Source organism: Streptomyces sp. URMC 124 (assembly GCF_051386455.1).
Lineage (GTDB): Bacteria > Actinomycetota > Actinomycetes > Streptomycetales > Streptomycetaceae > Streptomyces.
Genome location: NZ_JBPQTS010000034.1, coordinates 1 through 50,395, shown reverse-complemented (window position 1 = coordinate 50,395; position 50,395 = coordinate 1). Strand labels below are relative to the sequence as shown.

Here is a 50,395-nt window from a genome sequence, read left to right as displayed (position 1 = left end):
CTCCGGGGAGGGGCCCGGGGAGGAAGGGGGGAACAAACGGCGGAACAAACGGTGGAACAACAGGGGCAACGGCCGCCGTTGCCGGATCGTTCCCCCGGACGGGCGGCCGCCCGCTCCCCTCACCCCGTACCCTTGGGTTTCGTGTTCCGAAGCCGTTCCACTTCCAAGGATGAGCAGGCCGCCGCCGCCAAGGTGACCGCGGGCCGGCCTGAGACGTCCCAGCAGCCCCGTGACCCGCAGGCCCCCAAGGGCCGCCCGACCCCCAAGCGCAGTGAGGCGAACTCCCAGCGCCGCGCCATGGCGCACACGCCCGCCAACCGCAAGGACGCCGCCAAGCGCGCCCGCGAGACCCGCCGGGCCGACCTCGCCAAGCAGCGCGAGGCCCTCGCCAACGGCGACGAGCGCTACCTGCCCGTCCGCGACAAGGGTCCCGTCCGCCGCTTCGCGCGCGACTTCGTGGACTCGCGGTACTCGGTGGCCGAGTTCTTCCTGCCGCTCGCCGTCCTCATCCTGATCCTCAGCATGATCAACAAGGGCGCGTTCCAGACGTACGTGCTCCTCGCGTGGATGGTCGTGATCGGCCTGATCGTCATCAACTCGGCGGTCACCGGCCTCTCCCTCAAGCGCGCCCTCAAGCAGCGCTTCCCCGACGAGAACACGCGCGGCGCGGTGGCCTACGCCATCATGCGCACGCTCCAGATGCGCCGGCTGCGCCTGCCCAAGCCGAAGGTCAAGCGCGGGGAGAAGCCCTGAGCGCCTTCGCGCCCGGCTTCGGCGCCGGCGCGGAGGGGTGGCTCGGGGGCCTCGGCGGCTTACGGAATACCGTCCGGCAGGAGCTCGTCGCCCGCCAGCTCGACGAGCAGATAAGCGCCCGCTACCCCGTCGGGCGGCGGCTGCGCATCCTCGACGTCGGGCCCGGCCAGGGCACGCAGGCCCTCCGGCTGGCCCGCGCCGGCCACGAGGTCACCGGCCTGGAGCCCGACCCCGTGATGCTCGGCGCGCTCCATGAGGCGCTGGCCGCCGAGCCCGAGGGCATCCGGGAGCGGGTGCGGCTCGTCCAGGGCGACGGCCGCGAGACCGGCGCCCACTTCACCCCGGGCTCCTTCGACATCGTGCTCTGCCACGGCGTCCTGATGTACGTGCCCGAGCCGGACCCCATGCTCGCCGGCCTGGCCCGCGTGCTCGCCCCCGGCGGCCTGCTGTCCCTCCTCGTGCGCAACGCCGACGCCCTGGCCATGCGGCCGGGCCTCGCCGGCGACTGGGACACCGCCCTCGCGGCCTTCGACTCGCCCGTCTACACCAACCGCATCGGCCTGGAAGCCCGCGCCGACCGCCGGGAGGCCCTGACGGCGACGCTCGCCGGGATCGGGGCGCCGCTGCACACCTGGTACGGCGTGCGGGTCTTCACCGACCAGGCGCTCGACGGCCGCGAACCGCCCGCCGGCCCGGAACTGGAACGCCTCCTCCTCGCGGAGACCCGCGCCGGCCGCACGGACCCGTACCGCGCGGTGGCGGCCCTGCTCCACCTGTGCGGCGTCCGGGGCTAACGGCCCCGGTTGTCCCGCGGCCCGCGCCCCGTCGCGCGGCGCACCCTCCATGCCGGCCCGCTCGGCACCGCCGGTCCCCCCGGTGGGGGCCGAGCGCCGCGGCGGCGGATTCACTGCGCCCGGTCGAAGGCCCTGGCCTTCACGGTCCGCCGCCGCGGTGTGTAACCCCCACCGGAGGTACCCGGCGGTGCCGAACCGCCCGTGTGCCCGCCGCGGTCACCCCGAGCCGGGTCGGCCCCGGTCGCGAGGCCCCGCCCCGCCCGGGGCGCCCCGAACCGCGCTCGCCCACCACCACCCGTTCGTAGGCCCGGCCGGGACAGGCCCGCTCGTACGGGCGATACTCCGAGCATGGATGGCTCACGCGCCCACGCCCGTGCCACGTTCCTCCTGACCGCCCTCGTCTGCTGCGCCGCCGTGCTGAGCGCCGGCTGCTCCACCACCTCGCCCCGTACCGCGGAGAAGGAGGGGCCGCAGAAGGCGCCCGCCGTCTCCGGGGCGCCGACCGTCCCGGGGTCCGCCGGGGACCTCCAGGCCGCCTACGAGAAGGTCGTCAAGGACGTCCTGCCGTCCGTCGTGCAGATCACGGCGGGCGACAGCCTGGGCTCGGGCGTCGTCTACGACGACAAGGGCCACATCGTCACCAACGCCCACGTCGTCGGCTCCGCGCAGTCCTTCAAGGTCACCCTGGCCACGGGCGGCGGCCCGGTCGGCGCGCGGCTCGTGGCCAGCTATCCCGAGCAGGACCTGGCCGTCGTCCGGCTCGACGACGTCCCCAAGAGCCTCAAGCCCGCCACCTTCGGCGACTCCGCGAAGGTCGAGGTCGGCCAGATCGTCCTCGCCATGGGCAATCCGCTGGGCCTGTCCAGCAGCGTCACCCAGGGCATCGTCTCGGCCGTGGGCCGCACCGTGAGCTCCGGCCGCAGCGGCGGCGGCACGGGCGCCACCATCGCCAACATGGTGCAGACGTCCGCGGCCATCAACCCGGGCAACAGCGGCGGCGCCCTCGTCAACCTCGCGGGCCAGGTGATCGGCATCCCCACCCTCGCCGCGACCGACCCGGAGCTCGGCCAGGGCCCGGCGCCCGGCATCGGCTTCGCGATCCCCGCCGTGACCGTCCGCACCGTCGCGGGCCAGATCGTCAGGAGCGGCCGGGTCACCGATTCGGGCCGGGCCGCGCTCGGCATCACGGGCCGTACGATCGTCGGCCCGGACTTCGCCCCGGCGGGCGTCGCGGTCGTCTCCGTCACCCAGGGCGGTCCCGCCGACCGGGCGGGCCTGCGGGCCGGGGACGTGATCACCGCCGTGGGCGGGAAGGACATCGCCACGATGCAGTCGCTGTCCGAGGCGCTCGCGGGCCTCAAGCCCGGCGACCGGACCGAGGTGTCCTACGACCGGGACGGCACCGAGCACACCACCACCGTGAACCTCGGCGAGATCTGAGGCGACCGCCTGCCGCCCCGCGCGAGGGGCGGCAGGCGGTGCGCCGCGACGGAGGTCAGCTCTCGGCCGCCGCGCGCAGGCTCATCCCGTAGATCTTCTCGTTGTCCTCGAACAGCGTCACCTGCTCCGCGCCGCCGTCCAGGAGGTCCTTCCACACCTCGCCGATCCACGACTCGGCGTCCCCCTGCGTGCTGAACTCCTCCGGCTCCACCGCCGGGGACGTCTCCGTCCCGTCGGCCCTCTCGAACCGCCACACCCACGCCATGTCCGCCTCCGTCAGTCGTGTGCCACGTCCTGGATACGTCCTGCGCTGCGCAGCCTAACGGCCCGTCGGCGACGAGAAAGGGTGAGCCCCGCGCGCCCGCCGCGCGCGGACGCGAGACGATCAGTGCGTGGAACTGACACTGCTCGGCACCGGAGCCCCCGAAGGGTTCCCCCGCCCCGACTGCCCCTGTGCCTCCTGCGCCACCGCCGTGGGCGACGAGGCGCGGGCCGCGACCGCGGTCCTCGTCGACGGGGCGCTGCTGCTGGACCTCACCCCGGGGCCGGCCTTCGCCGCGGCCCGCGCGGGGCGGAGCATCGCGGGGGTCCGGCAGGTCCTGCTCTCCCACCCGCACGACGGGCCGGCCTTCGAGTTCCCGGCGGGCCTGCCCGCGCCGGTGCGGGTGCCGGACGGCCGGGAGCTGGCCGTGATCAGCGGCCACCGGATCCGGGCGGTGGCCCTGGACGCGCCGGGGACGGGGTACGAGGTGACCGCCGCGGACGGCGAGCGCCTGCTCTACCTGCCGCCGGGCGCGGCTCCCGCCGGCCTGAACGGGCCGGGCCCGGGCCCCGACCGCGCGGGCGGCCCGTACGACATGGTGCTCCTCGACGTCCTCGGCCGGCCGGACGCGCTGGCCCGGCTGCGCTCGGCGGGCGCCGTCACGGCCACGACGGACGTGCTCGCCGTGCACCTCGACCACGACGTGCCGCCGGGGCGCGAGCTGCACCGGCAGCTGGCCGCGGCCGGCGCCCGCACGGTGGCCGACGGCACGACGCTGGTCGTCGGCGACTACCACGCGGTGCCGGACCTGCCGCGGCGCACCCTGGTGCTGGGCGGCGCCCGCTCGGGCAAGTCCGTGGAGGCCGAGCGGCGCCTGGAGGCGTTCCCGGACGTGCTCTACGTGGCCACGGGCGGTACGCGCCCGGGCGACGCCGACTGGTCGGCGCGGGTGGCTCTGCACCGCGAGCGCCGGCCCGGCTCGTGGCGCACGGCCGAGACCTGCGACCTGGTGCCCCTGCTGGCCGAGGAGGGCCCGCCGCTGCTGCTGGACTGCCTGTCGCTGTGGCTGACGGACGCGATGGACTCGGTCGGGGCGTGGGACGACGAGTCGTGGGCCGACGGCGGCGCGGACGCCCTGGCGGCGCGGGTCGCGGAGCTGGTGGCGGCCGTGCGGGCCACGCGGCGCACGGTCGTGGCGGTGAGCAACGAGGTGGGGTCGGGCGTCGTCCCGGCGACGGCGTCGGGGCGGCGCTTCCGCGACGAGCTGGGCCGGCTGAACGCGGCGGTGGCCGGGGAGTGCGAGCACGTCCTGCTGGTGGTGGCGGGACAGGCGCTCACGCTGCGCTGAGGGCTCCGTACGCTGGGGCCCATGACCGCCCCCGACCGTCCCGTCATCCGCGTCCTGCTCGCCGACGACCAGGCCCTGCTGCGCAGCGCGTTCCGCGTCCTGGTGAACTCCGAGCCGGACATGAGCGTCGTGGGGGAGGCGGCCGACGGCGCCGAGGCCCTGGAACTGGCCCGCAGCCTGGCCCCGGACGTGGTCCTGATGGACATCCGGATGCCCGGCACGGACGGCCTGGCCGCCACCCGGGCGATCTGCTCCGACCCGGCCCTCGCGGACGTCCGCGTGGTGATGCTGACGACGTTCGAGGTCGACGAGTACGTGGTGCAGTCGCTGCGGGCGGGCGCCTCCGGGTTCCTCGGCAAGGGCGCCGAGCCGGAGGAGCTGCTGTCGGCGATCCGGATCGCGCGGGCGGGGGAGGCGCTGCTGTCGCCCGCGGCGACGAAGGGGCTGATCGCGAGGTTCCTCGCGCAGCCGGGGGAGCCCGAGCGCCCGGCGGGCGGCCGGGCCCTGCGGCTGGACGCGCTGACCGGCCGCGAGCGGGAGGTGCTCGTCCAGGTGGCGGGCGGGCTGTCCAACGACGAGATCGGCGAGCGGCTGGAGGTCAGCCCGCTGACCGTCAAGACGCACGTCAACCGTGCGATGGCGAAGCTGGGGGCGCGGGACCGGGCCCAACTCGTCGTCATCGCCTACGAGTCGGGCCTGGTCCGGCCGAGGGCGGACTAGCCGGAGCGGGGCCCTTTGCGAGGGCCCCGCACCGGCGGCCGCAGTGCGGCTGCGGCCGGCCGCGGCGCGGCTACGGCAGCGCCAGCATCCGCTCCAGCGCGAGCTTGGAGAACGCCGCGACCTCGGGGTCGACCTCGATGCGGTTGACGACCTTGCCGTCGGCGAGGGACTCCAGCGCCCACACCAGGTGCGGCAGGTCGATCCGGTTCATCGTCGAGCAGAAGCAGACCGTCTTGTCGAGGAAGACGATCTCCTTGCCCTCGTCGGCGAATCGATTCGCCAGACGGCGGACCAGGTTCAGCTCCGTGCCGATGGCCCACTTGGAGCCGGCCGGGGCCGCCTCCAGGGTCTTGATGATGTACTCCGTCGACCCGACGTAGTCGGCCGCGGCGACGACCTCGTGCTTGCACTCGGGGTGCACCAGGACGTTGACGCCCGGGATGCGCTCGCGCACGTCGTTGACCGAGTCGAGCGAGAAGCGGCCGTGCACGGAGCAGTGCCCGCGCCACAGGATCATCTTCGCGCCGCGCAGCTCCTCGGCGGTCAGGCCGCCGTTCGGCTTGTGCGGGTTGTAGACGACGCAGTCCTCCAGGGACATCCCGAGGTCGCGGACGGCCGTGTTGCGCCCGAGGTGCTGGTCGGGAAGGAAAAGGATCTTCTCGCCCTGCTCGAACGCCCAGGTCAGGGCGCGCTCGGCGTTGGAGGAGGTGCAGATGGTGCCGCCGTGCTTGCCGGTGAAGGCCTTGATGTCGGCGGAGGAGTTCATGTACGAGACGGGGACGGTCACCTCGGCGATGCCGGCCTCGGTCAGCACGTCCCAGCACTCGGCGACCTGCTCGGCGGTGGCCATGTCGGCCATGGAGCAGCCGGCCGCGAGGTCCGGCAGGACGACCTGCTGGTCACCGGTGGTCAGGATGTCCGCGGACTCGGCCATGAAGTGCACGCCGCAGAAGACGATGTACTCGGCGTCGGGCCGGGCGGCGGCGTCGCGGGCGAGCTTGAAGGAGTCGCCGGTGACGTCCGCGAACTCGATGACCTCGTCGCGCTGGTAGTGGTGGCCGAGCACGAAGACCTTGTCCCCGAGCTTCGCCTTGGCCGCTCGGGCGCGCTCCACCAGGTCCGGGTCGGAGGCCGCCGGCAGGTCGCCGGGGCACTCCACACCGCGCTCGCTCTTCGGGTCGGCCTCGCGGCCGAGCAGCAGCAGCGCAAGCGGGGTGGGCTGGACATCCAAGGGCTGGGCGGTGGTCACGTCACGCACCCTTTCTGTTCTGCGGGACGGCCGGAAAGGGCCTTGTCGTCAAAATGACGCTATCTATCATAACCGCTTCGCGTCACTTTGACGATGGTGATCGCGTCGATGTGACACATTCCCGATCCGGCGAACGGTGTGCGAGCATGAAAGGCGGAAACACACCGCAGCAGGCCCGGAATGAATCCGGGAGACCGGCGGTTGCAGCCGAGGGCAAGCAGTCCGCACAAACCCGGGAGTGAAGCAGATGTCCGTTCAGGACGAGAAGACCACTGTGAGCGACGGCATCCTCCTGTCCGACGCCGCCGCCGCCAAGGTCAAGGCGCTGCTGGAGCAGGAAGGCCGTGACGACCTCGCGCTGCGCGTCGCCGTCCAGCCCGGCGGCTGCTCCGGTCTGCGGTACCAGCTCTTCTTCGACGAGCGCTCGCTCGACGGTGACGTCGTCAAGGACTTCGACGGTGTCAAGGTCGTCACCGACCGCATGAGCGCCCCGTACCTGGGCGGCGCCTCCATCGACTTCGTCGACACCATCGAGAAGCAGGGCTTCACGATCGACAACCCGAACGCCACGGGTTCCTGCGCCTGCGGTGACTCCTTCAGCTAAGTCGTCACCCACCCGTCACCGCGAAGGCGGTGGTCCCCTCCGGGACCACCGCCTTCGCGGTGTCTGCGGCTACCGGCGCTCCCGCGCGGCCGGCCCGCTCACTTCTCCTGCTGCTGCGCCACCGGCTCCCCGGTCGAGGCGTCCACGACCTTCCGGTCGCCCAGGGGTTCGTCCAGCGTCACGGTCTCGTCGAACTTCTTGGCCATCAGCACGCACTCCCGGCCCGGCTGCTTCTCCGTACCGGTGACCTTGACCGTCACCGCGGCGGAGGACTGCTCGGCGGAGACCGCGTAGTTCCGGCACACCCCGCCCCAGAAGTGCAGGACGAGCTTCTTGTCCTCCGCGCTGTACGCCGTCACGCGCACGGGGGACGACTTCGCCGCGTCCTTCCCGGGGCTCTCGGAGCGCTGCGGCGCCGGTGAGGGCTTCGCCACGAACTTCGGGTCCACCGCGGGCTGCGCGACGGTGACCGAGGCCCCCTTCTCCGCACCCGGCAGGCGTACCTGGAACAGCCACGACGGCACCAGCGCCTGCCGCCCGGCCACCGACTGCGCCGACAGGCCGAACGCCGCACCCGTCACCACCGCCGGCTCGCGCGGCGCCTGCTTCGGCGGGCAGGGCGGCGTGAAGCCGCCCGGCACGTCCGAGCCGTCGTGCGGGACGGGCGAGGCGCAGCCGCCGATCCCGCCGCCACCGGTGCCGCCGCCCCCCTTGTTCAGCTCCTTCAGCGCCTCGTCCGCCGTCACCACCGGGTACGCGGCGCCCTTCGGCGGGAGCTGCAGCTGACCGCTGCCGCGCACGATCTGCGCGTCCGAGCCGACGTCGAGGGTCGTCCGCCAGCCGTAGGCGGGCAGGCCGTCCAGGACGGGATCGGCGTTGACCGTCCGTACGGCGCCGAAGAGCGCCGAAGCGTCCACCTTCGAGCCGTCCTGGCCGAGCGCCTTCAGCACGGGCGCGGCGGCGCCCTTCGCCTTCTCCTCCGGCACGGGCGGCTGCCCGTCCGAGGCCTTGCCCTCCTGCGGCGGGCAGGGGGCGGGGGTGCCGGGGGAGAGGTCCGCCGCGGGGTCCGTGCGCGGCCCCGAGCCCGGCGGGTGCGCGCAGCCCTTGCCGGCGTTGCCGAAGCGCGCGAAAGACCAGTTGCCCGGGCCCTTGCGGGCCACGCGCAGGACCGGCTCGTCCGCCCCGGGAGAGCCGCCCACCCGCCACACGTCCCCGTCCTCGGCGGGGGTGCCCGGCACGTGCAGGGCCTCGGCGAGCCGGGCCACGTCCTCGCGGCTCACCTCGCCCTTCGGCAGCCGCACCGGCGCCGTCCGCGGCCCGTCGGGCAGCTTCCCCTCGGCGCGGTAGCGCACGCCGCCGGGGTCCGGTTCGCCCACCGCGATCCCCTGGTGCGGGGAACCGGCGGGGCCGCCCGCGGACGGCACGTCCAGCGCGAGGGGTGGTGGTGAGCTCTCGCCGCCCGCCGTACCGCCGCCCTTGCCGCCGTCGCCCTCCGAGGCCGTGGCCGCCCAGTACGCCCCGCCGCCACCGGCCAGCAGCACCGCCGCCGCGACCGACGCGACCGCGAGCCGGGACCGCTTCCGCTGCTGCTTGCCTTCGGGGCTGCCGCCCTCGGTGCTCACCACATCGCTCCTTCGCTCCGCCCAAAAGTCCGTAGTGCCGCATCCCCCGCGAGGGGGACGCCGCTTGGACGGAGCGCAGGAGCGAGTGGTTCCACCGGGGCGCGTGCCCACAGGACGGGCCGGTCGCCCCGGCTCTGCCGGGCGCCTACTCCGGCGTCAGTCGCCGTACTCCGACATTCCGTCGATCAGCCGCGCCGACCCCGCCGGCACCGAGACCCCCCTGATCCACGACGGCGGCGCGGCCGCGGCGACCTGCCGCTGCCCGGAGCCGCCCGTCCAGTGCGGGGACATGCGCGCGCACAGCCCGCGCAGCTCCGCCAGGGACTCGGGCTCGGAGTCGGAGAAAGTGACGTCCTTCACAGGGTTCGGCATGACGGCACCGTATGCAGCCCGCGACGCACGATGAAAGGGCTACTATTTGGTAATTTTGTCCGGACGGTGGCCGAAACCGTACCCAGGTGCGATATCCGGACCCGGTAGCGTGGTGTGGCTCGTCTTGTTTCCACCACTCCGCCCGCCCACTCGCCCCGCAGGAGCAGAACCGCCGTGCGTATCGCTGTCACCGGTTCCATCGCCACCGACCACCTGATGACGTTCCCCGGCCGTTTCGCCGATCAGCTCGTGGCGGACCAGCTGCACACCGTCTCGCTCTCCTTCCTCGTCGACGACCTCGACGTCCGCCGCGGCGGTGTCGCCCCCAACATCTGCTTCGGCATGGGCCTGCTCGGCCTGCACCCGATCCTGGTGGGCGCCGCCGGCGCCGACTTCGCCGAGTACCGCGCCTGGCTCGAGCGGCACGGCGTGGACACCGACTCGGTGCGCATCTCCGAGGTCCTGCACACCGCGCGCTTCGTCTGCACCACGGACACCGACCACAACCAGATCGCGTCGTTCTACACCGGCGCGATGAGCGAGGCCCGCCAGATCGAGCTGCAGCCCGTCGCCGACCGCGTCGGCGGCCTGGACCTGGTCCTGATCGGCGCCGACGACCCCGAGGCGATGATCCGCCACACCGAGGAGTGCCGCTCGCGGGGCATCCCCTTCGCCGCCGACCCCTCCCAGCAGCTGGCCCGCATGGACGGCGACGACATCCGCGTCCTCGTCGAGGGCGCCACCTACCTCTTCACCAACGAGTACGAGAAGGCCCTCATCGAGTCCAAGACCGGCTGGTCGGCGGACGAGATCCTGGCCAAGGTCGGCACCCGCGTCACCACCCTCGGCGCGCAGGGCGTGCGCATCGAGCGCGCGGGCGAGCCCGCCATCGAGGTCGGCTGCGCCCAGGAAGAGGCCAAGGTCGACCCGACGGGCGTCGGCGACGCCTTCCGCGCCGGCTTCCTCGCGGGCCTGACCTGGGAGCTCTCCCTGGAGCGCGCCGCCCAGCTCGGCTGCATGCTCGCCACCCTCGTCATCGAGACCCTGGGCACCCAGGAGTACGAGCTGCGCCGCGGCCACTTCATGGAGCGCTTCACCAAGGCCTACGGCGACGAGGCGGCCGCCGAGGTCCAGGCGCACCTGTCCTAGTTCTCCGGTTTCTCCTGGTTCTCCCGGTTCGCGAAAGCCCCTGCCCCCGCCCGGGGGCGGGGGCTTTCGCGTCCTACGTGCGCCGCCGCACCACGTAGGCCGTGCCGCGCTCCGCCGGGCGCTCGCCCACGTACTCCTGCTCCCGCATGTCGCACCAGGCGGGAATGTCCAGCCGCGCGGCCTCGTCGTCGGACAGGACGGTCACCAGCCCGCCCACCGGCACGTCGCCGATGGACTTGGCCAGCTCGATCACCGGGATCGGGCAGCGCTTGCCCAGCGAGTCGATCACCAGCTCCGACGTCGTCCGGGAGGCCGGTTGCGACGCCTCCGGCGCACCCAGCTGCCGTCGCACCGACGCCACCACGCCCGGCAGGACCTCGAGGAAGCGCTCGACGTCCTCCTCCGCGGTGCCCGCCGGCAGCGACACCCGGACGTTGCCCTCCGAGAGCACGCCCATCGCCTGCAGCACATGGCTGGGGGCCAGCGTGCCGGACGTGCACGAGGAGCCGGAGGAGACCGAGAAGCCCGCCCGGTCCAGGGCGTGCAGCAGCGTCTCGCCGTCGACATACAGACACGAGAAGGTGACCAGATGCGGCAGCCGCCGCACCGGGTCGCCCACCACCTCCACGTCCGGTACGAGCGCCGGCACCCGCTCCCGGACGCGCTCGACCAGCGCCCGCAGCCGGGCGCCCTCGGCCGCCGCCTCCTGGCGCACCGCCCGCAGCGACGCGGCCGCCGCCACGATCGCGGGCAGGTCGGGGAAGCCCGGCGCCCGGCCCGACTCCCGCTCGTCCGCGGGGCCCTGGGGCGCGAACCGAACGCCCTTGCGCACGGCCAGCAGGCCCACGCCCGCGGGGCCGCCCCACTTGTGGGCACTGGCCGTCAGCAGCGACCAGCCCGCCTCCACCGGGCCCCACGCGAGCGACTGCGCGGCGTCCACGAGCAGCGGCACGCCCGCCGCCCGGCACTCCTCGGCCGCTTCGGCCACCGGCTGCTCGGTGCCCACCTCGTGGTTGGCGGACTGCAGGGCCGCGAGCGCGGTGTCCGGGCGCAGCGCCGCGGCGTACGCCCCGGGGGCCACGCGGCCCGCGCGGTCGACGGCGACCTCGGTGAAGCTGCCCCCGGCCGCCTCCAGGGCCGCCGCCGAGTGCAGCACGGCCGAGTGCTCGACGGCGGAGACCACGAGGTGGCGCCCGGTGCGGCGGCGCCCGGCGAGGGCGCCGGCGATGCCGTCGTGCAGGGCGCGGGTACCCGAAGGGGTGAAGACGAGCTCGTCCGGGCGGCAGCCGACGGCCTCCGCGGCGGCCTCGCGCGCGGCGTCCAGCAGCAGCCGGGCCCGGCGGCCCTCGCGGTAGAGCCGGGCGGGGTCGGCCCAGCCCTCGTCGAGGGAGGCCAGCAGCGCCTGGCGGGCGACGGGGTGCAGGGGGGCGGCGGAGGCGGCGTCGAAGTAGGGCACACCCAGAAACTAACCTGCCGCCGCGCCGCGACCGGTGCGTACCGCCCGACCTGCGAAGCAGCCGTCTGACGGTCCCCCAGACGGCCGCCGGACCCGTGGATTCCATCCCTTCGGGGAGTGACGCGGCGCGTTGGGCACCCTCCCCGCGCGGCCCCAAATAGCGTCCAGTAGGGTTTGGTCCGCATAAACATCCAAACCCCTGCCCGCAGCGGGCCGGCGACCGACCAGCGAGACGGCCGCAGCCGGCCGCACGGGCGAGACTCTCGGGAAGGCGCTACGTGAGTCCCAACGGCTCCGACCGCTCGTCGCGGCGCCCGGTGCGGCGGAAGCTGCTGCAGGCGCTGGCCGCGGGCGCTGTCCTGGCGACCGCCTCCGGTTGCACATCTAAGGACTTCCCCCGCCTCGGAATGCCCACTCCCGTCACGGAAGAGGCGCCGCGGATCCTCTCCCTGTGGCAGGGCTCCTGGGCCGCCGCCCTCGTGGTCGGTGTCCTGGTGTGGGGCCTGATCATCTGGAGCGTCATCTTCCACCGGCGCAGCCGGACGAAGGTGGAGGTACCCCAGCAGACCCGGTACAACATGCCCATCGAGGCGCTGTACACCGCGGTCCCGATCATCATCGTGTCGGTGCTCTTCTACTTCACGGCTCGTGATGAGAACAAGCTCCTGACCAACCCTGACAAGCCGCAGCACGTCATCAACGTGGTGGGCTTCCAGTGGAGCTGGGCCTTCAACTACATGGAGGACGTCGACGGCAACGCCGCGACCCCGGCGAAGCCGCTCCGTGAGAACAAGGAGCTCGACGCGATCCCGGACCGGTTCCTGACGAAGGCACCGAAGGGCGCGGAGGGTGTCTACGACATCGGCATCCCCGGCACGCGCAACGAGCAGACCAACAACCCGGGCCCCACGCTGTGGCTGCCCAAGGGCGAGACGGTTCAGTTCGTGCTCACCTCGCGGGACGTCATCCACTCCTTCTGGGTGGTGCCGTTCCTGATGAAGCAGGACGTCATCCCGGGCCACACCAACAGCTTCACGGTGACCCCGAACAAGGAAGGCACCTTCCTGGGCAAGTGCGCCGAGCTCTGCGGCCAGGACCACTCCCGGATGCTGTTCAACGTCAAGGTCGTCTCTCCTGAGCGTTACAAGCAGCACCTGAAGGAGCTGGCCGCGAAGGGCCAGACCGGCTACCAGCCGGCGGGCATCGCGCAGACGGATCACGCGAAGAACGCGGAGACCAAGAACAAGTGAGCATCCTCAACGAACCCCAGGGTGCCGCCGCCGCGACAGCCACGGCAGCACCGCCAGTCCGCCAGAAGCAGCCCGGTATCAATGCGGTCAAGTGGCTCACCACCACCGACCACAAGACCATCGGCACGATGTATCTGGTCACGTCGTTCGCGTTCTTCTGCATCGGCGGCCTGATGGCGCTGCTGATGCGCGCCGAACTCGCCCGTCCCGGCACGCAGATCATGTCGAACGAGCAGTTCAACCAGGCGTTCACGATGCACGGCACGATCATGCTGCTGATGTTCGCGACGCCGCTGTTCGCCGGTTTCGCGAACTGGATCATGCCGCTGCAGATCGGCGCGCCCGACGTGGCGTTCCCGCGGCTGAACATGTTCGCCTACTGGCTCTACCTCTTCGGCTCGATCATCGCGGTGGCCGGCTTCCTCACCCCGCAGGGTGCGGCCGACTTCGGCTGGTTCGCCTACTCCCCGCTGTCGGACGCCGTCCGCTCGCCGGGCGTCGGCGCCGACATGTGGATCATGGGTCTGGCCTTCTCCGGCTTCGGCACGATCCTCGGCTCGGTCAACTTCATCACCACGATCATCTGCATGCGCGCGCCCGGCATGACGATGTTCCGCATGCCGATCTTCACCTGGAACGTCCTGCTGACCGGTGTCCTGGTCCTGCTGGCCTTCCCGGTCCTGGCGGCCGCGCTGTTCGCCCTGGAGGCGGACCGCAAGTTCGGGGCCCACGTCTTCGACGCGGCCAACGGCGGCGCCCTGCTGTGGCAGCACCTCTTCTGGTTCTTCGGCCACCCCGAGGTGTACATCATCGCGCTGCCGTTCTTCGGCATCATCTCCGAGGTCATCCCGGTCTTCTCCCGCAAGCCGATGTTCGGCTACTGGGGCCTGATCGCGGCCACGATCTCGATCGCGGGCCTGTCGGTGACGGTGTGGGCGCACCACATGTACGTCACGGGCGGCGTGCTGCTGCCGTTCTTCTCCTTCATGACCTTCCTGATCGCGGTCCCGACCGGTGTGAAGTTCTTCAACTGGATCGGCACCATGTGGAAGGGCTCGCTGTCCTTCGAGACCCCGATGCTGTGGGCCGTCGGCTTCCTGATCACCTTCACCTTCGGTGGTCTGACCGGCGTCATCCTGGCCTCGCCCCCGATGGACTTCCACGTCTCCGACTCGTACTTCGTGGTCGCGCACTTCCACTACGTCATCTTCGGCACCGTGGTGTTCGCGATGTTCTCCGGCTTCCACTTCTGGTGGCCGAAGTTCACGGGCAAGATGCTGGACGAGAAGCTCGGCAAGATCACCTTCTGGACGCTGTTCGTGGGCTTCCACGGCACGTTCCTGGTGCAGCACTGGCTGGGTGCCGAGGGCATGCCGCGCCGTTACGCGGACTACCTCGCCGCCGACGGCTTCACCACGCTGAACACCATCTCGACCATCAGCTCCTTCCTGCTGGGCCTGTCGATCCTTCCGTTCATGTACAACGTCTGGAAGACCGCCAAGTACGGCAAGAAGGTCGAGGTCGACGACCCGTGGGGCTACGGCCGCTCGCTGGAGTGGGCGACCTCCTGCCCGCCGCCGCGGCACAACTTCCTCACGCTGCCGCGCATCCGCTCCGAATCCCCGGCGTTCGACCTGCACCACCCGGAGATCGCGGCCCTGGAGCTCGAAGAGAACCTCGCGGCTGAGAAGGCCCTCGCGGGTGGCAAGGAGGCCGGCAAGTGAAGATCCAGGGCAAGATGTTCATCTGGCTCTCCGTCTTCATCCTCGCCATGGCGTGCGTCTATGGCGTGTGGTCGAAGGAGCCGGCCGGTACGACGGCGCTCTTCCTGGCCTTCGGTCTGTGCATCATGGTCGGCTACTACCTGGCGTTCACCGCGCGCCGGGTGGACACCGGTGCCGGTGACAACAAGGAGGCGGACGTCGCCGACGACGCCGGCGAGCTGGGCTTCTTCGCCCCGCACAGCTGGCAGCCGCTCTCCCTGGCGGTCGGTGGCGCCCTGGCCTTCATGAGCATCTGCTTCGGCTGGTGGCTGATGTACTTCTCGGCCCCGATCATCATGGTCGGCCTCTTCGGCTGGGTGTTCGAGTTCTACCGAGGCGAGAACCAGAACCAGTAACGAACGGCCGCTGCCGTCCCGGGGCCCGCACACCATCCGGTGTGCGGGGCCCGGTTCCGTTTCCACCCGTTTGCAGTCACCCGGCAGGCCGTACGCCCCGATCCTTCCTACGGTGTGACCATGACCCAGTCACGTCGACACCGTCTGGCGCTCACCGGGGCGGTGCTGCTGACCGCGCTGGCGGTGGGGGTCACCGCCTGCGGCGGCTCGTCCAACCCGCTGGCCGACAAGCCCTACGACGCCAGCGGGCAGGTGGAGCTCACCAGTGCCCGCGACGGGCAGAAGGCGGATCCCAGCAAGCCCCTGGAGGTGGTCGCCAGGGGCGAGGACCGCATCACGGACGTCACGGCGACCGATGCGGCGGGCCGCTACGTCAAGGGCGAGCTCTCCGCCGACGGCACCCGCTGGCACAGCACCGGCGCCCTCTCCGCCGGCGCGCACTACACCGTGCGCGTCACCACCGAGGACGAGAACGGCTCCCAGGGCCGCCGCACGATCGGCTTCGACACCAACCCGGCCGACCGCCTCCTGCGCGTCAGTTTCGGCCCGCAGAGCGGCACCTACGGCGTGGGACAGCCCATCACCGCCGAGCTGAGCACCCCCGTCCAGGACCCGGCGGCACGCGCCGTCGTCGAGCGCACCCTGCGGGTCGAGTCCCGGCCCGCCGTGGAGGGCGCCTGGCACTGGGTGGACAACCGCACCCTGCACTACCGCCCGAAGGAGTACTGGCCCGCGCACACCACCATCGACGTGCACGCCACCCTCGACGGCATCAAGGTCGGCGGCGGCCTCTACGGAGGCCCCTCCAGGGCCGTGCAGATCACGACGGGCGACCGCATCGAGGCCGTCACCGACGCGAGCGCGCACAGCATGACCGTGTCGGTCAACGGCAAGGAGGTCCGGTCCATCCCGGTGACCACCGGCAAGCCGGGCTTCTCCACGCGCAACGGGGTCAAGGTGATCCTGGGCCGGGAATCCTTCGTACGCATGCGCGGCACCAGCATCGGCATCGCCGAGGGCAGCGCGGACTCCTACGACCTGCCGGTCCACTGGGCCACCCGGGTTACCTGGAGCGGCGAGTACGTGCACGCCGCGCCCTGGTCCGAGGGCTCCCAGGGCGCGGAGAACGTCAGCCACGGCTGCACCGGCATGAGCACCGCCAACGCCAAGTGGTTCTTCGACACCGTGCACGTCGGCGACATCGTCAAGGTCGTGGGCAGCGCCGGTGCGACCATGACGCCGTTCGACAACGGCTTCGGCGACTGGAACATGGCCTGGGACGAATGGCGCAAGGGCAGTGCCCTCGTCGGAGGGAAGACCGGGAAGGCCGAGGGCGGCGACCCCGCCGACGCCGCCCGCCTGCGCCCCGAGCTCTAGCCGCCGCCCCGTGCGCCCCTCAGGCGTCCACGGCCTTCCGGGCGCGCAGCAGGCCCGCCAGCGCGTCGGCGAAGACCGCCGGGTCCAGCGGGTGCGTCACGGCCGCGTCGGCGCGGCTCCAGGTGGCCAGCCAGGCGTCCTGCGGGCGGCCCATGAGCAGCAGCACGGGCGGGCAGCGGAACACCTCGTCCTTCAGCTGCCGGCACACCCCCATGCCGCCCGCCGGCGCCGTCTCGCCGTCCAGGACGCACACGTCCACGTGGTGCTCCTCCAGGGCCGTAAGGACGCCCGGGAGCGTCGCGCACTCCACGTACGCGACCGGCGGCACGTCCGGGGCGGGCCTGCGCCCGGCGGCCAGCCGGACCTGCTCGCGGGTGTCCGCGTTGTCGCTGTAGACCAGCACGGTGGCCGTCGGCTGCATCGTTCCTCCAGGCTTGTGTTCGGCACAGCTGTGGATCTGATGTGGAGCTGATCGATGGCCGGACTCTACTCCGCGAACACCCTTCCGGAGGAGGGTCCGTCAGGCCCGCGAGGTGCCCCGGAACGTCCGGTTCCCCCCTTTGGGGGACCCCGGCACTGGGCCGTACGAGCAGCGCACATGCTCTTGACACACCGAACGGCACCCCCCGGAGTGAGCACGAGATAAGCGACCGACATAATGTCGGTCGTGGCGACTGCAACAGCAACAGATACCGGGCACGCACACCCGTCGGTCAATCGACCGAACCTCACCAGCGTCGGAACCATCATCTGGTTGAGTTCCGAGCTGATGTTCTTCGCGGCCCTCTTCGCGATGTACTTCACCCTGCGATCGGTGAGCGGCACCGAGTTCTGGTCGGAAAAGGCGTCCGCGCTGAACCTGCCGTTCTCGGCGACGAACACCACGATCCTGGTGCTCTCCTCCCTCACCTGCCAGCTCGGCGTCTTCGCCGCCGAGCGCGGCGACGTGAAGAAGCTGCGCACCTGGTTCGTGATCACCTTCGTGATGGGTGCCATCTTCATCGGCGGCCAGGTCTTCGAGTACACCGACCTCGTGAAGAAGGACGGGCTCTCGCTCTCCTCCGACCCGTACGGCTCGGTGTTCTACCTGACGACCGGCTTCCACGGCCTGCACGTGACGGGCGGTCTGATCGCCTTCCTGCTGGTTCTGGGCAGGACGTACGCGGCCAAGAGGTTCACCCACCACCAGGCGACGGCGGCCATCGTCGTGTCCTACTACTGGCACTTCGTCGACGTGGTGTGGATCGGCCTCTTCGCCACGATCTACTTGATCAAGTAATCGGTCCCGTCCCGCACCGGACCAACAGTCCAGATCGACGCAGAAGATCCTGACACCGGGGTAATCCGTGAAAAAGCTCTCCGCACGACGACGCCATCCGCTGGCGGCGGTCGTCGTCCTACTCTTCGCGCTGGCGGTAACTGGGGGGCTGTACGCCGCGTTCGCGCCGGCGGACACGGCCAAGGCCGATGAAACCGCCCAGTCCCTCGCCATCGAGGAGGGCAAGAAGCTCTATTCCGTGGGCTGCGCAAGCTGCCACGGCACCGGCGGTCAGGGCACCACCGACGGCCCGAGCCTCGTCGGCGTGGGCGCCGCGGCCGTCGACTTCCAGGTCGCCACCGGTCGCATGCCGCTCCAGCAGCAGGGTGCCCAGGCCCCCCGCAAGAAGGCGATCTACTCGCAGGCCGAGATCGACCAGCTCGCCGCGTACATCGCCTCGCTGGGCGCCGGCCCCTCGGTCCCGACCAAGGATCAGTACAGCCCGGACGGCGCGGACATCGCCAAGGGCGGGGAGCTCTTCCGCACCAACTGCGCCCAGTGCCACAACTTCACCGGTAAGGGCGGCGCGCTCTCCAACGGCAAGTTCGCCCCCACGCTTGAGGACGTTGACCCCAAGCACATCTACGAGGCCATGCAGACCGGCCCGCAGAACATGCCTTCCTTCCCCGACACGACGATGTCGGAGAAGAACAAGAAGGACATCATCGCGTACCTCGACACGGTCAACAGCAGCAAGTCGGAGAGCCCGGGCGGCCTCGAGCTGGGCGGGCTCGGCCCCGTCAGCGAGGGTCTGTTCGCCTGGATCTTCGGACTGGGCGCGCTGATCGCAGTAGCCATCTGGGTCGCGGCCCACACCGCTAAGGCCAAGAAGTCATGAGTAGCCAAGACATTCCAGAAGAGAACCTGCCGAGCACGCAGGACGCGCACGGCGGTGCCGTGACGAAGACGGCCGGCGACCCGTTCGCCGACCCCGGCCTCCCGCCGCACGAGCCCCGGATCCAGGACATCGACGAGCGGGCCGCCCAGCGCTCCGAGCGCGTGGTCGCCTTCCTGTTCCTGCTCTCGATGCTGGCGACGGTCGGCTTCATCGCCTCCTACGTCACCCTGCCGGTCGACAAGAGCATCTACGTCTTCCCGATCGGTCACATCAGCGCGCTGAACTTCGCGCTGGGCATGACCCTCGCGGTGGCGCTGTTCTGCATCGGCGCGGGCGCGGTCCACTGGGCCCGCACCCTGATGTCGGACGTGGAGGTCGCCGACGAGCGGCACGCCATCGCCGCCGAGCCCGATGTCAAGGCCAAGGTCATGGCCGACTTCAAGCAGGGCGCGGAGGAGTCGGCCTTCGGCCGCCGCAAGCTGATCCGCAACACCATGTTCGGTGCGCTGGCCCTGGTGCCGCTCTCCGGCGTGATGCTGCTGCGCGACCTCGGACCGCTGCCGGGCACCAAGCTCCGCAAGACCGCCTGGTCCGAGGGCAAGATGCTGATCAACCAGAACACGCTGCAGCCGCTGCGTCCCGAGGACATCCAGGTCGGATCCCTCACCTTCGCCATGCCCGAGGGCATGAAGGAGGAGGACCACGACTTCCAGCAGGAGATCGCCAAGGCCGCCCTGATGATCGTCCGGCTCCGCCCGGAGAACATCAAGGACAAGCGCGAGCTCGACTGGTCCGCCGACGGCATCGTCGCGTTCTCCAAGATCTGCACCCACGTCGGCTGCCCGATCAGCCTCTACGAGCAGCAGACGCACCACGTGCTGTGCCCCTGCCACCAGTCCACCTTCGACCTCTCCGACGGCGGACGCGTGATCTTCGGCCCGGCCGGCCACGCTCTTCCGCAGCTGCGGATCAAGGTCAACGACAAGGGCTACCTTGAGGCCATGGGCGACTTCGCCGAGCCCGTCGGTCCTGCCTACTGGGAGCGCGGATGAGCACTACGACCACCAACCAGTCCGGCGCGGGTGCGCCGGGCCGCCGCAAGGCGCCCGCGGGTGAGCGGGTAGCCGACTGGGCGGACGGCCGGCTCGGGATCTACTCCCTGGCCAAGGCCAACATGCGGAAGATCTTCCCGGACCACTGGTCCTTCATGCTGGGCGAGGTCTGCCTCTACAGCTTCGTGATCATCATCCTCACGGGTGTGTATCTGACGCTGTTCTTCCACCCGAGCATGAACGAGGTCGTCTACCACGGCTCGTACGTGCCCATGCAGGGCATGCACATGTCCGAGGCGTTCAAGTCGACCCTCGACATCAGCTTCGACGTCCGTGGCGGTCTGCTCATCCGGCAGATCCACCACTGGGCCGCGCTGATCTTCCTCGCGGGCATGTTCGTGCACATGATGCGCGTCTTCTTCACGGGCGCCTTCCGCAAGCCGCGCGAGGTCAACTGGCTGTTCGGCTTCCTGCTGTTCGTCCTCGGCATGTTCACCGGCTTCACCGGTTACTCGCTGCCGGACGACCTGCTCTCCGGCACCGGTGTCCGCTTCATGGAGGGCGCGATCCTGTCCGTGCCGATCGTCGGCACGTACATCTCGATGTTCCTCTTCGGCGGCGAGTTCCCCGGCTCGGACTTCGTGCCGCGGTTCTTCTCCATCCACGTCCTGCTGCTGCCGGGCATCATGCTCGGTCTGCTGGTGGCCCACCTGATCCTGGTGATCTACCACAAGCACACGCAGTTCCCCGGCCCGGGCCGGACCAACAAGAACGTCGTCGGCCTCCCGCTGATGCCGGTCTACATGGCCAAGGCCGGTGGCTTCTTCTTCCTGGTCTTCGGTGTCATCGCGGCCATCGCGGCGATCGCCTCGATCAACCCGATCTGGGCCATCGGCCCGTACCGCCCGGACCAGGTGTCCACCGGCGCCCAGCCCGACTGGTACATGGGCTTCGCCGAGGGTCTGATCCGCGTTATGCCGGGCTGGGAGATCAACCTGTGGGGCCACACGCTCGTCCTGGGCGTGTTCATCCCGCTGGTCATCTTCCCGCTGGTGCTCGGTGCGATCGCGGTCTGGCCGTTCATCGAGTCCTGGGTCACCGGTGACAAGCGCGAGCACCACCTGCTGGACCGCCCGCGCAACGCCCCGACGCGCACCGCGTTCGGTGCCGCCTGGATCGCCGCGTACTTCGTGATGCTGGTCGGTGGTGGAAACGACCTGTGGGCCACCCACTTCCACCTGTCGATCAACGCCATCACCTGGTTCGTCCGCATCGGCTTCTTCGTGATCCCGGTCCTGGTGTTCATCGCCACCCGCCGGATCTGCATGGGCCTGCAGCGCCGCGACAAGGACAAGGTGCTGCACGGACGCGAGTCCGGCATCATCAAGCGCCTGCCGCACGGTGAGTTCGTCGAGGTCCACGAGCCCCTCACGCAGGAGCAGATGCACACCCTCACGGCGCACGAGCAGCCGCAGCCGCTCGAGCTGGAGCCGGAGTACGACGAGAACGGCGTGGCCCGCAAGGCCGGCGCCGGTCAGCGCCTCCGGGTGAAGCTCTCCAAGGGCTTCTACGGCGAGGGGACCCAGATCCCCAAGCCCACCGTGGAGGAGTACGAGGAGATCACGAGCGGCCACGGCCACCACTGATCCCCGGATCACCGCCCGGTCCACACTGATCGCTGATTGCCGATCGCCACAGTGAGAGCCCCGTCCAGGCCCTGGACGGGGCTCTTCGCTGTCTGCGGGGGTGGATAGGCTGGGCGGGCAGACCCCGGGACGAACCCGGCTCTCCGGACCGACCACCAGGAGCGTGGACCATGAACGTTGTGACCCCGGCAGGCGGCGACAGCGCGGTGGCCCCCTCCTGGCCGGGTCTCCTGGACGCCCTGCTCGCCGGCCGCGACCTGACCGCCGGCGACACCGCCTGGGCCATGGACCGGATCATGCGCGGCGAGGCCACCGGCGCGCAGATCGCGGGCTTCCTGGTCGCCCTGCGCGCCAAGGGCGAGACGGTCGCCGAGATCTCCGGCCTGGTGCACACGATGTACGCGCACGCGCGGCTGATCGAGGTGCCCGGCCCCAGCGTGGACATCGTCGGCACCGGCGGCGACGGTGCCAAGACCGTCAACATCTCCACCATGTCCTCGATCGTCGTCGCCGGCACCGGCACGAAGGTCGTCAAGCACGGCAACCGCGCGGCGTCCTCGGCCAGCGGCGCCTCGGACGTCCTGGAGAAGCTGGGCGTCAACCTCGACCTCAGCCCGAAGCGGGTGGCGGAGGTCGCCGAGGAGGCCGGTATCACCCTGTGCTTCGCGGTGACCTTCCACCCGGCCCTGCGGCACGTGGCCGCGGCGCGGCGCGAGCTCGGCATCCGCACCGTCTTCAACGTGCTGGGCCCGCTGACCAACCCCGCGAAGGTACGGGCCCAGGCCACCGGCGTCGCGGACGCCCGGATGGCGCCGATCCTCGCCGGGGTGCTCGCCGAGCGCGGCTCCTCGGCGCTGGTCTTCCGCGGCGACGACGGCCTCGACGAGCTGACGACGACCGCGACGTCGCGGGTGTGGGTGGTCTCCGGCGGGCAGGTCCGCGAGGAGGCCTTCGACCCGCGGGACGTGGGCATCGACCTGGTGCCGGTGGAGGCGCTGCGGGGCGCCGACGCGTCGTACAACGCGGACGTGGCGCGGCGGGTGCTGGCGGGCGAGACCGGTCCCGTACGGGACGCGGTGCTGCTCAACTCGGCGGCGGCGCTGGTGGCGCAGGCGCCGACCGAGGCGCCGCTGGCGGAGCAGATCCGGGCGGGGATCGCGCGCGCCGCCGAGTCGATCGACTCCGGGGCGGCGCGGCGGGCCCTGGAGCGGTGGGTCGTCGCGAGCAACGCGTAGGGCCGTGAAGCAGGGCGTGAAGCAGGGCGTGAAGCAGGGCCGTGAAGGGGCGTCCGTGATGCGGACGCCCCTTCACGGCCGGCGATCACGTGTGCCATACTCTCGGCCAAGGTCACGAGTGACAGCGACACGGCCCCGGCCCGCTGTCCGGCAACCCTCCTTCCGTGGCGGGGTGCCCCGGGTGATGACCAGGTCGCAGGCAGCGAGGTCTGCGACAAGCGCGGATCCCTCGCCAGGGATCCTGGTTGTCGAGGGAGTTCCTTCCGTGGTTCAGCGAATGCGTTAGGGCTCGAAGAGCCCCTTTTCCGCGCACCCTTCTTTCTCCTCCCGCGCCGTCGCGCGGTGGAATTCGCCTGCCTTTTTACGGGAGTTCGCCATGTCTGTCTCCACCCTTGCCTCCGAGCAGTCCGTTTGCACCCCTCTGCCCGTTCTCGGGCGGGATGTCCGGGTCCCGCTGGTGACCGGGGGAGAGGTGACCTACGCGGCCCTGGACTACGCGGCCAGCGCGCCCGCCCTGCAGCGGGTGTGGGACGACGTGGCGGCCTACGCGCCCTACTACGGCAGCGTGCACCGCGGCGCGGGGTACCTCTCGCAGGTGTCCACGGAGCTGTTCGAGAACAGCCGGGCGGACGTCGCCGCGTTCCTCGGCTGCCGGGAGGGGGACCAGGTGCTCTTCACCCGCTCGACCACCGACTCGCTCAACCTGCTCGCGGCCGTCCTCCCCACCGGGACGCGGGTGTTCGTCTTCGAGACCGAGCACCACGCGGCGCTCCTGCCCTGGCAGCGGCGCGCGGACGTCGAGGTGACCTACCTCGACGCGCCCCGCACGCCCGGGCAGGCGGTCGAGACGCTCGAGCGGGCGCTCGCGGCCCGCGAGCCCTACGGACCGGCGCTGGTGTGCGTGACCGGTGCGTCCAACGTGACCGGTGAGCTGTGGCCCGTACGGGAGCTGGCCGCCGCCGCGCACGCCCACGGCGCGCGGATCGTGGTCGACGCGGCCCAGCTCGTCCCGCACCAGCGGGTCGACCTCGCGGAGCTGGACGCCGACTGGGTCGCCTTCTCCGGCCACAAGCTCTACGCGCCCTTCGGGGCGGGCGTGCTCGCCGGGCGCGCGGACTGGCTCCGCGACGCCGAGCCCTACCTCGCGGGCGGGGGCGCGAGCCGGCGCGTCGCACGGGGCGCCTCCGGCGAGGTGGAGGTCGACTGGCACGAGGGGGTCGCCCGGCACGAGGCCGGTTCGCCCAACGTCATCGGGGCCTACGCCATCGCCTCCGCGTGCAAGGCGCTCACCGAGGCCGGCTTCGACCGGCTCGCCGAGCGGGAGCGGCAGCTGATCACCGCGGTGCGGGAGGGGCTGGCGGCGGTGCCCGGCGTGCGCGTGCTGTCGCTCTTCGGGCCCGGCGCCCCGAGCGTGGGCGTCCTGTCCTTCACCGTCGACGGCTGGAACAGCTCGCACTTCGCGGCGGCGCTCTCCGCGGAGTACGGGATCGGCGTCCGCGACGGCCTCTTCTGTGCGCACCCGCTGGTGCGGACGCTGGTGGGCGCGGACTCCTCCGCCGAGGGGGAGTGCGGCTCGCCCGACGAGGGCGCGCCGCTGAACGCGATCCGCGTCAGCTTCGGCGCGGGCACGCCGGACGAGCACGTGGAGCGTTTCGTGGCGGCGGTGAGCGAACTCGTCCACCACGGGGCGAAGTGGTCCTACCGGACCGAGGGCGGACGCTGCGTCCCCGCCTGACGGCGCGTCGGCCGAGCACGGGGTCCGCCGCAGGCGGAAAAGATCCCGCCGCGACGGCGGTCGCCCCCCACCGGAGGTGATCGGCGGTGCCGTTCCGGGCGCGATCCGTGGATCCGGCGGCCCGCCGTCAGGCGGCTACGCATCCAGGCCGATGGCGAACGCCGCTTCCAGGTCGTGCTGGGAGTACGTGCGGAACGCGATGTGCGTCTCCGTCGAGGCGACGCCCGGGACCTTGCTGATCCTGCCCGGGATGACGTCCGCGAGGTCGTCGTGCCGGGCCACCCGCACCATGGCGATCAGATCGTGCGCACCCGTCACCGAGTACACCTCGCTCACGCCCTCGATCGCGGCGATCTGCTCGGCGATCTCGGGGATCCGGTCGACGTCGGTCTTGATCAGCACGATCGAAGTGATCACTGCGGGCTCCTATCGGGGGTCGGGGGGCAGCCCCGTCCTCACTCTAGTCGTACGGCCGTACCTCGCCCACGCGTACAGGAAGCCCAGGGCGAAGCCCACGACGTGGGCGAGGTAGGCGACGCCGGGCCGGTCGCCGGCCGCGCGGGCGGCGACCCACTGCAGGGCGAACCAGAAGAGGAGCACGGCCCAGGCGGGGAACCGCAGCGGCAGGAAGAAGAGGAACGGGAAGAGACTGGTGACGCGGGCCCGGGGAAAGAGGTAGAGGAAGGCTCCGAGGACTCCGGAGATCGCCCCGGAGGCGCCGACGAGCGTGCGGTCGGAGGCGGCGTGCGCGGCGGCGTAACCGAGCAGCGCGAGCACTCCGGCGGCGAGGTAGAAGAGGGCGAAGGGCCCGCGTCCCATCCGGTTTTCGGCCATGGCGCCGAAGACGTAGAGGAAGAGCATGTTCCCGAGCAGATGCAGCCAGTTGCCGTGCACGAAGAGCGCGGTGAGCGGGGTGATGAGCTCCGCCGGCGGCCCGTGCCAGAGCTTCTCGGGCACCACGCCCCACCGCTCGAAGTAGGCGGCCTGCGCGGCGAGGAGGTTGCTGCCGCTGCCGTGGCCGCCGGCGAGGGGAGAGGTGAGGCCCGCCGCGGGGCCCAGGAGGAACACCGCGCAGCAGGCGCCGATGAGGGCGTAGGTGACCAGGGGTACCGGCGGGCGGTGCCCGTCGTGGCTCCCGTACGCCGCCGTCCCGGCTGCCTTTCCGGCCTTTCCCAACATGAGCAGATCATGACGTACCGGCAGCAAAGCGCACAGAGTGCCTCGCCGGGCCGGTGAAGCGGGCCCGCACTCCGCGCCGCATGACCATCAGGCCGTAGGGTTACGGGAAGCACACCCGCAGTTCGATGGACTTCGATGGACTTGACGAGGACGGACGACACGATGGGCGTTCCCCAGCCGACAGCCGGGACCCGGTGGCGCTGCGCTCTGTGCGGCAATCTCACCCGGTTCGATGTGACGCGTACGACCAAAGCCGTGGATTTCGTTCATCTCGACCTGTCCGGCGAGCCGCGCGTGGAGGAACGCGAGGTGGTCAGTGAGACGATCGAGTCCGTGCGTTGCCGCTGGTGCAACGCGGTCGACCAGGTCGAGCTGGTGGACCGGCCGGGCGCGAAGGCCTGAAGAACGGGAGCGGTGAGCGGTGGTGGAGCACACGGGTGGCGCGGAGGCGGCCGGTGGGCCTGGTGACACCGGTGGGACCGACGGCGCTGCCGAGGTGCTCGACCGTCCGTTGCCGGAAGGCGTGCGACGCCGGGTCATCGGTCTGGTGGCGGAGGCGTTCGGCGGTCTGACCGTGGCCGAACTCCCGGCGGCGCTGCGGCAGTACGCGCGGTTCACGCCGGGCCGGCGGGCGAAGTTCGCGGGCAATGCGATGGCCGCGGCGGTGGAGAACGACGCGGCGTTCCGCCAGCGCATCTCGGCCCGGCTGCGCGAGACCGGCTCGGAGCTCGCCGAGGCGCTGGACGCGGGTTCGCCGCCCGCGGCCGCCGATCCGGAGGACGTGGCCGCCATGGCCTACGTGCTGCGGCCCACGGGCTGGGTCAAGCTCGTGACGGCGGCCGGCGAGGAGGCGCAGCGGGCGACCGCGGAGCGCGCGGGCGAGGAGGCCCAGCGCGAACTGCGGCGGCTGCGCGAGGAGCTGGCGGAGGCCCGGGCCGCGGCGCGGGCCGAGGCCGACCGGGTCCGCGCCGAGCTGGAGGCGGCCCGCAGGGAAACCGACTCGCTGCAGCGCAAGCTGCGCAGCGCGGTCGCCGACGTGCGGCGCGGCGAGGCCGCCCTGCGCAAGGCGGAGTCCGAGCTGGAGTCCGTGCGCGCGGCCGGTGCGGCCGAGAAGGCCGCCGCGCTGGGGGAGACCCGCCGGCTCAAGGCGCGGCTGTCGGAGGCCGAGGCCTCCCTGGAGGCGAGCCGCCGGGCGGTGCGCGAGGGCCGCAGCGTGGAGGACATGCGCCTGCGTCTGCTGCTGGACACCGTCCTTGACGCGGCGCAGGGGCTGCGCCGCGAGCTGGCGCTGCCGCCCGCCTCCGTGCACCCGGCCGACACGGTGGACGCCGTGGAGCCCGGCCGGATGACCCCGAAGGACATCGCCACGCGCGCGCTGTCCGAGACCGACCCGGCGCTGCTCGACCAGCTGCTGGCGCTGCCTCAGGCGCACCTCGTGGTCGACGGCTACAACGTCACCAAGACCGGCTATCCGACGATGCCGCTGGACAAGCAGCGGCTGCGCCTGCTGGGCGGTCTCGCGATGCTGGCCGCGCAGACGGGCGCCGAGGTCACGTGCGTCTTCGACGGGGCCGAACTGGCCGCGCCCGTGCTGCTCGCGCCGCCGCGCGGGGTGCGGGTGCTCTTCAGCAAGCCCGGGGTGACCGCGGACGAGCTCATCCGCCAGCTGGTGCGGGCCGAGCCGCCGGGCCGTCCGGTGGTGGTGGTCTCCACCGACCGGGAGGTCGCCGACGGCGTCGCGAAGGCGGGCGCGCGGCCGGTGGCATCGGCCTTGCTGCTCAAGCGACTTGCCCGTACCTGACCGTCAAGCCGCCGTCACCGGCTGTGTCACGTTGGTAAAGCTTCTGTTGAGGCGAGAGATTTTTCTGATGAGGATTTGAACGGATCAGTCAGGGGTCATTAAGGTCGGGCCTCGAACCTTCGCCCGGTCGATCATCCATTCGGGGTGACGGTGAAGGTCCCGCCCGAACCGTGCCCTCCGGCGTGCGGTGGCGGCCGAGGAAGAAGGAGCTCGTCTCCGTGGCGTCCCACCGTCGACCCAAGCAGCCGGGCCGCGCCCGGGTGACCGTGCTGACCGCGACCGCGGCCGCGGCCGTCGCCCTCACCTCGCAGGCCGCGCACGCCGATCCGAAGGCCTCCAAGGCGGAGGTCAAGGAGAAGGTCGACAAGTACTACGACGAGGCCGAGCAGGCCACGGAGAAGTACAACGGGGCCAAGGAGAAGCAGGACAAGCTCGACAAGCAGGTCACCGATCTCCAGGACAAGGTCGCCCGCGGCCAGGAGGAGATCAACAAGCTGCGCAACAGCCTCGGTTCGCTGGCCACCGCGCAGTACCGCAGCGGCGCCGTCGACCCCTCGCTGCAGCTCCTGCTCTCCTCCGACCCCGAGAGCTACCTGGACAAGGCATCCACCCTCAACCAGGTGAGCGCCAAGCAGGCCGACACCCTCAAGCAGATCTCCGAGAAGCAGCGCGCGCTCAAGCAGCAGCGCCAGGAGGCGACCGGCAAGCTCAAGGACCTCGCGGAGACCCGCAAGGTGCTCGGCGAGCAGAAGGAAGCCGTCCAGGAGAAGCTCGCCGCCGCCAAGGAGCAGCTCAACACCCTCACCGCCGCCGAGCGCGCCGAGGTCCTCGGCGAGAAGGAGAAGGCCGACGGCGGCAAGGGCGGCGAGGAGCGCGCCGGCCGCGGCGGCGGCAGCAGCCGCCCCGACCTCGGCAAGGACGTGCCCACCTCCGGCCGCGCCGCCGCCGCGCTCGCCGCCGCCCAGGGCAAGATCGGCGCCCCCTACGTCTGGGGCGCGACCGGCCCGGGCTCCTTCGACTGCTCGGGGCTGACCGGCTGGGCCTACGCCCAGGCCGGCGTCACCCTGCCGCGCATCTCGCAGGACCAGGCCAACGCCGGCACCCGCATCTACGACCAGAGCCAGCTCAAGCCCGGTGACCTGGTGCTCTTCTACGGCGACCTGCACCACATCGGCCTCTACGCGGGCAACGGCCAGACCCTGCACGCCCCCAAGCCGGGTGCCAACGTGCGCTACGAGTCGATGGGCAACATGCCCTTCCAGTTCGGCGTCCGCATAGGCTGACGACTGGGCCGAATGGCTGACCCGCCGCCCGTTCGGGCGAATCGCCGTGGCTCAAGCTGACTCCACGCCCCGCCGGTGACCTGCGTCTCCGGCGGGGCGTCCGCATTCCCGTCCCATTCCCACCCCGCGAGGTCTTTGAACGCGGGGTGAGCACGCCGCTACTGTCTGGCGCTGCGGCACCGGTACGCCGGGGACCGCGCCCCACAGCGCAGCAAGGAAGGGAGTGCGGCAGGCCGTGGCGTCCCATCGCCGTTCTTCGCAGTCCGGTCTCACCCAGACCGTCCGGGTCACCGTCCTGTCCGCCGCCGTGGCCACGGCCGCGGCCGCGATGGCACCCCCGGCCGGAGCACGGCCCGCCGACACCGCCCGCGACGACCGGTCCCGCGGGACCGTGAAGACGCAGGTGGACCGGCTCTACGAGCAGGCCGAGCAGGCCACCGAGAAGTTCAACGAGGCCGGCGAGCACGCCGGCGAGCTGCGCAGGAAGGTCGCCGAGGCCACCGACCGCGTGGCCCGCGGCCAGGAGCGCGTCAACCGCATGCGCACCGCCCTCGGCATGATCGCCGCCGCCCAGTACCGCAGCGGCGCCGTCGACCCCGCCCTCCAGCTGCTCCTGTCCTCCGACCCCGACGGCTACCTGGACCGCGCCGCCACCCTCGACCGCGTCTCCGACCGGCAGGGCGAGCAGCTCAAGGCGCTCACCGAGGCCCAGCGGGCGCTGCGCCAGGAGCGCAGCGAGGCGGCGCGGATGCTCGGCGAGCTGGAGCGCACCCGCAAGGCCGTCGAGGCGCACAAGCGCGAGGTCGAGGGGAAGCTCGCCACCGCGCGCCGCCTGCTCAACGCCCTGCCGACGGCCGACCGCGAGGCCTACGCCCGGGCCTCGCGCTCCGGCGGCACCCGGCAGCTGGAGCGCCCGGACGGCGACGGCCCCGGGGACGGCGCCCTCAGCGGCCTGCAGGACCTCGCCGGCTCCTCCCGCGGCGCCGCGGCCGCCATGGCCGTCCGCTCCGCCGTCGGCTCGCCCTACGCCTGGGGCGCGAACGGCCCCGGCGCCTTCGACTGCTCCGGGCTCATGCAGTGGGCGTACGGGCGCGCCGGCGTCGGCCTGCCGCGCACCTCCCAGGCGCAGCGCAACGCCGGGCGGCACGTCCCGCTGTCCGAGGCGCGCCCCGGGGACCTCGTCATCTACCGCGACGACGCCAGCCACGTCGGCATGTACGTGGGGGGCGGCCAGGTCGTCCACGCCCCCTACCCCGGCGCCCGGGTGCGCTACGACCCGGCCAACATGATGCCGATTTCGTCCGTGACCCGGCCGTGAGCACGTCCTGAACGCGCCCCGGGGGGCGCGCGGCTCGTACGATGCGGGACGTGACGGGCCGGTGGTGGAGGAGCGGACGCGGGGGCACACGAGCGGGCGGCCGTGGGCCGGCCCGCCGGGCGGCGTGCTGCCTGGCGGCCCTGCTGATGGCCCTCCAGGCCGGGCTGACCGGCTGCTCCGGAGGGCTCTCCGGGGGCCCTGACGCCCGCGAGCAGGCCCTGCAGGGGCTCCTGGACCGGTGGGCCGCCGCGGTCCGCGACCGCGACGAGAGCGCCTTCCTGGCGGCCGTCGACCCGGCCGCCGGGGAGTACCGGGAAGAGCAGCGCCGCCTCTTCGCCAACCTCGCGGACGTCCCGTTCGCCTCCTGGGAGTACCGCCTGGTGCGCACCGGCGGCTTCACCCCGGCGCCCGGGCCCGGCCGCCGGGTCGCCGCCGAGGCCGAGCTGCGCTACCGGCTGGACGGCTACGACAGCGCCCCCGTCACCGCCCGCAGCCGGCTGACCCTCGTCGAGCGCGACGGGCGGTGGTACGTGGCCGCCGGCTCCCGGCGCGGCGGGCACCAGCTGTGGGAACAGGGCCCCGTGAGTGTCGTCCGCGGGCAGCGCAGCCTCGTCCTCGGCGTCGGCCAGGACCACGAGCGGCTGCGCGCCCTCGCCGGCCTCGCCGACAAGGCCGTCCCGGCCGTGGGGGCGGCCTGGCGGGCCGGGGCGCGCGAGTGGCCCGGCCGGGTCGTGGTCGAGATGCCCGCCTCGCTGTCGCGGATGGCCGCGCTCCTGGACTCGCCCGTCTCCAACTACCGGGGCATCGCCGCGGTGACCACCGGCGAGGCGGGCGGCCCAGGCGCCGCCGCGCCCGCGGACCGCATCATCGTCAACCCCGAGGCGTACGGGGTGCTCGGCGAGTTCGGGCGGCGCATCGTGCTCACCCACGAGACCGCCCACGTCGCCACCCGGGCCCGGACGACCAAGGCGACGCCGCTGTGGCTGTCCGAGGGCTTCGCCGACTGGGCCGCGTACCGCGGCTCCGGCCGCGCCGTCCGCCAGGCCGCGCCCGAGCTCGCCCGCGCGGCCGCCGCCGGCAAGCTCCCCGACCGGCTGCCCGGCGACCCCGAGTTCGGCTTCACGGGCGAGGCGGGGCGGCTCGCCCGCGCGTACGAGGAGGGGTGGCTGGCCTGCCGGCTGATCGCCGACCGCTGGAGCGAGGAGAAACTCGTCGCGTTCTACCGCGCGGTGGGCTCCCCGGGCCGCCGTCACGAGGCCGTGCCGGCGGCCCTCCAAAGCGTTCTGGGCATCTCCTTGCAGGAGTTCACCGAGCAGTGGCGCACGTACGTCGCAGAGCAGCTGCGCTCAGGGTGACCCGGGTCCGGCACGCGGCCACTCCGTGGGGCGAGGAGGGTTCGGCACCACCGGTCACCGGCGCAGGGGCCGATCGCCGTTGCGGCGGGATCTTCTTGCCTGCGGCAGGACGCCCGGTGGCGCCCCGCGGAGCGGTACCCGCGGGCTAGCCGGCCAGCAAGGCCGGTTCCTTCTCCGCAGGGGGGTCGTCCGGGGTGTCAGGCGCCCCCGGCAGGGACACCGTTTCGCGCCACAGGCGGGCGCACGAGATCAGCGTCGCCGCCACCAGCAACCCGTTCCGCAGGGTCAGCGTCGCCACGCCCAGCTTGTCGCTGGCGACGACGTGGGAGAACCAGATCGGGAACTCCAGCTGGGTCAGCGGCGCCGCCAGCAGGACCAGGACGATCGGCAGGCGCTGCCGCGTCGTGCCCATCGTCAGGCACACCGCGGCCAGGCCGAGCAGCCAGACCACGTACTGGGGGCTGATGACCCGGCTGGTCGTGGTGAACAGCAGCACCGACGCGAAGGCCGCCTCGTAGGGGGTGCAGGCCGTGAACCGGCGCGCCCGCAGCCGCCACAGCAGCAGCCAGGCGAACGCCAGCACGCTCAGGACCAGCGCGAGCCGGCTCACCGTGTGCACGTACGGGCCGAGGAACTCCACCGAGCCGTAGTGCAGTCGTGCGTGCCCGTGCCAGCCGACGTGCCGCCCGAGGTGGAAGACCAGCGAGCCCAGGGACTCCACCTCCGTGCCCCGCTCACGCTGGAAGGTCAGGAAGGCCAGCGCCCCCGGCATGGTCGCCGCGAACATCAGCCCCAGCACGGCGGCCGTCATCGCCGCCGCGCCCCACGCCTCCCGCGTCCGCGGCCCCCGCGGCGTGCCGACCAGCAGCAGCACCGGCCACACCTTCAGCAGCGCCCCGAAGGCCGTGAGCGCCCCCGAGAGCCGGGCCCGGCGCCCGGCCGCGAACAGGGCGGCGACCGCGACCGCCGTCACCATCACGTCGTAGCGGGCGTAGACGATCGGGCCGAGCAGCGGGACGCCGGCCACCCACACCCACACCCCGGCGGCGGTGCGCCGCCCGCCGCGCGCCGCGTACAGCAGCAGCGCGAAGACGGCCGCGTCCGCGAGGAGGCACACCACGAAGAAGGCGGGGGCGTAGTCGAGGAAGGGCAGCAGGCCGGGGGCGAGCACCGCGAAGGCCGCGGCGGGCGGGTACTGCCAGGTGACGTCGTCGTAGGGGAAGGTGCCGGTGCGCAGCACCCCGTACCAGCCCTGGTAGATCACCTCGATGTCGACCGAGACGTCCGACCCCGGCATCACCCACACCCGCAGCACGCACATCAGCAGCACGGCCCGGGTGACGGCCCACGCCGCGACCGAGAGCCGCAATCCCCTGCCCGCCATATCCACCTCGCCCTTCACGGTCACTACACGCTGTACGCGCGCCGCTACTGCAAGGCATGATGCCGCCCCGGCGGGTCCATACGCCGTGACGTGGCGGGACGGGCCCCCGACTGCCCCCGATCGCACCCGGTACTGTCGGACGGCGATGGACAAGACTCTCGTCGTCACCAACGACTTCCCGCCCCGTCCCGGCGGCATCCAGGCGTTCCTGCACAACATGGCGCTGCGCCTGGACCCGTCGGGCATCGTTGTCTACGCCTCGACCTGGAAGCGCGGCCAGGAGGGCGCGGAGGCCACCGCCCGCTTCGACGCCGAGCAGCCGTTCACGGTCGTCCGCGACCGCACCACCATGCTGCTGCCGACGCCCCGGGTGACCCGGCGCGCCACCGGCCTGCTGCGCGAACACGGCTGCACCTCGGTGTGGTTCGGGGCCGCGGCCCCGCTCGGGCTCATGGCCCCGGCGCTGCGCCGGGCGGGCGCCCGCAGGCTGGTGGGCACCACGCACGGGCACGAGGCCGGCTGGGCGCAGCTGCCCGCGTCCCGGCAGCTGCTGCGGCGGATCGGCGAGGGCACGGACACCCTCACGTACCTGGGGGAGTACACCCGCTCGCGGATCGCCTCCGCGCTGACGGACGAGGCGGCGGCCCGGATGGTGCAACTGCCGCCGGGCGTGGACGAGAAGACCTTCCACCCCGGCTCCGGCGGCGACGAGGTCCGCGCCCGGCTCGGCCTCGCGGACCGCCCGGTGGTCGTGTGCGTCTCGCGCCTGGTGCCGCGCAAGGGCCAGGACACCCTGATCCTGGCCATGCCGCGGATCCTGGCGGCCGTTGCGGACGCGGTGCTGCTGATCGTCGGCGGCGGCCCGTACGAGGACGATCTGCGGCGGCTGGCCGAGGAGACGGGCGTCGCCCACGCCGTGCGCTTCACGGGCGCCGTGCCGTGGGAGGAGCTGCCCGCGCACTACGGTGCGGGTGACGTCTTCGCCATGCCCTGCCGCACGCGCCGCGGCGGCCTCGACGTCGAAGGCCTCGGCATCGTCTACCTGGAGGCCTCGGCGACGGGCCTGCCGGTGGTGGCCGGCGATTCGGGCGGGGCGCCGGACGCGGTCCTGGAGGGCGAGACGGGGTACGTGGTGAAGGGCGGTTCGCCGGCCCAGGCCGCGGACCGGATCGTGACCCTGCTCAAGGATCCGGAGCTGCGCGCGCGCATGGGCGCGCGGGGCCGGCAGTGGGTGGAGGAGAAGTGGCGCTGGGACCTGCTGGCCGAGCGCCTCAAAGAATTGCTGTAGATCTCCCCTCGGCATGCGGGACGGGGCAGGAGACGACGTGCCGCTATGCGCGGTAGATGGCCTCGATCTCGTCGGCGAAGTCCTTCGCCACGACGTTCCGCTTGAGCTTCAGCGACGGCGTCACATGCCCCGAGGCCTCGGTGAACTGCGCGGGCAGGATGCGGAACTTGCGCACCGACTCCGCCTTCGACACCGCCGCGTTGCCGTCGTCGACGGCCTTCTGCACGTCCGCCAGCAGCTGGGGGTCCTCGGCCAGTTCGGCCGGCGTCATCCCGGCGGGCTTGCCGTGGTCGGCGAGCCAGCGCGGCAGGAAGTCCTCGTCGAGGGTGACGAGCGCGCCGACGAACGGGCGGGCGTCGCCGACGACCATGCACTCGGCGATCAGCGCGTGGGCCCGGATGCGGTCCTCGATCACGGCCGGGGCGACGTTCTTGCCGCCCGCGGTGACGATGATCTCCTTCTTGCGGCCGGTGATCGTGAGGTAGCCGTCCTCGTCGAGGGTGCCGAGGTCGCCGGTGTGGAACCAGGCGTCGGACATCGCCTCCTCGGTGGCCGCCTCGTTGTTCCAGTAGCCCTGGAAGAGGTGCTCGCCGTGCAGCAGGACCTCGCCGTCGTCGGCGATGCGCACGACCGAGCCGGGCAGCGGCTGCCCGACCGTGCCGATCTTCGGCCGGTCCCAGGGGTTGAAGGCGGTCGCGGCGCAGGACTCGGTCAGGCCGTAGCCCTCCAGGACCGTGAAGCCGATGCCGCGGTAGAAGTGGCCCAGGCGCTCGCCCAGCGGCCCGCCGCCGGAGATGGCGTGGGTGGCCCGGCCGCCCAGGACGGCCCGCAGCTTGCCGTAGACGAGCTTGTCGAAGACGGCGTGCTTGATGCGCAGGCCCAGGCCCGGCCCGGACGGGGCGTCCAGGGCGCGGCTGTAGGCGATGGCGGTGTCCGCGGCCTTGTCGAAGATCTTGCCCTTGCCGTCGGCCTGGGCCTTGGCGCGGGCACCGTTGTAGACCTTCTCGAAGACGCGCGGAACGCCGAGGATCAGGGTCGGGCGGAAGGAGGCGAGCTCGTCCGTCAGGTTGCGGATGTCGGGCACGCAGCCCAGGCGGATCGGCGCGAGCATCGCGGAGATCTCCACCAGGCGCCCGAAGACGTGGGCGGTGGGGAGGAAGAGCAGGACGGAGGAGTCGCCCGTGTTGAACAGCGGCTTGAGCCGCTCCACGGCGTTGCCGCACTCCGCGAAGAACGCGCGGTGGGTGAGCACGCAGCCCTTGGGGCGGCCCGTGGTGCCGGAGGTGTAGACGATGGTCGCGGGCGAGTCGGCGTTCGCCAGGGCGCTGCGCTCGTCGACCTTCTCGTCCGTGACGCCGGCGCCGGCCTCGCGCAGCTTCGCCACGCCGCCGGCCTCGATCTGCCAGACGTGGGCGAGCTCGGGCAGCCGGTCCTTCACGGACTCGACGGCCGCCTCGTGGTCGGCGGTCTCGACGACGCAGCCGACCGCGCCGGAGTCGCTGAGGATCCACTGGATCTGCTCGGCCGAGCTGGTCTCGTACACCGGCACCGTCACGCCGCCGGCGCTCCAGATCGCGAAGTCCAGCAGCGTCCACTCGTAGCGGGTGCGGGACATCAGCCCGACCCGGTCGCCCGGGCGCACACCGGAGGCGATCAGGCCCTTGGCGGCCGCCCGGACCTCGGCGAGGAACTGGGCCGCGGTGACGTCCTCCCACCGGCTGCCGGCCTTGCGGCCTATGACGGCGACGTCGGGGCGCTGCGCGGCGTTGCGGCGGATCAGATCCGTCAGGTTTCCGTCCGCAGGGACCTCATAGAGGGCCGGAAGGCTGAACTCGCGCAACTGCTGCTCCTCGTCGGGCGCCGGCGCCGCCGCGTCTTCGAGGGGCGCTGCGTCGGCTGCGGTCCATGATCAGGCAAGGGGGGTAGTGGACTGCCCGGACGTTACCCACCAGTACGGCTTTCGAATAGGGGGCTGCGCCCAGATGTTCTCTGCGTCACATGCCGCGGGACTGCTCCCCGCACCCTAGCCCCTCGCTTTGGTGACCCGGAAGTAACCACGGGAGTAACCGCAGGTCGCAGCCCTTCCGGAGGCCGTGCCGCAGCGCCTAGGGTGATCGGCATGGAGGCGGTATGAGGGTTCATGTGGTCAGCGACGTGCACGGCAACAGCACGGCCCTCGCCCGGGCGGGCGACGGCGCCGACGCCCTGGTCTGCCTGGGCGATCTGGTCCTCTTCCTCGACTACGCGGACCACTCCCGCGGCATCTTCCCCGAGCTCTTCGGCGTGGAGAACGCCGACCGGATCGTCGCGCTGCGCACCGCGCGCCGCTTCGACGACGCCCGCGAGCTCGCCCGCGGCCTGTGGCGCGGCATGGACCGCGACGCCGCCATCGAGGCCGCCGTCCGCAAGCAGTACGCCGAGCTCTTCGCCGCCTTCCCCGCGCCCACGTACGCGACGTACGGAAATGTCGACATCCCCCGACTCTGGCCGGAATTCGCCCAGGAGGGCACGACCGTCCTCGACGGGGAGCGGGCCGAGATCGGCGGACTCGTCTTCGGATTCGTCGGCGGCGGCCTCCCCTCGCCCATGCGCACCCCCTACGAGATCTCCGAGGAGGAGTACGCGGCCAAGGTCGCGGCCCTCGGCGACGTCGACGTCCTGTGCTCGCACATCCCGCCCGACGTGCCCGAACTCTGCTACGACACCGTCGCCCGGCGCTTCGAACGCGGCAGCTCCGTCCTCCTCGACGCCATCCGCGCCACCCGCCCCCGCTACGCGCTCTTCGGCCACGTCCACCAGCCGCTCGCCCGCCGGATGCGGATCGGGGCGACGGAATGCGTCAACGTCGGCCACTTCGCCTCCACGGGCACACCCTGGGTGCTGGAGTGGTGACGGGCAGCGCGATGTAGCCTTCAGCGGCAGACACCAGGCGGCGGACCGGTACGGAGGAGCCACGGAGATGGCGGAACACACCAGCTCGAGCATCACGATCGAGGCGACCCCTGCCGAGGTGATGGCCGTGATCGCCGACTTCGGCCGCTACGCGGAGTGGACCGGCGAGGTCAAGCAGGCCGAGGTGCTGGAGAAGGACGAGCAGGGCCGCGCCACGCAGGTGCGCCTCGTCCTGGACGCGGGCGCCATCAAGGACGACCACGTGCTGGCCTACAGCTGGTCCGAGGGGACCGCCCCGAACGGGGAAAGCTCTGTGAGCTGGTCGCTGGTGAAGTCGCAGATGCTGCGCCAGATCGACGGCTCCTACAGCCTCCAGCCGGCGGCGGGCGGCAAGCACACCGAGGTCACCTACCAGCTCACCGTCGACGTCAAGATCCCCATGCTCGGGATGATCAAGCGCAAGGCGGAGAAGGTCATCATCGACCGCGCCCTCGACGGCCTCAAGAAGCGCGTCGAGAGCGGCGCGGCCTCCTGAGCCCCGGCCGCTGACCGCCTTCCGTACGCCCCCACCCCGTACGCCACCGCTGGAGGCTCCCCCCTTGCGCACGGTCCTCGTCACCGGCCCCGGCGGCGCGGGCCGCACCACCGCCGCGGCCGCCACGGCCCTCGCGGCGGCCCGCGAGGGGCGGCGCGTCCTGCTCCTCACCGCCGACCGCGGCCCCGCGCCCGAGGCCGTGCTCGGCACCGCCCTGCCCCCGCCCGGGGCGGGCGACGGCGCCCTGTGGGGGCCTCCGGCCGAGGCGGCCCCCGGCCTGTGGGCCGCCCGCGTCGCCACCGGCGAGCACTTCCAGGAGCGCGCCCGCGACCTCCAGGACCGCGGCGCCTCCCTCTTCGACCTGTTCGGCGCGAGCCCCCTCGACCCCGAGGAGCTCACCGAACTCCCCGGCGCCGAGCCCCTCGCGCTCCTCACCGCCCTGCGCACCGCCCACGCGGACGGGGGCTTCGACCTGCTCGTCGCCGACATGCCGCCGCTGCACGCCACGGTGCGGCTGCTGGCCCTCCCCGAGCAGCTGCGCCGCTACCTGCGCAGGCTGCTGCCCGCGGAGCGGCAGGCCGCCCGCGCCCTGCGCCCCGTGCTGGCTCAGCTCGCGGGCGTGCCCATGCCCACCCAGCGGCTCTACGAGACCGCCGCGCGCTGGGAGGCCGAGCTCGCCGCCGTCCAGGACGTCCTCGAAGCCGAGGGCACGACCGTGCGGCTCGTCGCCGAGCCCGGGCCGCTGGCCGGCGGCGAACTGCGCCTCGCCCGCGCCGCCCTCGCCCTCCAGGGCTGCCGCGTCGACGCTCTCGTCGCCAACCGCCTGCTGCCCGGCGTCACCGGCGACGGCGCGGCGGGCGACGCGATCACCCCCGACCCCTGGCTCGCCGGCCTCGTCGCCGAGCAGCTGGCCGCCCACAAGGCGCTGCACGAGGAGTTCCTCGTCGACGGCGTCACCGTCTGCGAGCTTCCGCACCTCGGCCGCGGCCCGCGCGGCCCGCAGGACCTCGCCGAGCTCGCCGGGCGCGCGCGCTCGACCACCATCGGCGTGGCCGCGGCGGCAGGACCGGGCGGAAACGGTTCGGCCGGCGGCTTCGGCGTCATATCCGGCGGCGGCCTCACCGACGAGCTCGACGGCTGGCACGGCACCGCCGCCGCCGGTGACCCGGTCGTCGAGGACCGCCTCGCCGCCGACGGCGTCCTGCTGTGGCGCCTCCCCCTGCCCGGCGCCGACCGCGGCGACCTCGACCTCCTGCGCCGCGGCGACGAACTCATCGTCGGCGTGGGCCCGTTCCGCCGCGTCCTCGTCCTGCCCTCCGCGCTGCGCCGCTGCACCGTCTCGGGCGCGGGCCTGCGGGACGGAGCGCTGTGCGTACGCTTCACTCCCGACCCCGACCTGTGGCCGAGGCCCTCCTGAACGGCACTGCCTGAACGGCACCCTGCCCTTCGGGTAACGTCGAAGAAAACCCCTGTTGCAGGAGCCAGGATCCAGGAGGCGCTGCCATGAGCGATCACACCGAGCGCCCCGCACCCGGCGCGCGGCCCGACCCCGACGCCTGGGAGCAGGCCTGCGCCGAGGACCTCGCGGCGGAGCGCGCCCGCCGGCGCGCGCAGCAGGGCCCGCCGCCCGGCACCGCCGCCGAGGAGCTGCGCAAGCTCGTCGACGCCGTCGCCGACAAGGTCTCCGGCATGCAGCTGCCGCTCGGGGGCGGCACCGCCCAGGGCGTCGTCCAGCAGGTCGTCGCCCAGGCGAAGGCCGTCGTCGAGCCCGTCATCGAGCGCAACCCCGACGTCTTCGACCACCTTGCCTCCGCCGGCTCCGAACTCCTGGCCGCCTACCGCGCGGCGGTGCGGGGCCAGGAGGCCCGCTGGGTGCGCGAGGAGCCCGCCGCGCGCCCCGCAAAGCCCTCCGGCCCCGGCGAAGGTGACGGGGGAAAGGGCGGGAGCGAGCGCATCGACCTCGACTGATCCCCGGCTCCGGTACGGTGGGTCGCGGCGGGGTTCGAGCGAAAAACTGAGGGACACATGGGACTCACCATCGGCGTCGACATCGGCGGCACGAAGATCGCGGCCGGTGTGGTCGACGAAGCGGGCAGCATCCTCGCGACGTGCAAGGTGCCGACCCCGCCGACCCCCGAAGGCGTCATCGACGCCATCGCGGACGCTGTGCGCACGGTCAGCGAGGGCTTCGAGGTCGAGGCCGTCGGCATCGGCGCCGCCGGCTACGTGGACGACAAGCGGGCCACCGTCCTCTTCGCCCCGAACATCAACTGGCGCCACGAGGCACTGAAGGACAAGGTCGAGCAGCGCGTCGGCCTCCCCGTCGTCGTCGAGAACGACGCCAACGCCGCGGCCTGGGGCGAGTACCGCTTCGGCGCCGGCCAGGGCCACGACGACGTCATCTGCATCACCCTGGGCACCGGCCTCGGCGGCGGCATCATCATCGGCAACAAGCTCCGCCGCGGGCGCTTCGGCGTGGCAGCCGAGTTCGGCCACATCCGGGTCGTCCCCGACGGCCTGCTGTGCGGCTGCGGCAGCCAGGGCTGCTGGGAGCAGTACGCGTCGGGCCGCGCGCTCGTGCGCTACGCCAAGCAGCGCGCCAACGCCACCCCGGAGAACGCCGCGATCCTGCTGGGCCTCGGCGACGGCACGGTCGAGGGCATCGAGGGCAAGCACATCAGCGCCGCCGCGCGGCAGGGCGACCCGGTCGCCATCGACTCCTTCCGCGAGCTGGCCCGCTGGGCCGGCGCGGGCCTGGCCGACCTGGCCTCGCTCTTCGACCCCTCCGCGTTCATCGTCGGCGGCGGCGTCTCGGACGAGGGCGACCTGGTGCTCGACCCCATCCGCAAGTCCTTCAAGCGCTGGCTGATCGGCGGCCAGTGGCGTCCCCACGCGCAGGTGCTGGCCGCACAGCTGGGCGGCAAGGCCGGCCTCGTCGGCGCGGCCGACCTGGCCCGGCAGGGCTAGCTTCACGCGGGGCGCCCGCGTTTCGGGGGCGTCCCCGTCCGTCCGCCGCCGGGTGTTCTTCTCCGCCGCGGCGGACACCGACCACGACGGCGCATGCCGGCGGTGCCGAACTCGGCTCAAGTGGGTGCGGCACCGCCGGACACCGCCGTCTCGCATCGCGCCGTTGCGGCGGAAGGGATCGGCGAGCGCATGAGTGCAGACGTCCTGGCGGACCTCCCGGCATCGCGTACCGAGCCGGACGGCTCGGTGGTCATCCGCGTGCTCAGCTACAACATCCGCTCCATGCGGGACGACGTCGCGGCCCTCGCCCGGGTGATCCGGGCCTGCCGGCCCGACGTCGTCTGCGTTCAGGAGGCGCCCCGCTTCTTCCGGTGGCGCAAGGCCGCCGCCCGGCTCGCCCGGACCTCCGGCCTCGTGTACGTCGCGGGCGGCGCCACCGCCTCCGGGCCCATGATCCTCTCCTCGCTCCGCGCCCACGTGGAGCGCACGGAGGACGTCCTGCTGCCCCGTACCCCCGGCCTCCACCAGCGGGGCTTCTCGACCGCCGTGCTCCGCTTCGGCCGGGCCCGGCTCGGCGTCCTCAGCTGCCACCTGAGCATCAAGGACGGGGAGCGCTACGAGCAGGGCCGGCTGCTCCTCGACCGGCTCGCCGCCCTGGGCGTGCCGCACGCCGTCGCCGCGGGCGATCTCAACGACCGCCCCGACGGCCGCACCTTCGGTCTGCTCGCGGACGCCCTGCAGGACGGCTGGGCGACGAAGCCGTGGGGCAGGGAGCACACCACCCGGCTGGGCGATCCGCTGCAGCGGATCGACGCGGTCTTCGCGACGGAGGGGGTGGAGGTGCTGGGGTGCGGGGTGCCGATGGGGCTGCCCGGCATCGCCGAAGGCGACCTCCGGGCCGCCACGGACCACCTGCCGGTGCTGGCCGCCCTGCGCGTGCCGCCCGGATAGGAGCCGGGGCCCGCACCACCGCGCCGGGGCCTACACCACCGCGCCGCGCCCCGGGTCGTCGTCCTCGTCGTCGCCGTCCTTCATCCGCAGGACGAGCGTGGCGAAGCCGCCCAGGAAGCCGCCGACCCCGATGGTGGTCACCCACCAGGTGAGCGGCTGCTGCAGCAGCACCATGATCAGGAGCAGCAGCGGACCGCCCAGCACGGCGATCCAGGCGAAGCGGGCGGTGACGTCGCCGGTGGGCAGCGGCGGCGGCTCGGGCGGGACGAAGTGCCCTTCGTCGTCCCCGTCCTCCGCATTCTCCGCGCCGGCCTCCGGGGCCTCCGGGGAGCTCCAGTCGCGCGGGCCCACGCCGGGTGCGTAGACGATGAAGCTGCCCGGGGGCTCCTCCCGCGCCGGGGAGGGCTCGGGGGAGGAGGGGGCGCCCTTCGCCGGGGCCTCCTCCTCGGGGGCGTCCTTCCCGTCCCCGGCGGGGATGTCGTCACCCGTGGCGGGCCAGCGCCCGGTGGCGGGGTCGGGCTGCTCCCCGTACGCGGCGACGAGCTCCGCCCAGGCCGCGTCCTCGTCGAGCGGGTCGCGGCTCTCGTCGCGGCCCGCGTCACGCTCAGCCACGGGCGGCCGTCCCCTCCTGGGAGCCGACGCCGGAGAGCCGGCCGATGAACGCGCAGGTGTCCTCGAAGATGCGCTCGGCGTCGTGGTCGAGGGTGGCCACGTGGTAGCTGCGCTCCAGCAGGCGCTCGGTGACGTCCCGGGAGGAGACCCGGGCGAGGATGCGGGCGGAGTCGGCCGGCGGGACGACGTGGTCCTCGGGGCTGTGCATCAGCAGCAAGGGCTGGGTGACCTGGGGCAGTTCGGCGTCGACGAGCCGGAAGAAGCGGCGCACCGAGTGCGCGGCGTGCAGCGGCACCCGGTCGTAGCCGACCTCCTGGGCGCCGGGCTTGGCGATGTCGCTCGCGATGCCCTTCGTGGAGGGCACGAAGTGGCGCACGACGGGCAGGGCCCGCGCGGCCAGGCCGTGGACCTTGTTGCCCGGGTTGACGAGGACGATGCCGCTGACGGCGTCCCCGTGGCGGGCGGCGAGGCGCAGGGCGAGCGCCCCGCCCATCGACAGGCCGCACACGAACACCTGAGAACAGCGCTCGCGCAGCTCCCGCAGGGCGTGGTCGACCTCCGCGTACCAGTCCTGCCAGCCGGTGAGCTGCATGTCCTGCCAGCGGGTGCCGTGGCCGGGCAGCAGCGGGAGCGAGACGCTCAGGCCGCGCCCCGCCAGGTGGTCCGCCCAGGGCCGCACGGACTGCGGGGAACCGGTGAAGCCGTGACACACGAGGACGCCTACCTCTCCGCCTTCGTGGCGGAACGGCTCGGCTCCGGGGAGGAGCGGCACCGGGATCTCCGATCGGGGATGCGGGAGCAAGGGAGGACACAGAGGGTCCGGTCCTCAGCGTACGCGGAGCGCCGCACGGCGGGTAGGCAGGTTAAGGTCTCCTCGTCACACACAGGAGGTTCTCGGTTGTTCTACGGCGCTATGAAGGTGTCCATCGGCGGGTCGCTGAAGCTTGCCTTCCGGCCGTGGGTGGAGGGCCTGGAGAACATCCCGGCCGAAGGGCCCGCGATCCTCGCGAGCAACCACCTGTCGTTCTCGGACTCGTTCTTCCTGCCCGCGGTGCTCGACCGCAAGGTCACGTTCATCGCGAAGCAGGAATACTTCACCTCCCCCGGAGTCAAGGGGAAGCTGACGGCCGCGTTCTTCAAGGGCGTGGGCCAGCTGCCCGTCGACCGTTCGGGTGCCCGCGGGGCGGGCGAGGCCGCCGTCAAGAGCGGCCTGGACGTGCTGGCGCGCGGCGAGCTGTTCGGCATCTACCCGGAGGGCACCCGTTCCCCCGACGGCCGCCTCTACCGGGGCAAGCCGGGCGGCCTCGCCCGGGTGGCCCTGCTCTCCGGCGCCCCGGTGATCCCCGTGGCGATGATCGACACCGAGAAGGTGCAGCCCCCCGGCAAGGTGCTGCCCAAGATGGTGCGCCCGGGCATCCGCATCGGCGAGCCGCTGGACTTCAGCCGCTACCACGGCATGGACGGCGACCGCTTCATCCTGCGCTCGGTGACCGACGAGGTCATGTACAAGATCATGGAGCTCTCGGGCCAGGAGTACGTGGACATCTACGCGACCGCCGCCAAGCGGCAGATCGCGGAGGAGGCGAAGCGGAAGGCCGAGGAGGAGAAGGCGGCCAAGGCCGCCGGCCTCGACAAGGGCGACCGGGGCGAGAAGTAAGGGCGAGCGGCGGCCGGCGGCGCAGCGCGCCCGGCCCGGGGGTTGGTCGATGACACCGCGCAGCAGGAAGCCGCGCGTCGTACGGATGTCGGTGGAGCTGCCACTGTGGCGCGCACTGACCGGCTACCGCATTCTGACGCTCTGCTACGCCCTGGCGCTCTTCGCCGTCAACTACCGCGAGTACGTGCATCCGCTCGGCGGCGCCCTCTACATGGGCGTACTCACCGGGTGGATGGCGCTCACCTGGAACCGGACCTCGGCGCCGGAGCGCTGCACGAAACGATTCCTCATCGCCGACCTGGCGCTCGCGCTCGCCGGGATCCTCGTCACCGCCGTCGTCGACTCCCCGGCCCGCATCGACAGCGGTGCGGCCACCCTGCCGTCCATCTGGACCGGCGGCGCCGTACTGGGCCTGGCCATCAAGGGCGGCTGGCGCTGGGCGGCCGTCGGTTCCACCCTCGTGGCCGTCGCCAACCTCGCCGAGCGCGGCAGCCCCGCCCGGGACACCGTCCACAACGTGCTCCTCGTGTGGGTCTCCAGCATCGCCATCGGCTACATCGTCGAGGTCGCCCGCGCCAGTGAGCGCACCCTCGCCCGCGCCCTGCGGATCGAAGCGGCCACCCGCGAGCGTGAGCGGCTCGCCCGCGACATCCACGACAGCGTCCTGCAGGTGCTGGCCATGGTGCAGCGGCGCGGTGCCGCGCTCGGCGGCGAGGCGGCCGAGCTCGGCCGGATGGCCGGCGAGCAGGAGATCGCCCTGCGCACCCTGGTGGCCGGGGGCCTGCTGCCGCCGCAGCGCTCCGCCGAGGAGCTGGCCGGGGACGCGGAGCTGGTCGGCGCCGCGGCGGCCGCCCCGCCCGTCCCCACCGGCCCCATCGACGTCGGAGCGCTGCTCGCCCCGCACGCGGGCGCCGACGTCTCCTTCGCCGGGCCCGGCACCCCCGTCCTGCTGGAAGCGGCAGCGGCCTCGGAGCTCGCCGCCGCCGTCGGCGCCGCCCTGGACAATGTGCGCAAGCACGCGGGCGAGGGGGCACGGGCCTGGATCCTCCTGGAGGACGAGCCGGACGCGGTGATCGTCACCGTGCGCGACGACGGCCCCGGCATCCCCGAGGGCCGGCTCGCGGACGCCGAGCGGGAGGGCCGGATGGGCGTCGCCCTGTCCATCCGCGGACGGCTGCGGGACCTGGGCGGCAGCGCCGAGCTGGTGTCCGTCCCCGGCCAGGGCACGGAAGTCGAACTGAAGGTTCCACGGGGGAACGGGAAAGAACAGCGATGAGCGAAACCCAAGCCGAAGCACCCACCGAGCAGATCGTGAAGGTCATGGTCGTCGACGACCACCCCATGTGGCGCGACGCCGTGGCCCGCGACCTGGCCGCCGCCGGGTACGACGTCGTGGCGACCGCCGGGGACGGCCCCGAGGCCGTGCGCCGCGCGAGGGCCGCCGGCCCCGACGTGCTCGTCCTCGACCTCAACCTGCCGGGCCTGCCCGGCGTGGCCGTCTGCAAGGAGCTCGTGGGGGAGAACCCCGCGCTGCGCGTCCTCGTCCTGTCCGCCAGCGGCGAGCACGCCGACGTGCTGGAGGCCGTGAAGTCCGGCGCCACCGGCTACCTGCTGAAGTCCGCCAGCACGCAGGAGCTCGTGGACGCCGTGCGGCGCACCGCGGCGGGCGACCCCGTCTTCACCCCCGGCCTCGCCGGGCTCGTCCTCGGGGAGTACCGGCGGCTGGCCGCCGACCCCGCCCCGGCCGCGCCCGACGAGCCCAAGGCGCCCCGGCTCACCGACCGCGAGACCGAGGTCCTGCGCCTCGTCGCCAAGGGTCTGTCGTACAAGCAGATCGCCGAGCGGCTGGTTATTTCCCACCGCACGGTGCAGAACCATGTGCAGAACACCTTGGGCAAGCTCCAGTTGCACAACCGCGTGGAGCTCGTGCGCTACGCGATAGAGCGAGGTCTCGACGACGCCTGACCGCGCACCTCGGCCGCGGCGGGCGACCTCCGGCTGAAGGAGAGTGTCATGCGGATCGGAGTGCTGACCGGCGGCGGCGACTGCCCCGGTCTCAACGCGGTCATCCGCGCCGTCGTCCGCAAGGGCGTCCAGGACCATTCCTACGACTTCATCGGCTACCGGGACGGCTGGCGCGGCCTCCTGACCGGCGCCACGTCCCGGCTCGACATCCCCGCCGTGCGCGGCATCCTCCCGCGCGGCGGCACCGTGCTCGGCTCCTCCCGCACCAACCCCTTTAAGGAGCCCGGCGGCATCCGGCGGATCCGGGAGAACCTCGCCGAGGACGAGGTCGACGCCCTCGTCGCCATCGGCGGCGAGGACACCCTCGGCGTGGCCGCCCTGCTCTGGGGCGAACACGGCGTGCCCTGCGTCGGCGTGCCCAAGACCATCGACAACGACCTCTCCGCCACCGACTACACCTTCGGCTTCGACACCGCCGTCGGCGTCGCCACCGAAGCCATCGACCGGCTGCACACCACCGCCGAGTCCCACATGCGCGTCCTCGTCGTGGAGGTCATGGGCCGGCACGCCGGCTGGATCGCCCTGCACTCCGGCCTCGCCGGCGGCGCCAACGTCATCCTCATCCCCGAGCAGCGCTTCGACCTCGACGAGGTCTGCGGCTGGGTCACCTCCCGCTTCCGCGCCAGCTACGCGCCCATCGTCGTGGTCGCCGAGGGCGCCATGCCCAAGGACGGCGACCTCGTCCTCAAGGACGGCTCGTCCCACGACGCCTTCGGGCACGTACGGCTCTCCGGCGTCGGGGAGTGGCTGGCCAAGGAGATCGAACGGCGCACCGGCAAGGAGGCGCGGACCACCGTGCTGGGCCACGTCCAGCGCGGGGGTACGCCCAGCGCGTTCGACCGGTGGCTGGCCACGCGGTTCGGGCTGCACGCGATCGACGCGGTGCGGGAGCGGGACTTCGGGCGGATGGTGGCCCTGCGGGGGACGGACATCGTCCGTGCGCCTCTGGCGGAGGCCACGGCCCGGCTGAAGACCGTGCCGGTCGAGCGCTACGAGGAGGTGAAGGTCTTCTTCGGCTGAGCGCTCAGACCAGAACGGTGGCCAGCAGTTCCGCCACGATCGTGGCACCGTCCAGGGTCAGGACCGACTCCGGGTGGAACTGCACGCCGGCGAAGCCCGGACCCCGCAGGGCGTGCACGTCCCCGCTCACGGGATCCCGGCTCAGCTCCACGCGGTGCATCGCCAGCTCGCCCTCCGCGGCGGCGGTGCACCGCGCGGTGAACGTGTTGTAGAAGCCCACCGTCTCCGGCCGCCCGAAGAAGTCGATCCGCTCCTGCGCCCCCTGGTACGGCACGTCCTTGCGGACGATGTCCAGGCCCAGCTCCGCCGCGATCAGCTCGTGCCCCAGGCACACGCCCAGCAGGCCGTACCGGTGACTGCGCAGGAGCTCCGCCGCCAGGCCGCGGAGGAGCCGCATCCGGGGGTCGGCGGCGTCGGAGGGGTTGCCGGGGCCGGGGCCCAGGACGACGGGGCCCTCGTGGGTCAGGGCGGCCGCGCGCAGGCCGGGCTCGTCGTAGCGCCGTACGGTCACCTCCAGGCCGGACGTGCGCAGCAGGTGGGCGAGCATGGACGTGAAGGTGTCCTCGGCGTCGATCACCAGGGCGTGCCCGGTCAGCCGCGGGACGGAGGGGCTCTCGGCGGACTGCATGCGCAGCCAGAACGGGGCGAGGTCCGCGCGGCGGGCGTCGAGCGCGGCCCGCACCGCGGGGTCGTCGGCGAGCCGTGGGGCCGGTGCCGCGGGCCGGTCCGTCCGCGGGGCGCGGACACCGAGGGCGCTGAGGACGCCCGCCGCCTTGGCGTGGGTTTCGGCGACCTCGGCGTAGGGGTCGGAGCGGCGCACGAGCGTGGCGCCGACCCCGACCCGGAGCCGGCCACGGCGGTCGATGTCGGCGGTGCGGATCAGGATGGGCGAGTCCAGGGTGCGGGCTCCGCCGGCGTCGCGGCCGATGAGGGCGAGCGCGCCCGAGTAGTAGCCGCGCCCGTCCGTCTCGTGGCGCTCGATGACGCGGCACGCGTTCTGCACGGGGGAGCCGGTGACGGTCGCGGCGAACATGGTCTCGCGCAGCACGTCGCGCACGTCGAGGGAGGAGCGCCCGCGCAGTTCGTACTCGGTGTGGGCGAGGTGGGCCATCTCCTTGAGCCGCGGGCCGACGACGACGCCGCCCATGTCGCCGACGGTGCACATCATCTTCAGCTCCTCGTCCACGACCATGGACAGCTCCTCGACCTCCTTGCGGTCGTGGAGGAAGGCCAGCAGGCCGTCCCGGTCGGGGCCGGAGGCGGGGTAGCGGTAGGTGCCGCTGATGGGGTTCATCACGACCGTCCCGCCGGACATGCGCACGTGCACCTCCGGGCTGGCGCCGACGAGCGTGCGGTCGCCGGTGTGCACGACGTACGTCCAGTAGGCGCCGCGCTCGCCGGCCAGGAGGCGGCGGAAGAGGGCGAGGGCGTCGGCGGGGGTGAAGCCGTGGATCTCGCCCTCGAAGGTCCGCCGGATCACGAAGTTGGCGCCTTCGCCGGTGCCGATCTCGTCGTCGATCACGCGCCGGACGATGTCCGCGTACGCGTCGTCGCCGACGTCGAAGGCGCCGCCCTCGACGCGGACGGTGTGGGCGGGCAGGGCGGCGAGGACCTCGTCGAGGGGCAGCTCGTGGCTCTCCTGCGGGAGCAGGACGGCCAGCGGGGTGCCGTCGTCGCGGACGTCGAAGCCGCGCTCGCGGATCTGCCGGAAGGGCACGAGGGCGAGGGCGTCGTGGACGGGCCGGTCCCCGCCGGGCCGGCCGTCGGGCAGGGGGATGTCGGCCAGGCGCCCGGCCTCCTCGACGGTGCCGAGGAGCAGCTCGACGGTGCCGGGCGCGCCCGTTTCGTCCGCCGGGCCGTGGGGGAGGCCGGGCGTGCGGCGGTGGAGGAGGGCGAAGGGCGGGCAGGCGGGGCCGGCGAGCCGGGCGAGGAGGGCGGCGGTGCCGGCGGGCCGGGCGGTGTCGCTGGGCATGGGGTGTTCCTTCCGGTGAGGAGAGGAACGGCCCGGGAAACACGGAAGGCCGCCCCTCGGGGCGGCCTTCGCGATGCGTCGTGCGTACGCGCAGTCAGTGGGCCGCCGGATGAGCGGTCCACCACCAGTTCTGGTTCTGCTGCGCGAACATGCTGGGCACCCTACCCGAAGCCGGATCGCTACCGACGGGTATCGGCCGAGGCCAGGCCCTTGGAAGGGAAGCTTCCGGGGCGCGGGAGCAGGGCGTGAGGGGCGCCCGTGCCCCGAGCGGCCGCGATGCCTCACCGGGGTGGCCGGTACGGGGCGGTGGCTCTGGCGTGTCTTGGGCGCGTCTCGTCCCTGTCTCGGCAAATGTCTCAAAGTGCGGTCCGACGACCGGACCGGCTCCGCGACCCCGTAGGGTTGGAGCGTGACCGTGAACGCTGAACTCCACGCCGGTGGCAACACCTGGCGCTCCCTTCCCGCGGCGCAGCAGCCCGAATGGCCGGACCAAGAGGCTCTGCGCGATGTGATCGCCGAGCTCGAGTCCTATCCGCCCCTCGTCTTCGCGGGCGAGTGCGACCAGCTGCGCCAGCGCCTGGGAGCGGTCGCCCGTGGAGAGGCGTTCCTGCTCCAGGGCGGCGACTGCGCCGAGGCCTTCGATGCCGTCGGTGCCGATCAGATCCGTAACAAGCTCAAGACGCTGCTCCAGATGGGCGCCGTGCTGACCTACGCGGGCCAGGTGCCCGTCGTCAAGGTCGGCCGCATCGCCGGTCAGTACAGCAAGCCGCGCTCGAAGCCGACCGAGACCCGCGACGGCGTGACCCTGCCGACCTACCGCGGCGACTCCGTCAACGGCTTCGCCTTCACGCCCGAGGCCCGCACGCCGGACCCGCAGCGGCTGAAGCGCATGTACCACGCCTCCTCGGCCACGCTGAACCTGGTGCGCGCCTTCACCACCGGCGGTTACGCCGACCTGCGCCAGGTGCACGCCTGGAACCAGGACTTCGTGAAGTCCTCCCCGTCCGGGCAGCGCTACGAGGCCCTGGCCCGCGAGATCGACCGCGCGCTGAACTTCATGAACGCCTGCGGGACGGACCCGGAGGAGTTCAAGACCGTCGAGTTCTACTCGTCGCACGAGGCCCTGATCCTCGACTACGAGTCGGCCCTGACCCGTACGGACTCCCGCACCGGGAACCTGTACGACGTCTCCGGCCACATGGTCTGGATCGGTGAGCGCACCCGTCAGCTCGACGGCGCGCACATCGAGTTCGCCTCGAAGATCCGCAACCCGATCGGTGTGAAGCTCGGCCCGACCACCTCGGCCGAGGACGCGCTCACCCTGATCGAGCGGCTCGACCCGGAGCGCGAGCCGGGCCGGCTCACGTTCATCACCCGCATGGGCGCGGGCAAGATCCGTGACCACCTCCCCGAGCTGGTGGAGAAGGTCACCGCCTCGGGCGCCCAGGTGGCGTGGATCTGCGACCCGATGCACGGCAACACCTTCGAGGCGGCCTCGGGCCACAAGACCCGCCGCTTCGACGACGTGCTGGACGAGGTCAAGGGCTTCTTCGAGGTCCACAAGAGCCTCGGCACCCACCCGGGCGGCATCCACGTCGAGCTCACCGGTGACGACGTCACCGAGTGCGTGGGCGGCGGCGACGAGATCTTCGTCGACGACCTGCACCAGCGCTACGAGACGGCGTGCGACCCCCGCCTCAACCGCAGCCAGTCCCTGGACCTGGCGTTCCTCGTCGCGGAGATGTACCGCGACCAGTAGGAGCCGGTGAGACGAGCGCGGGGGGGGGGGGGGGGGGGGGGGGGGGGGGGGGGGGGGG

48 protein-coding genes and 1 riboswitch are annotated in these 50,395 nt (G+C 72.7%); of the genes, 34 read left to right on the top strand and 14 right to left on the bottom strand.

The window, feature by feature from the left end:
• Positions 1-141 precede the first annotated feature (141 nt).
• From ACSNOG_RS10195 to ACSNOG_RS10185, 3 genes are all read left to right on the top strand, one after another.
• Complete coding sequence (locus ACSNOG_RS10195; protein WP_436752254.1) at positions 142-753, top strand: DUF3043 domain-containing protein; 612 nt, start codon at positions 142-144, stop codon at positions 751-753.
• 110 nt (positions 754-863) lie between these two features.
• The gene (locus ACSNOG_RS10190; RefSeq protein ID WP_436752256.1) at positions 864-1,547 is read left to right on the top strand and encodes a methyltransferase domain-containing protein; all 684 of its coding nucleotides are present in this window, start codon (positions 864-866) and stop codon (positions 1,545-1,547) included.
• 348 nt (positions 1,548-1,895) lie between these two features.
• Entirely contained in the window at positions 1,896-2,987 is a 1,092-nt protein-coding gene (locus tag ACSNOG_RS10185; protein ID WP_436752253.1) for a S1C family serine protease, read from the top strand.
• A 55-nt stretch (positions 2,988-3,042) separates the two neighbouring features.
• Here the strand turns inward: ACSNOG_RS10185 and ACSNOG_RS10180 are convergent, their stop codons facing one another.
• Positions 3,043-3,252 (bottom strand): hypothetical protein, encoded by a 210-nt coding sequence (locus ACSNOG_RS10180; RefSeq protein WP_436752252.1) that lies wholly within the window; start codon positions 3,250-3,252, stop codon positions 3,043-3,045.
• 127 nt (positions 3,253-3,379) lie between these two features.
• Here ACSNOG_RS10180 and ACSNOG_RS10175 point away from each other — a divergent pair, with 127 nt between their 5' ends.
• Positions 3,380-4,597, top strand: coding sequence for a bifunctional adenosylcobinamide kinase/adenosylcobinamide-phosphate guanylyltransferase (locus ACSNOG_RS10175; RefSeq protein ID WP_436752251.1), 1,218 nt, complete (start codon positions 3,380-3,382; stop codon positions 4,595-4,597).
• A gap of 21 nt (positions 4,598-4,618) precedes the next feature.
• On the top strand, positions 4,619-5,317 hold the full coding sequence (locus ACSNOG_RS10170) for a response regulator (RefSeq protein ID WP_436752250.1): 699 nt from the start codon (positions 4,619-4,621) through the stop codon (positions 5,315-5,317).
• 70 nt (positions 5,318-5,387) lie between these two features.
• Here the strand turns inward: ACSNOG_RS10170 and nadA are convergent, their stop codons facing one another.
• Entirely contained in the window at positions 5,388-6,566 is a 1,179-nt protein-coding gene (gene nadA, locus ACSNOG_RS10165) for a quinolinate synthase NadA (protein WP_436752249.1), read from the bottom strand.
• Between the two features lie 247 nt (positions 6,567-6,813).
• On the opposite strand from nadA, the gene ACSNOG_RS10160 reads away from it, so the two are divergent.
• Positions 6,814-7,170 carry a HesB/IscA family protein gene (locus ACSNOG_RS10160; protein ID WP_058044766.1) on the top strand — a complete coding sequence of 119 codons (357 nt, stop codon included), beginning with the start codon at positions 6,814-6,816 and terminating at the stop codon, positions 7,168-7,170.
• Positions 7,171-7,268: 98 nt separating this feature from the next.
• Here the strand turns inward: ACSNOG_RS10160 and ACSNOG_RS10155 are convergent, their stop codons facing one another.
• Together ACSNOG_RS10155 and ACSNOG_RS10150 are read right to left on the bottom strand one after the other, a co-directional pair.
• Positions 7,269-8,792 (bottom strand): hypothetical protein, encoded by a 1,524-nt coding sequence (locus tag ACSNOG_RS10155; protein ID WP_436752248.1) that lies wholly within the window; start codon positions 8,790-8,792, stop codon positions 7,269-7,271.
• A 156-nt stretch (positions 8,793-8,948) separates the two neighbouring features.
• Positions 8,949-9,164, bottom strand: a complete 216-nt coding sequence (locus ACSNOG_RS10150) for a hypothetical protein (RefSeq protein WP_436752247.1) — start codon at positions 9,162-9,164, stop codon at positions 8,949-8,951.
• A gap of 174 nt (positions 9,165-9,338) precedes the next feature.
• Here ACSNOG_RS10150 and ACSNOG_RS10145 point away from each other — a divergent pair, with 174 nt between their 5' ends.
• On the top strand, positions 9,339-10,313 hold the full coding sequence (locus tag ACSNOG_RS10145) for a carbohydrate kinase family protein (protein ID WP_436752246.1): 975 nt from the start codon (positions 9,339-9,341) through the stop codon (positions 10,311-10,313).
• Positions 10,314-10,386: 73 nt separating this feature from the next.
• Here the strand turns inward: ACSNOG_RS10145 and ACSNOG_RS10140 are convergent, their stop codons facing one another.
• Positions 10,387-11,769: a cysteine desulfurase/sulfurtransferase TusA family protein gene (locus ACSNOG_RS10140; protein WP_436752245.1), complete on the bottom strand. Its 1,383-nt coding sequence runs from the start codon at positions 11,767-11,769 to the stop codon at positions 10,387-10,389.
• A 278-nt stretch (positions 11,770-12,047) separates the two neighbouring features.
• On the opposite strand from ACSNOG_RS10140, the gene ctaC reads away from it, so the two are divergent.
• From ctaC to ACSNOG_RS10120, 4 genes are all read left to right on the top strand, one after another.
• A complete protein-coding gene (ctaC, locus tag ACSNOG_RS10135; protein WP_436752244.1) occupies positions 12,048-13,019 on the top strand; it encodes an aa3-type cytochrome oxidase subunit II in 972 nt (323 codons plus the stop codon).
• A complete protein-coding gene (gene ctaD, locus ACSNOG_RS10130) occupies positions 13,016-14,743 on the top strand; it encodes an aa3-type cytochrome oxidase subunit I (RefSeq protein ID WP_436752243.1) in 1,728 nt (575 codons plus the stop codon). Before ctaC ends, ctaD begins: the two co-directional genes overlap by 4 nt.
• Positions 14,740-15,138 carry a cytochrome c oxidase subunit 4 gene (locus tag ACSNOG_RS10125; protein WP_436720527.1) on the top strand — a complete coding sequence of 133 codons (399 nt, stop codon included), beginning with the start codon at positions 14,740-14,742 and terminating at the stop codon, positions 15,136-15,138. Before ctaD ends, ACSNOG_RS10125 begins: the two co-directional genes overlap by 4 nt.
• A 120-nt stretch (positions 15,139-15,258) precedes the next feature.
• Positions 15,259-16,515 (top strand): Ig-like domain-containing protein, encoded by a 1,257-nt coding sequence (locus ACSNOG_RS10120; RefSeq protein ID WP_436752242.1) that lies wholly within the window; start codon positions 15,259-15,261, stop codon positions 16,513-16,515.
• Between the two features lie 19 nt (positions 16,516-16,534).
• Here ACSNOG_RS10120 and ACSNOG_RS10115 read toward each other — a convergent pair whose 3' ends face one another.
• Positions 16,535-16,936 (bottom strand): hypothetical protein, encoded by a 402-nt coding sequence (locus tag ACSNOG_RS10115; protein WP_436752241.1) that lies wholly within the window; start codon positions 16,934-16,936, stop codon positions 16,535-16,537.
• Positions 16,937-17,173: 237 nt separating this feature from the next.
• On the opposite strand from ACSNOG_RS10115, the gene ctaE reads away from it, so the two are divergent.
• From ctaE to ACSNOG_RS10085, 6 genes are all read left to right on the top strand, one after another.
• On the top strand, positions 17,174-17,794 hold the full coding sequence (gene ctaE / locus ACSNOG_RS10110; RefSeq protein ID WP_436720530.1) for an aa3-type cytochrome oxidase subunit III: 621 nt from the start codon (positions 17,174-17,176) through the stop codon (positions 17,792-17,794).
• A gap of 67 nt (positions 17,795-17,861) precedes the next feature.
• On the top strand, positions 17,862-18,671 hold the full coding sequence (qcrC, locus tag ACSNOG_RS10105; protein ID WP_436752240.1) for a cytochrome bc1 complex diheme cytochrome c subunit: 810 nt from the start codon (positions 17,862-17,864) through the stop codon (positions 18,669-18,671).
• Positions 18,668-19,723: a cytochrome bc1 complex Rieske iron-sulfur subunit gene (gene qcrA / locus ACSNOG_RS10100; RefSeq protein ID WP_436752239.1), complete on the top strand. Its 1,056-nt coding sequence runs from the start codon at positions 18,668-18,670 to the stop codon at positions 19,721-19,723. The genes qcrC and qcrA overlap by 4 nt, the downstream gene beginning before the upstream one ends.
• The gene (gene qcrB / locus ACSNOG_RS10095; protein WP_436752238.1) at positions 19,720-21,369 is read left to right on the top strand and encodes a cytochrome bc1 complex cytochrome b subunit; all 1,650 of its coding nucleotides are present in this window, start codon (positions 19,720-19,722) and stop codon (positions 21,367-21,369) included. Before qcrA ends, qcrB begins: the two co-directional genes overlap by 4 nt.
• A gap of 170 nt (positions 21,370-21,539) precedes the next feature.
• Positions 21,540-22,604, top strand: a complete 1,065-nt coding sequence (gene trpD / locus ACSNOG_RS10090) for an anthranilate phosphoribosyltransferase (RefSeq protein ID WP_436752237.1) — start codon at positions 21,540-21,542, stop codon at positions 22,602-22,604.
• Between the two features lie 110 nt (positions 22,605-22,714).
• A riboswitch (SAM riboswitch) is annotated at positions 22,715-22,831 on the top strand.
• 149 nt (positions 22,832-22,980) lie between these two features.
• Positions 22,981-24,339 carry an aminotransferase class V-fold PLP-dependent enzyme gene (locus ACSNOG_RS10085; protein ID WP_436752236.1) on the top strand — a complete coding sequence of 453 codons (1,359 nt, stop codon included), beginning with the start codon at positions 22,981-22,983 and terminating at the stop codon, positions 24,337-24,339.
• A 135-nt stretch (positions 24,340-24,474) separates the two neighbouring features.
• Here ACSNOG_RS10085 and ACSNOG_RS10080 read toward each other — a convergent pair whose 3' ends face one another.
• Entirely contained in the window at positions 24,475-24,756 is a 282-nt protein-coding gene (locus ACSNOG_RS10080) for an Lrp/AsnC family transcriptional regulator (protein WP_168090983.1), read from the bottom strand.
• 9 nt (positions 24,757-24,765) lie between these two features.
• Entirely contained in the window at positions 24,766-25,518 is a 753-nt protein-coding gene (locus tag ACSNOG_RS10075; protein WP_436752235.1) for a rhomboid family intramembrane serine protease, read from the bottom strand.
• A gap of 162 nt (positions 25,519-25,680) precedes the next feature.
• On the opposite strand from ACSNOG_RS10075, the gene ACSNOG_RS10070 reads away from it, so the two are divergent.
• From ACSNOG_RS10070 to ACSNOG_RS10050, 5 genes are all read left to right on the top strand, one after another.
• Positions 25,681-25,920, top strand: a complete 240-nt coding sequence (locus ACSNOG_RS10070) for a hypothetical protein (protein WP_436752234.1) — start codon at positions 25,681-25,683, stop codon at positions 25,918-25,920.
• A gap of 19 nt (positions 25,921-25,939) precedes the next feature.
• Positions 25,940-27,319: an NYN domain-containing protein gene (locus ACSNOG_RS10065; protein ID WP_436752233.1), complete on the top strand. Its 1,380-nt coding sequence runs from the start codon at positions 25,940-25,942 to the stop codon at positions 27,317-27,319.
• Positions 27,320-27,537: 218 nt separating this feature from the next.
• Positions 27,538-28,602, top strand: a complete 1,065-nt coding sequence (locus ACSNOG_RS10060) for an NlpC/P60 family protein (protein ID WP_436752232.1) — start codon at positions 27,538-27,540, stop codon at positions 28,600-28,602.
• A gap of 235 nt (positions 28,603-28,837) precedes the next feature.
• Positions 28,838-29,920 carry an NlpC/P60 family protein gene (locus tag ACSNOG_RS10055; protein ID WP_436752231.1) on the top strand — a complete coding sequence of 361 codons (1,083 nt, stop codon included), beginning with the start codon at positions 28,838-28,840 and terminating at the stop codon, positions 29,918-29,920.
• 146 nt (positions 29,921-30,066) lie between these two features.
• A complete protein-coding gene (locus ACSNOG_RS10050; protein ID WP_436752255.1) occupies positions 30,067-31,275 on the top strand; it encodes a hypothetical protein in 1,209 nt (402 codons plus the stop codon).
• A gap of 145 nt (positions 31,276-31,420) precedes the next feature.
• On the opposite strand, the gene ACSNOG_RS10045 is transcribed toward ACSNOG_RS10050, so the two are convergent.
• Positions 31,421-32,659, bottom strand: coding sequence for a glycosyltransferase 87 family protein (locus ACSNOG_RS10045; protein ID WP_436752230.1), 1,239 nt, complete (start codon positions 32,657-32,659; stop codon positions 31,421-31,423).
• Positions 32,660-32,804: 145 nt separating this feature from the next.
• Here ACSNOG_RS10045 and ACSNOG_RS10040 point away from each other — a divergent pair, with 145 nt between their 5' ends.
• Positions 32,805-33,947, top strand: a complete 1,143-nt coding sequence (locus ACSNOG_RS10040) for a glycosyltransferase family 4 protein (protein WP_436752229.1) — start codon at positions 32,805-32,807, stop codon at positions 33,945-33,947.
• A gap of 43 nt (positions 33,948-33,990) precedes the next feature.
• Here the strand turns inward: ACSNOG_RS10040 and ACSNOG_RS10035 are convergent, their stop codons facing one another.
• Positions 33,991-35,787, bottom strand: a complete 1,797-nt coding sequence (locus tag ACSNOG_RS10035) for an AMP-dependent synthetase/ligase (RefSeq protein WP_436752228.1) — start codon at positions 35,785-35,787, stop codon at positions 33,991-33,993.
• A gap of 290 nt (positions 35,788-36,077) precedes the next feature.
• Here ACSNOG_RS10035 and ACSNOG_RS10030 point away from each other — a divergent pair, with 290 nt between their 5' ends.
• From ACSNOG_RS10030 to ACSNOG_RS10005, 6 genes are all read left to right on the top strand, one after another.
• A complete protein-coding gene (locus tag ACSNOG_RS10030) occupies positions 36,078-36,839 on the top strand; it encodes a metallophosphoesterase family protein (protein ID WP_436752227.1) in 762 nt (253 codons plus the stop codon).
• 67 nt (positions 36,840-36,906) lie between these two features.
• Positions 36,907-37,374, top strand: coding sequence for an SRPBCC family protein (locus ACSNOG_RS10025; RefSeq protein WP_436752226.1), 468 nt, complete (start codon positions 36,907-36,909; stop codon positions 37,372-37,374).
• A 64-nt stretch (positions 37,375-37,438) separates the two neighbouring features.
• Positions 37,439-38,791 carry an ArsA family ATPase gene (locus tag ACSNOG_RS10020; protein WP_436752225.1) on the top strand — a complete coding sequence of 451 codons (1,353 nt, stop codon included), beginning with the start codon at positions 37,439-37,441 and terminating at the stop codon, positions 38,789-38,791.
• An 86-nt stretch (positions 38,792-38,877) separates the two neighbouring features.
• Positions 38,878-39,342: a DUF5304 family protein gene (locus ACSNOG_RS10015; RefSeq protein WP_436752224.1), complete on the top strand. Its 465-nt coding sequence runs from the start codon at positions 38,878-38,880 to the stop codon at positions 39,340-39,342.
• Between the two features lie 57 nt (positions 39,343-39,399).
• Positions 39,400-40,341, top strand: a complete 942-nt coding sequence (locus ACSNOG_RS10010; protein ID WP_302860117.1) for an ROK family glucokinase — start codon at positions 39,400-39,402, stop codon at positions 40,339-40,341.
• Positions 40,342-40,530: 189 nt separating this feature from the next.
• Positions 40,531-41,292, top strand: a complete 762-nt coding sequence (locus ACSNOG_RS10005; RefSeq protein ID WP_436752223.1) for an endonuclease/exonuclease/phosphatase family protein — start codon at positions 40,531-40,533, stop codon at positions 41,290-41,292.
• Between the two features lie 30 nt (positions 41,293-41,322).
• On the opposite strand, the gene ACSNOG_RS10000 is transcribed toward ACSNOG_RS10005, so the two are convergent.
• Positions 41,323-41,904 (bottom strand): hypothetical protein, encoded by a 582-nt coding sequence (locus ACSNOG_RS10000; RefSeq protein ID WP_436752222.1) that lies wholly within the window; start codon positions 41,902-41,904, stop codon positions 41,323-41,325.
• Positions 41,897-42,676 (bottom strand): alpha/beta hydrolase, encoded by a 780-nt coding sequence (locus tag ACSNOG_RS09995; protein ID WP_436752221.1) that lies wholly within the window; start codon positions 42,674-42,676, stop codon positions 41,897-41,899. The genes ACSNOG_RS10000 and ACSNOG_RS09995 overlap by 8 nt, the downstream gene beginning before the upstream one ends.
• Positions 42,677-42,802: 126 nt before the next feature.
• On the opposite strand from ACSNOG_RS09995, the gene ACSNOG_RS09990 reads away from it, so the two are divergent.
• The 4 genes from ACSNOG_RS09990 to ACSNOG_RS09975 are packed head-to-tail and all read left to right on the top strand — an operon-like array spanning position 42,803 to position 46,606.
• Positions 42,803-43,561, top strand: coding sequence for a lysophospholipid acyltransferase family protein (locus tag ACSNOG_RS09990; protein ID WP_436752220.1), 759 nt, complete (start codon positions 42,803-42,805; stop codon positions 43,559-43,561).
• A gap of 49 nt (positions 43,562-43,610) precedes the next feature.
• A complete protein-coding gene (gene macS / locus ACSNOG_RS09985; RefSeq protein ID WP_436752219.1) occupies positions 43,611-44,837 on the top strand; it encodes a MacS family sensor histidine kinase in 1,227 nt (408 codons plus the stop codon).
• Positions 44,834-45,526, top strand: a complete 693-nt coding sequence (locus tag ACSNOG_RS09980) for a response regulator (RefSeq protein WP_436752218.1) — start codon at positions 44,834-44,836, stop codon at positions 45,524-45,526. The genes macS and ACSNOG_RS09980 overlap by 4 nt, the downstream gene beginning before the upstream one ends.
• A 48-nt stretch (positions 45,527-45,574) precedes the next feature.
• Positions 45,575-46,606, top strand: coding sequence for a 6-phosphofructokinase (locus tag ACSNOG_RS09975; RefSeq protein WP_436752217.1), 1,032 nt, complete (start codon positions 45,575-45,577; stop codon positions 46,604-46,606).
• Positions 46,607-46,610: 4 nt separating this feature from the next.
• Here the strand turns inward: ACSNOG_RS09975 and ACSNOG_RS09970 are convergent, their stop codons facing one another.
• The gene (locus tag ACSNOG_RS09970; protein WP_436752216.1) at positions 46,611-48,578 is read right to left on the bottom strand and encodes an anthranilate synthase family protein; all 1,968 of its coding nucleotides are present in this window, start codon (positions 48,576-48,578) and stop codon (positions 46,611-46,613) included.
• 94 nt (positions 48,579-48,672) lie between these two features.
• Positions 48,673-48,729 carry a trp operon leader peptide gene (locus ACSNOG_RS09965; protein ID WP_436725272.1) on the bottom strand — a complete coding sequence of 19 codons (57 nt, stop codon included), beginning with the start codon at positions 48,727-48,729 and terminating at the stop codon, positions 48,673-48,675.
• A gap of 258 nt (positions 48,730-48,987) precedes the next feature.
• Between ACSNOG_RS09965 and ACSNOG_RS09960 the strand changes: the two genes are divergently transcribed.
• Positions 48,988-50,337 (top strand): class II 3-deoxy-7-phosphoheptulonate synthase, encoded by a 1,350-nt coding sequence (locus ACSNOG_RS09960; protein WP_058044801.1) that lies wholly within the window; start codon positions 48,988-48,990, stop codon positions 50,335-50,337.
• Positions 50,338-50,395: the final 58 nt, after the last annotated feature.

Excerpts from the sequence above, each read along its gene's own strand:
- ctaE (WP_436720530.1), top strand. The coding sequence starts at position 17,174 with ATGTCGGTCGTGGCGACTGCAACAGCAACAGATACCGGGCACGCACAC.
- ACSNOG_RS09980 (WP_436752218.1), top strand. The coding sequence starts at position 44,834 with ATGAGCGAAACCCAAGCCGAAGCACCCACCGAGCAGATCGTGAAGGTC.
- ACSNOG_RS10120 (WP_436752242.1), top strand. The coding sequence starts at position 15,259 with ATGACCCAGTCACGTCGACACCGTCTGGCGCTCACCGGGGCGGTGCTG.
- ACSNOG_RS10015 (WP_436752224.1), top strand. The coding sequence starts at position 38,878 with ATGAGCGATCACACCGAGCGCCCCGCACCCGGCGCGCGGCCCGACCCC.
- ACSNOG_RS10040 (WP_436752229.1), top strand. The coding sequence starts at position 32,805 with ATGGACAAGACTCTCGTCGTCACCAACGACTTCCCGCCCCGTCCCGGC.
- ACSNOG_RS10010 (WP_302860117.1), top strand. The coding sequence starts at position 39,400 with ATGGGACTCACCATCGGCGTCGACATCGGCGGCACGAAGATCGCGGCC.
- ACSNOG_RS09970 (WP_436752216.1), bottom strand. The coding sequence starts at position 48,578 with ATGCCCAGCGACACCGCCCGGCCCGCCGGCACCGCCGCCCTCCTCGCC.
- ACSNOG_RS10150 (WP_436752247.1), bottom strand. The coding sequence starts at position 9,164 with ATGCCGAACCCTGTGAAGGACGTCACTTTCTCCGACTCCGAGCCCGAG.
- ACSNOG_RS10005 (WP_436752223.1), top strand. The coding sequence starts at position 40,531 with ATGAGTGCAGACGTCCTGGCGGACCTCCCGGCATCGCGTACCGAGCCG.
- ACSNOG_RS10070 (WP_436752234.1), top strand. The coding sequence starts at position 25,681 with ATGGGCGTTCCCCAGCCGACAGCCGGGACCCGGTGGCGCTGCGCTCTG.
- ACSNOG_RS10185 (WP_436752253.1), top strand. The coding sequence starts at position 1,896 with ATGGATGGCTCACGCGCCCACGCCCGTGCCACGTTCCTCCTGACCGCC.
- qcrB (WP_436752238.1), top strand. The coding sequence starts at position 19,720 with ATGAGCACTACGACCACCAACCAGTCCGGCGCGGGTGCGCCGGGCCGC.
- trpD (WP_436752237.1), top strand. The coding sequence starts at position 21,540 with ATGAACGTTGTGACCCCGGCAGGCGGCGACAGCGCGGTGGCCCCCTCC.
- ACSNOG_RS10085 (WP_436752236.1), top strand. The coding sequence starts at position 22,981 with ATGTCTGTCTCCACCCTTGCCTCCGAGCAGTCCGTTTGCACCCCTCTG.
- ACSNOG_RS10075 (WP_436752235.1), bottom strand. The coding sequence starts at position 25,518 with ATGTTGGGAAAGGCCGGAAAGGCAGCCGGGACGGCGGCGTACGGGAGC.
- ACSNOG_RS10025 (WP_436752226.1), top strand. The coding sequence starts at position 36,907 with ATGGCGGAACACACCAGCTCGAGCATCACGATCGAGGCGACCCCTGCC.
- ACSNOG_RS10050 (WP_436752255.1), top strand. The coding sequence starts at position 30,067 with ATGGCCCTCCAGGCCGGGCTGACCGGCTGCTCCGGAGGGCTCTCCGGG.
- ACSNOG_RS10180 (WP_436752252.1), bottom strand. The coding sequence starts at position 3,252 with ATGGCGTGGGTGTGGCGGTTCGAGAGGGCCGACGGGACGGAGACGTCC.
- ACSNOG_RS10045 (WP_436752230.1), bottom strand. The coding sequence starts at position 32,659 with ATGGCGGGCAGGGGATTGCGGCTCTCGGTCGCGGCGTGGGCCGTCACC.
- ACSNOG_RS10030 (WP_436752227.1), top strand. The coding sequence starts at position 36,078 with ATGAGGGTTCATGTGGTCAGCGACGTGCACGGCAACAGCACGGCCCTC.
- macS (WP_436752219.1), top strand. The coding sequence starts at position 43,611 with ATGACACCGCGCAGCAGGAAGCCGCGCGTCGTACGGATGTCGGTGGAG.
- ACSNOG_RS10160 (WP_058044766.1), top strand. The coding sequence starts at position 6,814 with ATGTCCGTTCAGGACGAGAAGACCACTGTGAGCGACGGCATCCTCCTG.
- ACSNOG_RS09975 (WP_436752217.1), top strand. The coding sequence starts at position 45,575 with ATGCGGATCGGAGTGCTGACCGGCGGCGGCGACTGCCCCGGTCTCAAC.
- qcrA (WP_436752239.1), top strand. The coding sequence starts at position 18,668 with ATGAGTAGCCAAGACATTCCAGAAGAGAACCTGCCGAGCACGCAGGAC.
- ACSNOG_RS10170 (WP_436752250.1), top strand. The coding sequence starts at position 4,619 with ATGACCGCCCCCGACCGTCCCGTCATCCGCGTCCTGCTCGCCGACGAC.
- ACSNOG_RS10115 (WP_436752241.1), bottom strand. The coding sequence starts at position 16,936 with ATGCAGCCGACGGCCACCGTGCTGGTCTACAGCGACAACGCGGACACC.